At 68.5% G+C, this 57,671-nt stretch carries 53 protein-coding genes and 1 tRNA gene (2 of these 54 cut by a window edge); 43 read left to right on the forward strand and 11 right to left on the reverse strand.

All coding sequences use genetic code 11. The features are described from left to right. The 14 genes from iolD to ASC61_RS13870 form a co-directional block, all read left to right on the forward strand. Positions 1–325: the end of a 3D-(3,5/4)-trihydroxycyclohexane-1,2-dione acylhydrolase (decyclizing) gene (gene iolD / locus ASC61_RS13805; protein ID WP_056212820.1), read on the forward strand. It extends 1,589 nt beyond the left edge of the window; 325 of the gene's 1,914 nt are visible here — the last part of the coding sequence; the start codon falls outside the window, past its left edge; it ends in the stop codon at positions 323–325. Then, positions 322–1,818 carry a CoA-acylating methylmalonate-semialdehyde dehydrogenase gene (locus tag ASC61_RS13810; RefSeq protein ID WP_056212821.1) on the forward strand — a complete coding sequence of 499 codons (1,497 nt, stop codon included), beginning with the start codon at positions 322–324 and terminating at the stop codon, positions 1,816–1,818. The genes iolD and ASC61_RS13810 overlap by 4 nt, the downstream gene beginning before the upstream one ends. A 51-nt stretch (positions 1,819–1,869) precedes the next feature. Continuing rightward, positions 1,870–2,832 carry a sugar ABC transporter substrate-binding protein gene (locus tag ASC61_RS13815; protein WP_056212824.1) on the forward strand — a complete coding sequence of 321 codons (963 nt, stop codon included), beginning with the start codon at positions 1,870–1,872 and terminating at the stop codon, positions 2,830–2,832. A 102-nt stretch (positions 2,833–2,934) separates the two neighbouring features. Beyond that, on the forward strand, positions 2,935–4,026 hold the full coding sequence (locus ASC61_RS13820; RefSeq protein ID WP_056212826.1) for an ABC transporter permease: 1,092 nt from the start codon (positions 2,935–2,937) through the stop codon (positions 4,024–4,026). Further along, positions 4,023–4,910, forward strand: coding sequence for an ATP-binding cassette domain-containing protein (locus ASC61_RS13825; protein WP_200935456.1), 888 nt, complete (start codon positions 4,023–4,025; stop codon positions 4,908–4,910). The genes ASC61_RS13820 and ASC61_RS13825 overlap by 4 nt, the downstream gene beginning before the upstream one ends. Further along, complete coding sequence (locus ASC61_RS13830) at positions 4,907–6,058, forward strand: Gfo/Idh/MocA family protein (protein WP_157439498.1); 1,152 nt, start codon at positions 4,907–4,909, stop codon at positions 6,056–6,058. Before ASC61_RS13825 ends, ASC61_RS13830 begins: the two co-directional genes overlap by 4 nt. After that, entirely contained in the window at positions 6,055–7,050 is a 996-nt protein-coding gene (locus tag ASC61_RS13835; RefSeq protein ID WP_056212828.1) for a Gfo/Idh/MocA family oxidoreductase, read from the forward strand. The genes ASC61_RS13830 and ASC61_RS13835 overlap by 4 nt, the downstream gene beginning before the upstream one ends. Continuing rightward, positions 7,047–7,823 carry a TIM barrel protein gene (locus tag ASC61_RS13840; RefSeq protein ID WP_235503560.1) on the forward strand — a complete coding sequence of 259 codons (777 nt, stop codon included), beginning with the start codon at positions 7,047–7,049 and terminating at the stop codon, positions 7,821–7,823. Before ASC61_RS13835 ends, ASC61_RS13840 begins: the two co-directional genes overlap by 4 nt. Positions 7,824–7,941: 118 nt before the next feature. After that, on the forward strand, positions 7,942–8,529 hold the full coding sequence (locus tag ASC61_RS13845; RefSeq protein ID WP_056212830.1) for an ATP-dependent Clp protease proteolytic subunit: 588 nt from the start codon (positions 7,942–7,944) through the stop codon (positions 8,527–8,529). Then, on the forward strand, positions 8,526–9,128 hold the full coding sequence (locus ASC61_RS13850; protein ID WP_056212832.1) for an ATP-dependent Clp protease proteolytic subunit: 603 nt from the start codon (positions 8,526–8,528) through the stop codon (positions 9,126–9,128). Before ASC61_RS13845 ends, ASC61_RS13850 begins: the two co-directional genes overlap by 4 nt. A 133-nt stretch (positions 9,129–9,261) precedes the next feature. Further along, positions 9,262–10,533 carry an ATP-dependent Clp protease ATP-binding subunit ClpX gene (clpX, locus tag ASC61_RS13855; protein WP_056212835.1) on the forward strand — a complete coding sequence of 424 codons (1,272 nt, stop codon included), beginning with the start codon at positions 9,262–9,264 and terminating at the stop codon, positions 10,531–10,533. 45 nt (positions 10,534–10,578) lie between these two features. Continuing rightward, entirely contained in the window at positions 10,579–11,733 is a 1,155-nt protein-coding gene (locus ASC61_RS13860; protein ID WP_056212836.1) for a saccharopine dehydrogenase family protein, read from the forward strand. Between the two features lie 86 nt (positions 11,734–11,819). Then, positions 11,820–13,220 carry a cytochrome ubiquinol oxidase subunit I gene (locus tag ASC61_RS13865; protein WP_056212838.1) on the forward strand — a complete coding sequence of 467 codons (1,401 nt, stop codon included), beginning with the start codon at positions 11,820–11,822 and terminating at the stop codon, positions 13,218–13,220. Continuing rightward, the gene (locus ASC61_RS13870; protein WP_056212839.1) at positions 13,217–14,224 is read left to right on the forward strand and encodes a cytochrome d ubiquinol oxidase subunit II; all 1,008 of its coding nucleotides are present in this window, start codon (positions 13,217–13,219) and stop codon (positions 14,222–14,224) included. The genes ASC61_RS13865 and ASC61_RS13870 overlap by 4 nt, the downstream gene beginning before the upstream one ends. 9 nt (positions 14,225–14,233) lie before the next feature. Here the strand turns inward: ASC61_RS13870 and valS are convergent, their stop codons facing one another. Together valS and ASC61_RS13880 are read right to left on the reverse strand one after the other, a co-directional pair. Next, entirely contained in the window at positions 14,234–16,813 is a 2,580-nt protein-coding gene (gene valS, locus ASC61_RS13875; RefSeq protein ID WP_056212841.1) for a valine--tRNA ligase, read from the reverse strand. A 78-nt stretch (positions 16,814–16,891) separates the two neighbouring features. Beyond that, positions 16,892–19,009 carry an MMPL family transporter gene (locus ASC61_RS13880; RefSeq protein WP_056212843.1) on the reverse strand — a complete coding sequence of 706 codons (2,118 nt, stop codon included), beginning with the start codon at positions 19,007–19,009 and terminating at the stop codon, positions 16,892–16,894. A 129-nt stretch (positions 19,010–19,138) separates the two neighbouring features. Between ASC61_RS13880 and ASC61_RS13885 the strand changes: the two genes are divergently transcribed. The 4 genes from ASC61_RS13885 to ASC61_RS13900 are packed head-to-tail and all read left to right on the forward strand — an operon-like array spanning position 19,139 to position 22,336. Continuing rightward, positions 19,139–20,476 carry a bifunctional folylpolyglutamate synthase/dihydrofolate synthase gene (locus ASC61_RS13885; RefSeq protein ID WP_056212845.1) on the forward strand — a complete coding sequence of 446 codons (1,338 nt, stop codon included), beginning with the start codon at positions 19,139–19,141 and terminating at the stop codon, positions 20,474–20,476. After that, positions 20,473–20,814, forward strand: coding sequence for a DUF4233 domain-containing protein (locus ASC61_RS13890; protein ID WP_056212847.1), 342 nt, complete (start codon positions 20,473–20,475; stop codon positions 20,812–20,814). The genes ASC61_RS13885 and ASC61_RS13890 overlap by 4 nt, the downstream gene beginning before the upstream one ends. Before the next feature lie 39 nt (positions 20,815–20,853). Then, the gene (locus tag ASC61_RS13895) at positions 20,854–21,480 is read left to right on the forward strand and encodes a metallophosphoesterase family protein (RefSeq protein WP_082530671.1); all 627 of its coding nucleotides are present in this window, start codon (positions 20,854–20,856) and stop codon (positions 21,478–21,480) included. A 1-nt stretch (position 21,481) separates the two neighbouring features. After that, on the forward strand, positions 21,482–22,336 hold the full coding sequence (locus ASC61_RS13900; RefSeq protein WP_200935457.1) for a ParB N-terminal domain-containing protein: 855 nt from the start codon (positions 21,482–21,484) through the stop codon (positions 22,334–22,336). A 1-nt stretch (position 22,337) separates the two neighbouring features. Here the strand turns inward: ASC61_RS13900 and ASC61_RS13905 are convergent, their stop codons facing one another. The 5 genes from ASC61_RS13905 to ASC61_RS13925 all read right to left on the reverse strand — a co-directional run bounded on the left by ASC61_RS13905 (position 22,338) and on the right by ASC61_RS13925 (position 28,357). Beyond that, positions 22,338–23,501 carry an ABC transporter ATP-binding protein gene (locus ASC61_RS13905; RefSeq protein WP_056212851.1) on the reverse strand — a complete coding sequence of 388 codons (1,164 nt, stop codon included), beginning with the start codon at positions 23,499–23,501 and terminating at the stop codon, positions 22,338–22,340. Between the two features lie 3 nt (positions 23,502–23,504). Continuing rightward, positions 23,505–24,350: a carbohydrate ABC transporter permease gene (locus tag ASC61_RS13910; protein WP_056212853.1), complete on the reverse strand. Its 846-nt coding sequence runs from the start codon at positions 24,348–24,350 to the stop codon at positions 23,505–23,507. Between the two features lies 1 nt (position 24,351). Continuing rightward, positions 24,352–25,290 carry a carbohydrate ABC transporter permease gene (locus ASC61_RS13915; RefSeq protein WP_056212855.1) on the reverse strand — a complete coding sequence of 313 codons (939 nt, stop codon included), beginning with the start codon at positions 25,288–25,290 and terminating at the stop codon, positions 24,352–24,354. Further along, the gene (locus ASC61_RS13920; protein ID WP_056212857.1) at positions 25,287–26,546 is read right to left on the reverse strand and encodes an extracellular solute-binding protein; all 1,260 of its coding nucleotides are present in this window, start codon (positions 26,544–26,546) and stop codon (positions 25,287–25,289) included. The genes ASC61_RS13915 and ASC61_RS13920 overlap by 4 nt, the downstream gene beginning before the upstream one ends. 158 nt (positions 26,547–26,704) lie before the next feature. Continuing rightward, positions 26,705–28,357, reverse strand: coding sequence for a glycoside hydrolase family 13 protein (locus tag ASC61_RS13925; RefSeq protein WP_056212859.1), 1,653 nt, complete (start codon positions 28,355–28,357; stop codon positions 26,705–26,707). Between the two features lie 108 nt (positions 28,358–28,465). Here ASC61_RS13925 and ndk point away from each other — a divergent pair, with 108 nt between their 5' ends. Both ndk and ASC61_RS13935 read left to right on the forward strand, forming a co-directional pair. Then, on the forward strand, positions 28,466–28,876 hold the full coding sequence (gene ndk / locus ASC61_RS13930) for a nucleoside-diphosphate kinase (RefSeq protein WP_056212861.1): 411 nt from the start codon (positions 28,466–28,468) through the stop codon (positions 28,874–28,876). Next, positions 28,873–29,526: an NADPH-dependent F420 reductase gene (locus ASC61_RS13935; RefSeq protein WP_056212863.1), complete on the forward strand. Its 654-nt coding sequence runs from the start codon at positions 28,873–28,875 to the stop codon at positions 29,524–29,526. Before ndk ends, ASC61_RS13935 begins: the two co-directional genes overlap by 4 nt. Position 29,527: 1 nt before the next feature. On the opposite strand, the gene ASC61_RS13940 is transcribed toward ASC61_RS13935, so the two are convergent. Then, positions 29,528–30,154, reverse strand: a complete 627-nt coding sequence (locus tag ASC61_RS13940; protein WP_056212864.1) for a hypothetical protein — start codon at positions 30,152–30,154, stop codon at positions 29,528–29,530. Positions 30,155–30,223: 69 nt separating this feature from the next. Here ASC61_RS13940 and ASC61_RS13945 point away from each other — a divergent pair, with 69 nt between their 5' ends. The 4 genes from ASC61_RS13945 to ASC61_RS13960 all read left to right on the forward strand — a co-directional run bounded on the left by ASC61_RS13945 (position 30,224) and on the right by ASC61_RS13960 (position 35,760). Further along, complete coding sequence (locus tag ASC61_RS13945; protein WP_056212866.1) at positions 30,224–32,155, forward strand: TIGR03960 family B12-binding radical SAM protein; 1,932 nt, start codon at positions 30,224–30,226, stop codon at positions 32,153–32,155. 115 nt (positions 32,156–32,270) lie between these two features. Next, positions 32,271–32,474, forward strand: a complete 204-nt coding sequence (locus ASC61_RS13950; protein ID WP_157439499.1) for a hypothetical protein — start codon at positions 32,271–32,273, stop codon at positions 32,472–32,474. A 52-nt stretch (positions 32,475–32,526) separates the two neighbouring features. After that, on the forward strand, positions 32,527–35,394 hold the full coding sequence (locus tag ASC61_RS13955; protein WP_056212869.1) for an ATP-binding protein: 2,868 nt from the start codon (positions 32,527–32,529) through the stop codon (positions 35,392–35,394). Positions 35,395–35,562: 168 nt separating this feature from the next. Next, positions 35,563–35,760: a hypothetical protein gene (locus ASC61_RS13960; RefSeq protein ID WP_056212871.1), complete on the forward strand. Its 198-nt coding sequence runs from the start codon at positions 35,563–35,565 to the stop codon at positions 35,758–35,760. Here ASC61_RS13960 and ASC61_RS13965 read toward each other — a convergent pair. Further along, positions 35,750–36,970: an MFS transporter gene (locus ASC61_RS13965; protein ID WP_056212872.1), complete on the reverse strand. Its 1,221-nt coding sequence runs from the start codon at positions 36,968–36,970 to the stop codon at positions 35,750–35,752. The two genes, ASC61_RS13960 and ASC61_RS13965, sit on opposite strands and share 11 nt — an antisense overlap. A 43-nt stretch (positions 36,971–37,013) precedes the next feature. Between ASC61_RS13965 and ASC61_RS13970 the strand changes: the two genes are divergently transcribed. From ASC61_RS13970 to ASC61_RS14045, 17 genes are all read left to right on the forward strand, one after another. Beyond that, positions 37,014–37,778 (forward strand): TIGR03936 family radical SAM-associated protein, encoded by a 765-nt coding sequence (locus ASC61_RS13970; RefSeq protein WP_200935458.1) that lies wholly within the window; start codon positions 37,014–37,016, stop codon positions 37,776–37,778. A gap of 166 nt (positions 37,779–37,944) precedes the next feature. After that, entirely contained in the window at positions 37,945–40,482 is a 2,538-nt protein-coding gene (locus ASC61_RS13975) for an Rne/Rng family ribonuclease (protein WP_056212874.1), read from the forward strand. Between the two features lie 94 nt (positions 40,483–40,576). Next, on the forward strand, positions 40,577–40,885 hold the full coding sequence (rplU, locus tag ASC61_RS13980; protein WP_056215701.1) for a 50S ribosomal protein L21: 309 nt from the start codon (positions 40,577–40,579) through the stop codon (positions 40,883–40,885). A 12-nt stretch (positions 40,886–40,897) separates the two neighbouring features. Next, the gene (gene rpmA, locus ASC61_RS13985; RefSeq protein ID WP_056212877.1) at positions 40,898–41,161 is read left to right on the forward strand and encodes a 50S ribosomal protein L27; all 264 of its coding nucleotides are present in this window, start codon (positions 40,898–40,900) and stop codon (positions 41,159–41,161) included. A gap of 119 nt (positions 41,162–41,280) precedes the next feature. Then, a complete protein-coding gene (gene obgE, locus ASC61_RS13990; protein ID WP_056212878.1) occupies positions 41,281–42,834 on the forward strand; it encodes a GTPase ObgE in 1,554 nt (517 codons plus the stop codon). Further along, complete coding sequence (gene proB, locus ASC61_RS13995) at positions 42,834–43,922, forward strand: glutamate 5-kinase (protein ID WP_056212880.1); 1,089 nt, start codon at positions 42,834–42,836, stop codon at positions 43,920–43,922. Before obgE ends, proB begins: the two co-directional genes overlap by 1 nt. A gap of 22 nt (positions 43,923–43,944) precedes the next feature. After that, a complete protein-coding gene (locus ASC61_RS14000) occupies positions 43,945–45,192 on the forward strand; it encodes a glutamate-5-semialdehyde dehydrogenase (protein ID WP_056212882.1) in 1,248 nt (415 codons plus the stop codon). Positions 45,193–45,201: 9 nt separating this feature from the next. Then, positions 45,202–45,345 carry a hypothetical protein gene (locus tag ASC61_RS20125; RefSeq protein ID WP_200935459.1) on the forward strand — a complete coding sequence of 48 codons (144 nt, stop codon included), beginning with the start codon at positions 45,202–45,204 and terminating at the stop codon, positions 45,343–45,345. A 5-nt stretch (positions 45,346–45,350) separates the two neighbouring features. Beyond that, a complete protein-coding gene (nadD, locus tag ASC61_RS14005) occupies positions 45,351–45,974 on the forward strand; it encodes a nicotinate-nucleotide adenylyltransferase (protein ID WP_082530675.1) in 624 nt (207 codons plus the stop codon). Continuing rightward, positions 45,971–46,324, forward strand: coding sequence for a ribosome silencing factor (rsfS, locus tag ASC61_RS14010; RefSeq protein WP_056212884.1), 354 nt, complete (start codon positions 45,971–45,973; stop codon positions 46,322–46,324). The genes nadD and rsfS overlap by 4 nt, the downstream gene beginning before the upstream one ends. Beyond that, positions 46,321–46,968, forward strand: a complete 648-nt coding sequence (locus ASC61_RS14015) for a histidine phosphatase family protein (protein ID WP_056212886.1) — start codon at positions 46,321–46,323, stop codon at positions 46,966–46,968. Before rsfS ends, ASC61_RS14015 begins: the two co-directional genes overlap by 4 nt. 64 nt (positions 46,969–47,032) lie before the next feature. After that, positions 47,033–47,105, forward strand: a tRNA-Ala gene (locus tag ASC61_RS14020). Positions 47,106–47,233: 128 nt separating this feature from the next. Further along, a complete protein-coding gene (locus ASC61_RS14025) occupies positions 47,234–48,760 on the forward strand; it encodes an alpha/beta hydrolase (RefSeq protein ID WP_056212889.1) in 1,527 nt (508 codons plus the stop codon). Between the two features lie 61 nt (positions 48,761–48,821). Further along, entirely contained in the window at positions 48,822–49,589 is a 768-nt protein-coding gene (locus ASC61_RS14030) for a hypothetical protein (protein ID WP_157439500.1), read from the forward strand. Between the two features lie 194 nt (positions 49,590–49,783). Then, positions 49,784–51,211, forward strand: coding sequence for an LPXTG cell wall anchor domain-containing protein (locus tag ASC61_RS14035; RefSeq protein WP_056212894.1), 1,428 nt, complete (start codon positions 49,784–49,786; stop codon positions 51,209–51,211). A 182-nt stretch (positions 51,212–51,393) separates the two neighbouring features. Further along, the gene (locus ASC61_RS14040) at positions 51,394–52,122 is read left to right on the forward strand and encodes a DUF5819 family protein (protein WP_157439501.1); all 729 of its coding nucleotides are present in this window, start codon (positions 51,394–51,396) and stop codon (positions 52,120–52,122) included. A gap of 2 nt (positions 52,123–52,124) precedes the next feature. Beyond that, the gene (locus ASC61_RS14045; protein ID WP_056212898.1) at positions 52,125–53,240 is read left to right on the forward strand and encodes an HTTM domain-containing protein; all 1,116 of its coding nucleotides are present in this window, start codon (positions 52,125–52,127) and stop codon (positions 53,238–53,240) included. Here ASC61_RS14045 and ASC61_RS14050 read toward each other — a convergent pair. Together ASC61_RS14050 and ASC61_RS14055 are read right to left on the reverse strand one after the other, a co-directional pair. Next, positions 53,237–54,457: an MFS transporter gene (locus ASC61_RS14050; protein ID WP_082530676.1), complete on the reverse strand. Its 1,221-nt coding sequence runs from the start codon at positions 54,455–54,457 to the stop codon at positions 53,237–53,239. The two genes, ASC61_RS14045 and ASC61_RS14050, sit on opposite strands and share 4 nt — an antisense overlap. A gap of 81 nt (positions 54,458–54,538) precedes the next feature. Continuing rightward, positions 54,539–56,464 (reverse strand): M13 family metallopeptidase, encoded by a 1,926-nt coding sequence (locus tag ASC61_RS14055; RefSeq protein WP_056215706.1) that lies wholly within the window; start codon positions 56,462–56,464, stop codon positions 54,539–54,541. A gap of 35 nt (positions 56,465–56,499) precedes the next feature. Between ASC61_RS14055 and ASC61_RS14060 the strand changes: the two genes are divergently transcribed. Then, positions 56,500–57,342 (forward strand): siderophore-interacting protein, encoded by an 843-nt coding sequence (locus ASC61_RS14060; protein ID WP_056212902.1) that lies wholly within the window; start codon positions 56,500–56,502, stop codon positions 57,340–57,342. 27 nt (positions 57,343–57,369) lie between these two features. Further along, positions 57,370–57,671: the 5' end (the start) of a bifunctional cytidylyltransferase/SDR family oxidoreductase gene (locus ASC61_RS14065; protein ID WP_056212903.1), read on the forward strand. Its footprint extends 1,117 nt past the window's final position; 302 of the gene's 1,419 nt are visible here — the first part of the coding sequence; it begins with the start codon at positions 57,370–57,372; the stop codon falls past the right edge of the window.

Here is a 57,671-nt window from a genome sequence, read left to right on the forward strand (position 1 = left end):
CGAGACCGGCCTGGACGGTGACCGACTGCCGGTCGACCTGGCCGCCAACGCCGCGAGCCTGGGCGCCGACGTCCTGTCGGTCACAGGCATCGAGGACTTCCGCACGGCGGTCCTCAAGGCCAAGCAGTCCACCCGCACGACCGTGATCCACGTCGAGACGGACCCGCTGGTCCCCGCTCCGGACAGTCCGGCATGGTGGGACGTCCCGGTGGCCGAGGTCTCCGCTCTCGAGAGCACCCAGCAGGCCCGCACGGCATACGACGAGCACAAGACCCACCAGCGCACCCACCTGGCGCCCACCGACAACGACAAGGACCACGCATGACCACGTACGACCACTGGATCGCCGGAGCGAGTGTCGCCGGCGAGAGCGACCGCTTCGCCGATGTGTACGACCCCGCGGTCGGCGCGCCGCAGTCGCAGGTGCGCCTCGCGACGACCGGTGACGTCGACGCTGCTGTGCAGGCCGCCGCCACGGCGTACGAGACGTGGGGTGAGTCGTCCGTGACGGCGCGCTCGCGGATCATGTTCGACTTCCGCCAGCTGCTGGTCGAGCACGAGGACGAGCTCGCGGCGATCATCTCGTCCGAGCACGGCAAGACGCTCGACGACGCCAAGGGCGAGGTCGTGCGTGGCCGTGAGGTCGTCGAGTTCGCCGCGGGCATCCCGCAGCTGCTCAAGGGCGAGTTCAGCGACCAGGTCTCCGGTGGCGTCGACTCGCACACGTTCCGCCAGGCCATCGGCGTGGTCGCCGGCATCACGCCCTTCAACTTCCCGATCATGGTGCCGCTGTGGATGCACCCCGTCGCGATCGCGTGCGGCAACACGTTCATCCTCAAGCCGTCCGAGCGCGATCCCGGCGCCTCCGACCTGGTCGCTCGCCTCTACCAGCAGGCCGGCCTGCCCGACGGCGTGTTCAACGTCGTGCACGGTGACAAGGTCGCGGTCGACGCGATCCTGGAGCACCCCGGCATCGCCGCCGTGTCGTTCGTCGGCTCGACGCCGATCGCCAAGTACGTCCACGAGGGCGCCTCCCGCACGGGCAAGCGCGTCCAGGCCCTCGGCGGCGCCAAGAACCACGCCGTCGTGATGTCGGACGCCGACCTCGACTTCGCCGCCGACCACATCGTCGCGGCGGGCTACGGCTCGGCCGGGCAGCGGTGCATGGCTATCAGCGCCGTCGTCGCCGTCGGACCGGTCGCCGACACGCTCGTCGACAAGATCCGTGAGCGGTCGACCGGCCTCAAGGTCTCGGTCGGCACCGACCCCGACGCCGAGATGGGGCCCGTCGTGACCGCGGCGTCCCGCGACCGCATCGTCGACTACATCGGCCAGGGCGAGGACGCCGGTGCCAAGGTCGTCGTCGACGGCCGCGACCTCGTCGTGGAGGGCCACGAAGAGGGCTTCTTCGTCGGCCCCACGCTGCTGGACCAGGTCACCACTGACATGTCGGTCTACACCGACGAGATCTTCGGACCCGTGCTCACCGTGCTGCGGGTTCCGACGCTGGACGCTGCCATCGAGCTCATCAACTCGAATCCGTACGGCAACGGCACAGCGGTGTTCACTTCCTCGGGTGAGGTGGCACGAACCTTCCAGCGGAAGGTCCATGTGGGCATGATCGGCATCAACGTGCCGGTCCCGGTCCCCATGGCCTTCCACTCCTTCGGAGGCTGGAAGGACTCATTGTTCGGCGACCACCACATCCACGGTCCCGAAGGAGTGAGGTTCTACACCCAGGCAAAGGTGGTCACCACCCGGTGGCCACACATCAGCGAGGACTCCCTCGCCCAGCTGAACTTCCCGACGGCACACTAAGCCCGACCATCCAATGGCCCCGGGACCCGAGAAGAGAAGGAACACCACCACATGAAGAGAATCAAGATTGTCGGCGCGATCGTTGCCGCCGGCGCTCTGCTGGCCGCATGCAGTGGCACCGGCAGCGACGAAGGCACGGACAAGACCGCCAAGAAGGACTACACCTACGCGGTCGTGACGCACGGTTCGCCCGGCGACGCCTTCTGGGACCGGGTCAAGTCCGGCGCTGAGCAGGCCGGCAAGGACTACGGCGTCAAGGTCGAGTACAGCTCTGACGGCGATCCCGCCAAGCAGTCGCAGCTGATCGACGGCGCGGTCGCCGACAAGGTCGACGGCATCGTCGTCTCGATGGCCAACCCCGACGGCATCGAGGACAGCGTCAAGAAGGCCGTCGCCGCAGGCATCCCGGTCATCACGATCAACTCCGGCGTCGACAAGTTCAAGGCGTTCGGCGCGATCACCCACATCGGCCAGACCGAGACCATCGCGGGCCAGGCCGTCGGTGAGCGGCTCAAGGGCGAAGGCCTGAAGAACGCCATCTGCGTCATCCAGGAAGCCGGCAACATCGGCCTCGAGGAGCGCTGCAAGGCGGTCAAGGAGACGTTCGGCGGCAAGGTCGAGAACCTGCAGGTCGACGGCACCGACGACAGCGCGGTCCAGTCGACGATCACGTCGAAGCTCCAGGCCGACAAGTCGATCGACACCGTGCTGACGCTCGGTGGTCAGTACGCGATCGACGCCGTCGGAGCCGTCAAGGACTCCGGCAGCAGCGCCAAGGTGGCGACGTTCGACCTCTCCGAGGACGTCATCAAGGACATCCAGGCCGGTTCGATCCTGTTCGCGGTCGACCAGCAGCCGTACGTCCAGGGCTTCCTGGGCATCACGGGTCTCTACCTGAAGTCGATCAACGGCAACGACATCGGTGGTGGACAGCCGATCAACTCCGGCCCGGCCTTCATCACGAAGGACAACGCCGCAGCCGTCCTGAAGTACGCCGCAAACGGCACACGCTGAGCTGACCGGGGGCCCGGCGAACCGCCGGGCCCCCGGCGCTCACCCCCACATTCCCTTGCAGGCTCGACGAGCTCCACACGGCGTCGACGAACGGAGTCACCCATGACCACAGCCACCCTGGACGACGAACGCATCGCGCGGACGTCGACCCTGACCAAGTTGCTGAAACGTCCGGAGATCGGCGCGCTCGTCGCGGCCATCGTGATCTTCGCGTTCTTCGCCCTGACCACCGACGCGTTCGCCACCCCGAGTGGCTCGAGCACCTGGCTGCGCGGTGCCTCGACGATCGGCATCATGGCCGTTGCGGTCGCGCTGCTGATGATCGGCGGCGAGTTCGACCTCTCCGCCGGCGCCATGACCGGATTCACCGGCCTCGTCGTCGGCGTGCTGACCCGCGAGTACGGCGTCAACATCTGGGCCGCGATCCTCGTGTCGCTGGGCCTCGCGCTCCTGATCGGGGCGATCAACGGCGTCCTGGTGATGCGCACAGGCCTGCCGAGCTTCATCGTGACCCTCGGCACGTTCTTCGTCCTGCAGGGCATCGACCTCGCCGGCACCAAGGCCCTGACCGGCCAGGTGGCGATCCAGGGCATGACGCAGGTGCCGTTCTACGACCAGGCCAAGCGCGTCTTCGGCTCGGCGCTCGAGGTCCAGCCGCACTGGTTCAACCTCAATCTCGGCTTCATGCGCCTCGACTTCGACTGGTCGCGCCCCCTGACGATCAACGCCTCGGTGTTCTGGTGGGTCGGCGTGACGGCACTCGCGACCTGGGTCCTGCTGCGTACGCGCACCGGCAACTGGATCTTCTCGGTCGGCGGCGCCCAGACCGCCTCCCGCCAGATCGGCGTGCCGGTCTTCAAGACCAAGGTCGGCCTGTTCATGACGACCGCGGGCGCAGGCTGGCTCGTCGGCATGCTGCTGATCTTCACGACGTCGACGGTGCAGAGCAACACGGGCGTCGGCCAGGAGTTCATCTACATCATCTGCGCCGTGGTCGGAGGCTGCCTCATGACCGGCGGCTACGGCTCGGCGATCGGTGCCGCCTTCGGCGCGCTGATCTACGGCATGGTCAGCCAGGGCATCGTCTACGCCGGTTGGGACAACAACTGGCTCAAGGCGTTCCTCGGCGTCATGCTCCTGGGAGCGGTGCTCCTCAACGAATGGGTTCGCAAGCGGGCGGAGACAGCCAAATGAGCAACGACAACGAGACCGTGGCGGCATCGCCGGTCACCAACGTGTACGCCCCGCCGCCGCGTGGCACCGCGATCATCGAGGTGCGCGACATCGGCAAGCGCTACGGCAACATCATCGCGCTCAGCGACGTCTCGACGTCCGTACGCGCGGGTGAGGTGACGTGCGTGCTGGGCGACAACGGCGCCGGCAAGTCGACGTTCATCAAGATCCTCGCGGGTGCGCACGAGCACACCGACGGCCAGCTGTTGATCGACGGCGAGGACCACACGCTGTCGAGCCCCCGGGCCGCGCTCGAGCTGGGCATCGCGACGGTCTACCAGGACCTCGCAGTCGTCCCGCTGATGCCGGTGTGGCGCAACTTCTTCCTCGGCAGCGAGATCACCAAGGGCGCCGGGCCGCTCAAGAAGCTCGACATCGACTTCATGAAGCGCACGACGAAGTCCGAGCTGTCCGCGATGGGCATCGACCTGCGTGACGTGGAGCAGCCGATCGGTACGTTGTCCGGTGGCGAGCGGCAGTGCGTCGCGATCGCCCGCGCGGTCTACTTCGGTGCCCGCGTGCTGATCCTTGACGAGCCGACCGCGGCGCTGGGCGTCAAGCAGTCCGGTGTCGTGCTGAAGTACATCGCCAAGGCGCGCGAGCGTGGCCTGGGCGTCGTGTTCATCACGCACAACCCGCACCACGCCTATCCGGTCGGTGACCGGTTCATGCTGCTGCGTCGTGGCAAGAGCATGGGCGACTTCCCCAAGGCGGACCTGACGCTCGAGGACCTCACGGCGATGATGGCCGGCGGCGAGGAGCTGGAGTCGCTCGCCCACGAGCTCGCGGAGACGATGGGTGCTGACTCGGCGATCGCCCAGGAGCTGAAGGCCGACGTCACGTGACGGCAGAGCTCCGCGTCGGCATCGTGGGCCTGGGCTGGATGGGCCAGGTCCACGCCCGGGCGCTGAGCCGGCTGACGCAGCACTACACCGACAGCCCGTTGCGGCCGCGGCTCGTCGCCGTGGCCGACCCGGCCGACGACGACCGTACGGAACGCGCTGCCCAGGCGTTCGGCTTCGAGCACCAGCTCACCGACTGGCGTGAGCTGGTGGCCCGGGACGACATCGACCTCGTGTGCGTGACGGGTCCCAACTTCATCCACCGCGACGTCGCGGTGGCCGCCGCCCGGGCCGGCAAGCACGTGTGGGTCGAGAAGCCCGCCGGCCGCAACGCCGAGGAGACCGCCGAGATCGTCGCGGCGGTCGAGGCGGCAGGCGTCCAGTCCGCGGCCGGGTTCAACTACCGCAACCCGCCGGCGGTCGAGCTGGCGCGCGAGCTGGTGGCGTCGGGACGGCTCGGCATCGTCGAGCACACCTCCGTGCGGTTCGTGTCCGACTACGCCGCTCACCCCGACGGCGCGTTGTCGTGGCGGTTCCAGAACGAGTTCGCCGGCAGCGGTGTGCTCGGCGACCTGGTCAGCCACGCGGCAGACCTCGTCCGTTACGTCGTCGCCGACATCGACGAGCTGATCGCCGACCGGGCCACGTTCATCCCCGAGCGGCCCGAGGCCCGGCCCGGTGCGATGCACTACGAGCGCGGCGCCGGCGCGATGGGCACCGTCGAGAACGAGGACTACGTCTCGGCGCTCCTGCGGATCGCCGGCGGGTCGCGCGGCATCCTCGAGGCCAGCCGCTCGGCCGTCGGGGAGCAGAACACGTACGGCATCGAGGTCCACGGCACGACCGGCGCGCTGAAGTGGGACTTCCGGCGCATGAACGAGCTGCAGGTCTGCCTCGACCAGGACTACCAGGACGCGTTCTACGCCACGCACTACGCGACTCCGGGCGACGGTGAGCTCGGCGCGTTCCAGCCCGGCGCCAACAACCCCATGGGCTTCGACGACCTCAAGGTCATCGAGGCCCGCAGGCTCGTGCAGTCCATCGCCGACGGCAAGCCGCACGGCGCCACCATCCATGACGCGCTGATCGCAGCGCGCACCGTCGACGCGATGATCGTGTCGGCCGACGAACGAAAGTGGGTTTCGCTGTGAACCAGCGACTGAAGATTGGCGTCGTGGGCGCCGGAGCCATGGGCGCATCGCACGTGGCCACGTTGGCCGCCGGAGTACCGGCCGCCCAGGTCACGCGCGTGTTCGACATGGACACCGCCCGGGCCAAGGAGATCGCCTCGTCGGTCGGCGCGGAGATCGCCGACTCGGCGGAGTCCCTCGTGACCGGCGAGGACGTCGACGCCGTCGTCATCGCCTCGCCTGACTTCACACACGCCGACCTGGCCCTCGCGTGCATCGCCGCGGGCAAGCACGTCCTGTGCGAGAAGCCGCTCGCGGTCACCGCCGAGGATGCGCGCCGCGTCGTCGACGCGGAAGTGGCGCTCGGCCGCCGTCTCGTGCAGGTCGGCTTCAACCGCCGGTTCGATCCGGGCTTCCTCGACCTCAAGGCATCGATCGACGACGGCACGCTGGGTCAGGTGCGGGTCGTGCACGGCATCCACCGCAACGCGTCCAACTCCACGAGCACCGACGACGCGGGGCTCGTGACCGGCTCGATGATCCACGAGTTCGACACGTTCCGCTGGCTGCTCGACGGCGAGATCGTCGGCATCCGCGTCGAGTCGCCGATCGTCGACGGGTTCCGCGACCCACAGGTCGCGACGCTGTGGACCAGCGGCGGCCAGATGATCACTGCCGAGGTCTTCGTCAACGCCGGCTACGGCTACGACGTCCGCGTCGAGGTCGTCGGGATGGGCGGCTCGGCGTCGCTCGAGCCGCGCACTCCCGTCGTACGCCGGATCGCCGGCACGGGTGGCAGCACGATCGGCAGCGACTTCGTCGCACACTTCATCGAGTCCTACCGGCTCGAGCTGGCGGCGTGGGCCGAGGCGTCGTTGGCCGGGTCCGTCGTCGGCGCGAGCGCGTGGGACGGCTACGTCGCCAACCTGGTGGCCGCCTCGGGCGTACGTGCGCTCGGCTCAGGTGTCCGCGAGGCCGTCGACGTACCCGACCGCCCGGGTCTTTACGGGTGACCTTCACCCTCGCGGTGTGCGCCGAGATGGTGTTCACCCAGCTCCCGTTGTTGGAGCGGATCGAGCGGATCCACGCGGCGGGCTTCGCCGCGGAGATCTGGGGCTGGACCGACAAGGACTCCGCTGCGTTGGCAGCCACGGGCGCGACGTTCACGTCGATGACGGGCTACGTGTCGGGGGACCTCATCACCCCTGACGGCGCCGACGACCTGCTCCGGACGGCCGAGCAGTCGATCCCGTTCGCGCAGGCGATCCGTTGCTCGACCCTCAACCTGCACGGCACGGGGCTCGGCGAGGGCGGCCTCCCCGTGCGGCCGGTCGAGGTCGTCACGGGCGACATGTGGCTCGCCGCGGAGCGTACGCTCTCGCGCGTCGCCGAGCTGGGGGAGCGGCACGGCGTGACGTTCGTGCTCGAGAACCTCAACACCGAGGTCGACCACCCCGGCACGCCGTTCGGGCGTGCTGCCGACGCGCTGGCGCTCGTGGGCGCGGTCGACAGCCCGCACCTCAAGATGAACCTCGATCTCTATCACGCGCAGATCGGCGAGGGGAACCTCGTCGAGCTCATCCGTCGCTCCGCGCCGCACCTGGGCGAGGTGCAGGTCGCGGACGTACCGGGGCGGTGCGAGCCGGGCACGGGCGAGGTCAGCTGGCCGTTCGTCGCGCGGGCGCTCGCCGACGCGGGTTACGACGGTGTCGTGGCCATGGAGGCGTACGCGAGCGGTGACTCGGACCTCGCCCTCGAGCGGTTCCGCGAGGCGTTCACGCTCTGACTCGACCGATCTGTCGCGGAGCGTTCACGCTGTCAGCGAACAGCCGTGTTTTCGCGTGTGTTCGATCGCCGGGCCGTCTAGGTTTGGGGACGTGAACACACCGGATACCCCCAGCCCCATGTCGCCGAGAATGGCCGGCGAGGCCGGCCCCTCGGATCTCGACGGCCACATCTACCAGCGGCTGCTCAAGGAACGCATCGTGTTCCTGGGCTCCGAGGTCCGCGACTCCAACTCCAACGCGATCTGCGCGCAGATGCTGCTGCTCAACGCCGAGGACCCGCAGGCCGACATCTACCTCTACATCAACTCGCCGGGCGGCTCCGTCGACTCCGGCATGGCGATCTACGACACGATGCAGTTCATCTCCAACGACGTCGCCACGTTCGGCATGGGACTGGCCGCCTCGATGGGCCAGTTCCTGCTCGCGGCCGGCACGGCCGGCAAGCGCTACGCCCTGCCACACGCGCGCATCATGATGCACCAGCCCTCGGGCGGCATCGGCGGCTCGGCGTCGGACATCAAGATCCAGGCGCAGCAGAGCCTGCTGCTCAAGAAGCAGCTCAACGAGCTGCAGGCCCAGCACAGTGGCCAGACCGTCGAGCAGATCGAGCTCGACTCGGACCGCGACCGGTGGTTCACGCCGGCCGAGGCCAAGGACTACGGACTCATCGATCACGTCGTGTCGAGCGCAGGAGACATCGCATGAGCTACTACATCCCGCAGTGGGAAGAGCGCACGTCCTACGGCTTCCGGCGCATCGATCCCTACGCCAAGCTGTTCGAGGACCGCATCATCTTCCTCGGCACGCCGATCAGCGACGACGTCGCCAACGCCGTCATGGCGCAGATGCTGTGCCTCCAGGCGATGGACCCCGACCGCGACATCAGCATCTACATCAACAGCCCCGGCGGCTCCTTCACGGCGCTGACCGCGATCTACGACACGATGCGCTACCTCAAGCCCGACGTGCAGACCATCTGCCTCGGTCAGGCCGCCTCGGCCGCCGCGGTGCTGCTCGCCGCCGGCACGCCGGGCAAGCGCCTCGCGCTGCCCAACAGCCGCATCCTCATCCACCAGCCCTACACCGAGGGCACCGGCGGCCAGATCTCCGACCTCGAGATCCAGGCCAACGAGATCCTGCGCATGCGTGAGCTGATGGAGAAGATGATCTCCGACGCCTCGGGCAAGCCGGTCGAGGAAGTCAGCCGCGACGTCGACCGCGACAAGATCCTGACCGCGGCTCAGGCGCTCGAGTACGGCCTGATCGACGAGGTTCTCGAGACGCTCAAGGTCCCCGCGATCTAGGCGACACGCACGACGACATACGGCGCCGTGACCGAGACGCAGGGCACATTCGCCGCTAGGGTGAAAATGTTGCTCTCTCGGTCACGGGCCGCCCCAGGCTCCAACCGCGCAAGTCGAAGAAGGGACTCTCCACGTGGCACGCATTGGTGAAACCGCCGATCTGCTGAAGTGTTCTTTCTGCGGAAAGAGCCAGAAGCAGGTCAAGAAGCTCATCGCCGGCCCCGGCGTCTACATCTGCGACGAGTGCATCGACCTCTGCAACGAGATCATCGAGGAAGAGCTCGCCGAGGGTGCCGAGCTGAGCCTGGGCGAGCTGCCCAAGCCGCACGAGATCTACGACTTCCTCAACGGCTACGTCATCGGGCAGGACGGCGCCAAGAAGTCGTTGGCCGTGGCGGTCTACAACCACTACAAGCGCGTCCAGGCCCAGGTCGGCAGCTCGCGGAGCAAGGACGACCAGGTCGAGCTGGCCAAGTCCAACATCCTGCTCGTCGGCCCGACGGGCTGCGGCAAGACCTATCTCGCCCAGACGCTGGCCCGCATGCTCAACGTGCCGTTCGCGATCGCCGACGCCACCGCACTGACCGAGGCCGGCTACGTCGGCGAGGACGTCGAGAACATCCTCCTCAAGCTCATCCAGGCTGCTGACTACGACGTCAAGAAGGCCGAGACCGGCATCATCTACATCGACGAGGTCGACAAGATCTCGCGCAAGAGCGAGAACCCCTCGATCACGCGTGACGTGTCGGGCGAGGGCGTGCAGCAGGCCCTGCTCAAGATCCTCGAGGGCACGACCGCCTCGGTGCCTCCGCAGGGCGGTCGCAAGCACCCGCACCAGGAGTTCATCCAGATCGACACCACCAACGTGCTGTTCATCGTCGGCGGCGCGTTCGCGGGCCTCGACCAGATCATCGAGCAGCGCAGCGGCAAGACGAGCCTCGGGTTCAACACCGGCCAGGTCGACATCGGTGCGAGCGTCGCTCCCGAGAAGCTCTACTCCAAGGTGCTCCCGGAGGACCTGCTCAAGTTCGGCCTCATCCCGGAGTTCATCGGCCGCCTGCCGGTCATCGCCGCGGTCGACAACCTCGACAAGGAAGCGCTCGTCGCGATCCTGACCGAGCCCCGCAACGCCCTGACCAAGCAGTACGTCCGGCTGTTCGAGATCGACGGTGTCGAGCTCGAGTTCGGCACCGACGCCGCCGCGGCCATGGCCGACCTGGCGCTCGCGCGCGGCACCGGAGCTCGTGGACTCCGCTCGATCATCGAGGCAGTGCTCGAGCCGGTCATGTACGAGATCCCGAGCCGTGACGACGTCGCCAAGGTCATCGTGACCGCCGAGACCGTCGCCGGCACCCAGGGTCCAACGATCCTCACCCACGACGACGTGGCCAAGAAGGCTTCCTAGGCCTCCTGGGTTCTGCTCCAGCCATACCGTCGGTAGGTTGGGCGCATGACCTCAGTCGACATCGCCCTGCTCGGAGCCACCGGATTCACCGGGGGCCTGACCGCCGACTACCTCGGCGAGCACCTGCCGCCCGGCGGCACGTGGGCGATTGCCGGCCGCAACCAGGCCAAGCTCGAGGCGGTCGCCGACCGTGTCGAGCGGCTCGGCGGCGTACGCCCCGCGATCATCTCGGCCGACATCGGCAACGCCGACTCGATGGCGGCGCTGGCCAAGAGCACCCGCGTGCTGGTCACGACCGTCGGGCCCTACCTCAAGTACGGCGAGGCCGCCGTCAAGGCGAGCGTCGAGGCCGGCATCGCGTACATCGACCTGACCGGTGAGCCGCAGTTCGTCGACGACATGTGGCTCAAGTACCACGATCGAGCCGTCGAGACGGGTGCTCGCATCATCCACGCCTGCGGCTTCGACTCGATTCCCTACGACCTGGGCGTCCTCTACGCCGTGGAGCAGCTGCCCGAGGACGTGCCGATCCACGTACGCGGCTACATCCGGGCCAACGCCGAGTTCTCCGGCGGCACCTACCACTCGGCGATCAACCAGTTCTCGTCGATGCGCGAGTCCGGCAAGATCGCGGGCGCCCGCCGCAAGGCGGAGCCGAGGCCCGAAGGGCGCAAGGTCCGTGGATCCGGCAAGCTCGGCAAGGCGCCCGAGCTCGGCGGCTGGGGGGTGCCGATGCCCACGATCGACCCGCAGATCGTGCTCCGCTCAGCCCGTACGCTCGCCCGTTACGGCCCGGAGTTCACCTACTCGCACTTCGCGCACTTCAAGACCCGCCGCATGCTGGCTGCCTCCGGCCTCGGACTCGGCGTCGCGTTCGTCGGTGCCCAGCTGCCGCCGACTCGCGCGCTGTTGCTCAAGGTCAAGGATCCCGGCGCCGGTCCGTCAGAGGCCAAGCGGGAGAAGTCCTGGTTCAGGTTCAGCGTCTTCGCCGAGGGCGGCGGCAAGAAGGTGCACGCCGAGGTCACCGGTGGCGACCCGGGATACACCGAGACGTCCAAGATGCTCAGTGAGTCCGCGCTCTGCCTGGCGTACGACGACGTGCCCAAGGTCGCGGGACAGACCACGACGGCTGTGGCGATGGGGGAGGCTCTGATCACGCGGCTGCAGGCCGCCGGCATCACGTTCCGCACGGTGTCCTGAGGGTCCAGGTGTGACCAATTCGTGGCGGCGACCTTCTCACACCCGCCCCACGGGATTCGCCGGCACCTCGGACGTAGGGTGAAGACATGGACTTCGCCGGAGTCATCACCACCGTCCTGACCTCGAGCGATGCCCCTCCGGGGCTGCTCCCAGCGCGTGAGCAGATGGCGCTGTCGCTCGGCTGGCACATCATCCTCGCCTGCTTCGGGGTCGCGTTCCCGACGATGATCTACGTCGTCCACCGCCGCGGGATCGTGCGTGGCGATCCGGTCGCGTTGGGTCTCGCCAAGCGCTGGGCCAAGGTGTCGGCGGTCCTGTTCGCCATCGGCGCGGTCTCCGGCACGGTGCTGAGCTTCGAGATGGGCATCCTCTGGCCGGGCCTGATGGGCAGGTTCGGGGACGTCCTCGGCCTGCCGTTCGCGTTCGAGGGCCTGTCGTTCTTCGTCGAGGCGATCTTCCTCGGCATCTACCTCTACGGCTGGGACCGCATGCCACCGCGTCGCCACCTCGCGATGCTGATCCCGATGGGGCTGGCGGGCGTCGTCGGCACGTTCTGCGTCATCTCGGTCAACGCCTGGATGAACAACCCGACGGGTTTCAAGATCGTCAACGGCGAGGTCACCGACGTCAACCCCTGGCGCGCGATGTTCAACGACGGCGTCTACCTGCAGTTCGCGCACATGTGGTTCGCCGCGTTCATGGTCGTCGGGTTCGTCGTGGCCGGCGTCTACGCCGCGGGCATGCTCAAGGGCCGGGTCGACGCGCATCACCGGCTGGGCTTCACGGTGCCGTTCGTGTTCGCCACGATCGCCGCCGTCGTGCAGCCGTTCATCGGCCACATCCTCGGGCTCCGGGTCGGCGACACCCAGCCGTCGAAGCTCGCGGCGTTCGAGCTGGCGACGACGACGGAGCAGCCCGCTCCGCTCCGTCTCGGGGGCGTCCTGATCGACGGCAAGGTGCACGGTGCGATCGACATCCCCAAGATCGGCTCGCTGATCGCCCGCAACTCGTTCGACAAGCCCGTGCCCGGCCTCGACACGGTGCCCGCGGCCGACCGGCCGCCGGTCAACATCACCCACCTGGCGTTCCAGTCGATGGTCGGGCTCGGCACGCTGCTCGCGATCGTCGTGGTGGTGTTCTGGATCGCCCGCTGGCGGGGCCACGACCTGCTGCCCAAGCGCTGGTTCCTGCGCGGCGCGGTCATCGCCGGTCCGCTCGCGATCGTCGCGATGGAGGCCGGCTGGATCGCGACCGAGGTCGGTCGACAGCCCTGGGTGGTCTGGGGCATCCTGCGCACCGAGGACGCGGCCAGCCAGAGCGCCGGGTTGTGGTGGAGCTATGCCGCCGCGGTCGTCATCTATGTCGGCATGACGATCGGAGCGTTCGTCGTCCTGCGGTCGATGGCCAGACGATGGCGCGCGGGCGAGGAGGACCTGCCGAGCCCGTACGGCCCGGGCACTGCGACGGTCGACGAGGGCGTTCGATGAGCCTCGCAGTCGTCGTCGCGATCGCGATGTTCGCCGGCATCGTGCTCTACGCCCTGTTCGGCGGCGCGGACTTCGGCTCGGGCTTCTTCGACCTCACGGCGGGCGGGTCCGAGCGCGGCGGTGAGCTGCGAGTCCTGATCGACCACAGCATCGGCCCGGTGTGGGAGGCCAACCACGTGTGGTTGATCTACATCCTCGTGATCTGGTGGACCGGCTTCCCCGAGACGTTCGCGGCCGCGACGACGACCCTCACCCTGCCGCTCGCACTGGCGCTGGTCGGCATCGTCCTGCGTGGCGCCAGCTTCGCGTTCCGCAAGTACTCCGCGACGCTGGCCCAGGCGAGGCTCTTCGGCGCGGTGTTCGCGGGATCGTCGTTGATCACGCCGTTCTTCCTGGGCGCGGCAGCCGGGGCGGTCGCCTCAGGCCGCGTGCCGGCCGAGGGCAACGGCGACCAGCTCAGCTCGTGGATGCACCCGACCTCGTTGTTCGGCGGCCTCATCGCGGTCGGCACCTGCGCGTTCCTCGCCGGTGCCTTCCTGACCGCCGACGCCGCCCGTTCGGGCCACCACTCGCTCAGCGAGACACTGCGCATCCGCACGATCGGCGTCGGCATCGTGACCGGCATCGTCGTGTTCGCGGCACTCGTGCCGATCAAGCACGACTCGCCGACCCTGAGCGACCGTCTGCTGGGCCCGGCTGCGCCGCTGATCGTCGCGTCAGCCATCGCGGGGCTCGCCACGCTCGTCCTGCTCCATCGCCGACGGTTCGCACCCGCACGCGTGACTGCGGTCGCCGCTGTGGCCGCGGTCGTCATCGGCTGGGGCGTCGCGCAGTACCCGTGGATGCTGGTCGACCAGGTCAAGATCTCAGCCGCAGCGGGCGCCGACGCGACGCTCGCCGGCCTGCTGGTGGTCGTCGGGCTCGCCGGCGTGATCGTCGTGCCCGCATTGGGCTACCTGTTCTGGCTCACCCAGAGCGATCGCTGGACCGAGAGCCCGCACTGATCGAAAGGGTCAGTCGACGAGCGCGGGCGTGGCCTCGACCGTGAAGCCATCGACGGCCTCGTCGGCGACGTAGGTCGGCTCCACGACGACCCGGCCCGCGGCGAGCACATCGCCGATCGCGAGCCGCACCAGGTCGAGCCGGGCCTTGGTCGCGCTGATCGTCAGGCTGCTGATCTCGGTCTTCTGGCTGACCTTGGCGGTCGACTTCGCACCGCGGATGTCGGCCAGGACCGACGCGGCAGAGCTCAGCAGCGCCGGATCGTGACTGCCGGTGGCCAGGTCGACGTCGTTGACCGGCCACGCCGAGCGGTGGATCGAGCCCTCCTGCCACCACGACCAGACCTCCTCGGTCACGTAGGGCAGGAACGGGGCGAGCAGGCGCAGCTGCACCGAGAGCGCGAGCACGAACGCGCTGCGCGCCGACTGTCCGCCGGCGTCGTCGCGGCGTGACCGCTCCTTGACGAGCTCGAGGTAGTCGTCGCAGAAGTCCCAGAAGAACTTCTCGGCGACCTCGAGGGCGGTCGCGTAGTCGTACTCCTCGAACCGCGCGGTGGCCTCGTCGACGACGAGCCGCAGGCGGCTGAGCATCGCGAGGTCGATCGCCTCGGTGACGCGGGCCGGATCGAGGTCGCTCGCGCCCGCACCCAGGCCGTAGGCCTCCTCGGACGCAAGCACGAACTTGCTGGCGTTGAGGACCTTCATCGCGAGGCGGCGACCGACCTTCATCTGTGCCTCGTCGAACGGCGAGTCGGCGCCGGGCCTCGCACCGGCTGCACGCCAGCGGACCGCGTCGGCGCCGTACTTGTCGAGGATCTCGTCGGGGACGACGACATTGCCCTTGGACTTGCTCATCTTCTTGCGGTCGGGGTCGACGACGAAGCCCGACAGGGCAGCGTGAGTCCACGGCGCCACACCGTGCTCGAGGTGAGCGCGCACGATCGACGAGAACAGCCACGTGCGGATGATGTCGTGGCCCTGGGGGCGCAGGTCCATCGGGAACGTCCGCTCGAACAGGTCGGGGTCGCGCTCCCAGCCGCAGATGATCTGCGGCGTCAGCGACGACGTCGCCCAGGTGTCGAGGACGTCGGGGTCGGCGAGGAAGCCGCCGGGCTCACCGCGCTGCGACTCGGTGAAGCCGGGCGGGACCTCGGACGACGGGTCCACCGGCAGGCTCGCCTCGTCGGCGAGGATCGGGTCGTCGTAGTCGGGCTCGCCGTCGGCATCGAGGCGGTACCAGACCGGGAACGGGATGCCGAAGAAGCGCTGACGCGAGACGAGCCAGTCGCCGTTGAGCCCCTCGATCCAGTTGGTCAGGCGGGACTGCATGTAGGCCGGCACCCAGTCGATCTCGTCCCCGCGAGCCACGAGCTTCTGGCGCAGGTCGGCGTCGCGGCCGCCGTTGGTGATGTACCACTGGCGCGTCGAGACGATCTCGAGCGGCTTGTCGCCGCGCTCGTAGAAGTTGGCCATGCGCTGCGTGGGCGTCGGCTCGCCGTCCAGGTCGCCCGTCTCGCGCAGCGCGGCGACGACGGCCTCACGGGCGGAGAACGTGGTCTTGCCGGCGATCTCCTCGTAGCGGCTCACCCCGTCAGCGGTGATCCAGTCCGGCGTCTCGCGGAGGACGCGACCGTCGCGGCCGATGATCGTCCGGTTGGGCAGCTGCAGCTCGCGCCACCACTGCACGTCGGTGAGGTCGCCGAACGTGCACGACATCACGATGCCGGACCCCTTCTCGGGGTCGGCGAGGGCGTGCGCGACGACGGGCACCTCGACGCCGTAGAGGGGGGACGTCACGGTGGTGCCGAACAGTGGCTGATAGCGCTCGTCGTCAGGATGGGCGATCAGCGCGACGCACGCCGCGATGAGCTCGGGCCGGGTCGTCTCGATGACGACGGGGGAGTCGCTGCCATGGAACGCCACCCGGTGGTAGGCGCCGGGATATTCGCGAGCCTCGAGCTCGGCCTGCGCGACGGCGGTCTGGTAGGTCACGTCCCAGAGCGTCGGGGCGTCCTGCTGGTAGGCCTCGCCGCGGGCGACGTTGCGCAGGAACGCGCGCTGCGAGACGACCTGGGAGGCATTGCCGATCGTCGTGTACTGCTGCGACCAGTCGACGCTGAGGCCCAGCGTGCGCCAGAGCTGCTCGAAGACCTTCTCGTCCTCTTCGACGAGCTCGTTGCACAGCTCGACGAAGTTGCGGCGGCTGATCGGGATCTGCCGCTTGGCGTCGGGCTTCTCAGGTGGGGTGAAGTCGGGGTCGTACGGCAGCGAGGGGTCGCAGCGGACACCGTAGAAGTTCTGGACCCGGCGCTCGGTCGGGAGACCGTTGTCGTCCCAGCCCATGGGGTAGAAGACCTCCTTGCCGCGCATGCGCTGGTAGCGCGCGATGAGGTCGGTGTGGGTGTAGGAGAACACGTGGCCGACGTGGAGCGAGCCCGAGACGGTCGGCGGGGGAGTGTCGATCGAGAAGATCTCGTCGCGGGTCTTCGTACGGTCGAACGTGTAGGTGCCCAGCTCGGCCCAACGGGCGGACCAGGTGGCCTCGAGGCCTTCGAGGACGGGCTTCTCCGGGACTGTGTTCACAGCAGGCAAGTCTAGGCGGGGCGGGTGAGTGCCCAGGCATCGGCGTCGCGGGCCACCGAGGTGACCCGCGACGCCGACGTGCGGGTGCTAGGCCCCCACCGGGGACTTGATGACGTCGTCACCTGCCGGGCTGACCGGGACGTCCTCCTTGTGGGCCAGCTTGCTGGGCCACCAGATGTGCCGGCCGATGTCCAGGTTGAGCGCCGTCACGAGCACCGAACGCACGATGATCGTGTCGAGCAGGACACCGACCGCGACCGTGAAGCCGAGCTCCGCGAGGAACACGATCGGGATCGAGCCCAGCGCCGCGAACGTGCCGGCCAGCACCAGGCCGGCCGAGGTGATCACGCCGCCCGTGGCGCCGAGGCCGATCAACGCTCCTCGTCGGGTGCCGTGCCGCAACGACTCCTCCCTGACTCGCGTCATGAGGAAGATGTTGTAGTCGATGCCCAGCGCCACCAGGAACACGAACGCGAACAACGGGAACGAGGAGTCCGCGCCGGCGAAGTCGAACACGTGCCGGAACACGAGCGCACCGATGCCCAGGGCCGCACCGAACGACAGCACCACGGTGCCGAGCAGGATCAACGGCGCCGTCAACGCCCTCAACAGGAGCGCCAGGATGAGGAACACCGCGACCAGGACGATCGGGATGATCAGCTTGTTGTCAGCCGCGGACGCCGACTGCACGTCCTTGTTGACCGCCGTGTTGCCGCCGACCAGTGCGTCGGCGCCAGGCACCTTGTGCACCGCGTCGCGGACCCGGTCGACCGTGTCGAACGCCTGGGTGGAGTCCGGCGCCGACGTCAGCGTGCCTTCGAGGTAGGCGACGCCCTTGCCGGTGCCCTTGACCTCGACACTGGCCGGGTCGATGCCGTCGACCGACGCGAACGCCGTCTTGACGGCATCTGCGTGATCAGCCTTGGTGATGACCGCAACCGGCGAGCCGGCTCCGCCGTCGAAGTGCTTGGCCAGCTCCTTGTCAGCCGTGATCGACGGCTGGGTCTTGGTGAAGCTGTCGGCGTTGCTCATGCCGTTGGCATCGAGCTGGAAGATGCCCAGCGAGAAGCCGCCGAGGATCATGGCCGTGACGATCCAGACGAACCGGGGCTTCTTGGAGATGCCGCGACCGACCCGGCCCCAGATGCCGGACTCGTTGCGCTCCGGGTCGCCGAAGTGCGGGATGAACGGCCAGAACACCCAGCGGCCGAAGATCACCAGCAGAGCGGGCAGCAGGACCATCATCATCAGGAGTGCCATGACGATGCCCGCCGCGGTCACCGGACCGAGGCTGCTGGTCGAGTTCATCTGGGCGAACATCAGGCACAGCAGGCCGATGATCACGGTCGCACCGCTGGCGATGATGGCCGGTCCGGCGCGGTGCAGGGCGTGCGCCATCGCCTCGTGACGGTCGGAGTAGTGGCGCAGCTCCTCGCGATAGCGGGCCACGAGCAGCAAGGCGTAGTCGATGCCGGCACCCAAGGTCAGGATGCTCAGGATCGCCGCGCTCTGTCCGTTGACCGTGAGGCCGAAGCCCTTGGCCAGGAGGTAGACGAAGCCCTGGGCAGTCAGGACGCTCGCGACGCCGCAGAGCAACGGGATCAGCCACAGCACGGGGCTGCGGTAGGTCAGCAGCAGCAGGATCACGACGACGCCCAGTGCGGAGAACAGCAGGATGCCGTCGATGCCCGCGAACGCCTTGGCCTGGTCAGCGCCCAGTGCGGCCGGACCGGCGATCTTGACGTCCAGCCCGTTGGAGTCCTTCTCGGCGACCTTGCGGATGTCCTTGACGGCATCGGGCAGCTTGTCCCAGCCATCCTCGTCCATCGTGATCGTCGGGATGACCTGGAGCGCCTTGCCGTCCTTGGACGGGATCGGACCGACGACGTCCTTGTCGACCAGCTTGACGTCGGCGAACGCCGCCGCGTCGGCCTTGGCCTTGGCCAGGTCAGCCGGCGTGATGCCGGAGTCGCGGACGTAGAGCACGACCGCGGGGGCGCTGTTGGGGTCCGAGAATGCCTCGGACTTGTTGATGACCTGCGTCGACTCGGCATCGCCAGGAAGCCACGACCCGATGTCGTTCTCCTGGATGCTGGTGAGCTTGAATCCCAGGATCGCCATGACGGCGATGAAGATGAGTGAGACGACCAAAGTGACCCACTTGGCCCAGCGGTGGGCGATCCAGCCCGCGATCTGGCGGTTCATAGTTCTCCTCGGGTGAGCGTCCGATCGGGACGCGAGACACGGTGACAACATCATGACGTAATGCACCGACAAATGTGACATAGGTGGTGCCCCTGATCGTCCCCTGATGTCCTGCGACAATGGACGACGATGACAGTCACCTACGCGGAGGTCGAGCGCGCGCTCCTCGGCCGGTGGCCCGAGACACGTCTCGAGCCGTCCCTCGACCGGATCGCCGCCATCTGCCGACTCCTCGGAGATCCGCAGCGTGCCTATCCGGTCATCCACCTCACCGGCACCAACGGCAAGACCTCGACGAGTCGCATGGTCGACACGCTCCTGCGGGCCCTCGACCTGCGCACGGGCCGGTTCACGAGTCCCCACCTGCAGTCGATGACCGAGCGCATCTGTCTCGACGGCGTGCCGCTGTCCGAGGAGCTGTTCGTCGACGCGTTCGCCGACGTCGCCGCGTACGCCCAGATCGTCGACGACTCGTCGGAGCACCCGCTCTCGTACTTCGAGATGATCACCGCCATGGCGTTCGCGGCTTTCGCCGACGCGCCGGTCGACGCAGCGGTGATCGAGGTCGGCATGGGCGGGTCGTGGGACGCGACCAACGTCGCCGACGGCCAGGTCGCGGTCATCACGCCGATCGGCGTCGACCACGAGCGCTACCTCGGCGACCGTCCCGAGATCATCGCGGTCGAGAAGGCCGGCATCATCAAGCCCGGCTCCCACGTCGTCGTCGCGCAGCAGGAGGACGCCGTGATGGACGTCCTGATGCGTCGCGCGGTCGACGTCGGTGCGATCGCGTTGCGCGAGGGCGTCGACTTCGGCGTCAACCACCGCACGACGGCGGTCGGCGGCCAGCAGATCGACCTGCAGGGCGTTGCGTCGGCCTACTCCGACATCTTCCTGCCGTTGCACGGAGCGCACCAGGCGCACAACGCGGCGTACGCCTTGGCGGCCGTCGAGGCTTTCACCGGCACCAAGGAGCTCGACCCCGACCTCGTGCGCGAGGCATTCGCCCAGGTCACCTCGCCGGGCCGGCTGGAGGTCGTACGCCGCAGCCCCACCGTGCTGCTCGACGCGGCGCACAACCCGCACGGTGCTGAGGCGACGGTCGAGGCCGTGCAGGACGCGTTCACGTTCAGCCCCCTGATCGGCGTCGTCGGCGTCATGGCGGACAAGGACGTCGAGGAGATGCTGCGCCGGTTCGAGCCCGTCATGGCCGAGATCGTCTGCACCCAGAACAGCACCCCTCGATCGATGCCCGCAGCGGAGCTGGCCGAGATGGCCGAGGACATCTTCGGCGCCGAGCGCGTCATCCTCGTGCCGCGGCTCGACGACGCGATCGAGCGGGCCGTGGCCATGGCCGACTCCGCGGAGGGCAACGAGGACGCGATCGGCAGCGGCGGCGTGCTCATCACCGGTTCGGTCATCACCGTCGGGGAGGCGCGAGTGCTGTTCGGGGGGACGCCTTCATGAGGGGCATGTGCTCGGCGATGCTGACCCTCGAGGCCGTCATCCTGGCGCTCGCCGTCCCCGTGATGATCTCGGTCGAGGACGTCAGCAAGCCGGTGGCGCTGGTCTCGGGCCTCGGCCTCGCCCTGCTCTGCATCCTGACCGCGGGCGCGCTGCGCCGCCCCCAGGCGTACGTCATCGGGCACGCGATCCAGGTCGGCGCGATCGCGCTGGGATTCCTCGTCACGGTGATGTTCTTCGTCGGCGCGATCTTCGCGGCGCTGTGGTTCGGCGCCTATTTCGTGGGTCGGCGCATCGAGGAGGACAAGGCCCGCTGGGCCCGCGAGGCCGGCGACGCCTGAGGCGTGTCAGCAACCCCGTCCCGCGCTAGTGTCGAGGACATGGTGCGCGTGTTGGCGGTCGCCGACGAAGAGGTCCCCGCGATGGAGTCGCGGATGCGCGACCTGCAGGTCGACCTCGTCGTCGCCGCGGGTGACCTGCCCTGGGGCTATCTCGAGTCGCTCATCTCACTCGTCGACGCGCCGGGGGCGTACGTCCCGGGCAACCACGACCCCAGCACAGCCGGCGGCAAGGGGCCTCGCGGATTCGTGGACCTCGACGGTCGGGTCGCCACGGTCGGCGGCCTGCGCGTCGCTGGCCTCGGGGGTTGCGTCGTCTACAACCGCGGGCTGCACCAGTACACCCAGAAGGAGTACGACCGGCGCGCCGCCAAGCTCCTCAAGAGTGCTCGAGCCGGCGGGCCCGTCGACGTGCTCCTGACGCACGCGCCGCCGCTGGGGCTGGGCGACGAGCCTGACGGGCCGCACGTCGGCATCTCCGCGCTGCACGGTGTCCTCGAGGCCTTGCGGCCCGCGTGGCACCTGCACGGCCACATCCACCCGTACGGGATGCACAAGCCCGACCGGCAGCTCGGACCCACGACGATCCGCAACGTCATCCCATGGCAGGTCATCGAGATCGAGCCGGCATCGGCGCCCGCGGTCGCCGGGCCGGGGAGGCGGGGCTGACGTGATGCGTGACTCGGGCTCGCCACGCGTGGACGCCGAGAGTGACTTCATGCGGGCGAGGCGGCACCAGTTCCTCTCGGGACTGGCGGCACGGCTGCGCAACGACACCGACGACGTGGTCCAGTCGCTGTCGTTCGACGAGGTGGTGGAGGCCCTCGGTCGGCGCGCCGAGCACTACCTCGGCATCAAGGTCATCCCGCTCGACGCGATCGTCGGGTCCGTCGACAAGATGCGCGACTTCGATCGCCGGTTCCGGCCCACCTCGGCGGTGAGCCGTCAGCGCTGGGAGCGACTGTCACGGGCCAGCCGCACCGGCGAGGTCATCCCGCCGATCGACGTCTACCAGATCGGTGACTACTACTTCGTACGCGACGGGCATCACCGCGTATCGGTCGCGCGCAGCCTCAAGCTCGAGGTGATCGAGGCGCGCGTCACCGCGATCGAGACGTTCCTGGCGCCGGTCGGCATCGGCGCGCGGTCCGACCTCGAGCTCAAGTACTGGCGGCGGATCATGCTGCAGCGGGTGCCGTTCACGGGTGAGGCGCGCGCGGCCGTGGCCGTGGACGACCCGTTCGCGTACGGCGTCATCGCCGAGACGGTCGAGGCGTGGGCGACCCGCACGATGCACGCCGAGGGCACCTACATGGACAAGCGCACGATGGCCGCACGCTGGTACGCCGAGGAGTTCGCGCCCGTGGTGCAGCTGATCGAGGAGGCCGGGGTGCGCGGCGACGACGAGCGCCCGGCCGAGGCCTATCTGCGGGTCGCGGGGGAGCGTTATCGGCTGATCCGCGACCACGCGTGGGACGCCGAGATCATGGACGCCGTCCGCCGCAAGGGCAAGAAGCGCCGCTGAGTCACAACCCGACGGTGAGGTTCTCGCCGGTCGACGGGTCGAACAGGTGCATCTTGTCGGTGTCGATGAACAGCGTGGCGTCGTCGTCCTCGGTGACCTTGCTGTCGGAGTCGAGCGAGACGACGAGCTGTGTGCGCAGCGAGTCGCTGTCGGCCTCGCGGGCGAGCTCCTTGAGCTGCGCCTGCACCTCGGCCTCGGCCTCGTAGGGCACGTAGGCGTACTGCTGGTCGCCGAGCCACTCACGGACGTCGATGTGCGCCCTGAACGTACGTGACGTGTCGACGTTGCCGGACTGGATCACCGAGACGTCCTCGAAGTGCTCGGGGCGGATGCCGGCCATCAGCAGGCCCTTGCCGGCGGTCTTCTCGGCCTTGGCGCTCGGGATCGAGAACGTGCCGAACGGCAACGTGACCTGGTCGCCCTCGACCGTCGCGGGCAGGAAGTTCATCGGAGGTGAGCCGATGAACCCGGCCACGAACAGGTTGACCGGCTGTTCGTAGAGCTCGCGGGGACTGGCGAGCTGCTGCAGGACGCCGCGCTTCATGACGGCAACCCGGTCGCCGAGCGTCATGGCCTCGGTCTGGTCGTGCGTGACGTAGACCGTCGTGATGCCAAGACGCTTCTGCAGGCGTGCGATCTCGGTGCGCATCTGGCCGCGGAGCTTGGCGTCGAGGTTGGACAGCGGCTCGTCGAACAGGAACGCCTTGGCCTCACGCACGATCGCGCGACCCATCGCGACGCGCTGGCGCTGGCCACCCGAGAGGTTGCCGGGCTTGCGCTGCAGGTGCTCGTCGAGATCGAGCGTCTTGCTGGCGTCGCGGACCTTCTCGTCGATCTCCTTGTTGCTCATCTTGGCCAGCCGGAGCGGGAAGGCGATGTTCTCGTAGACCGTGAGGTGCGGGTAGAGCGCGTAGTTCTGGAACACCATCGACAGGTTGCGGTCGCGGGGCGCGAGGTCGTTGACCCGGTTGCCGCCGATGATCATGTCGCCCGACGTGATGTCCTCGAGGCCGACGATCATCCGCAGCAGCGTCGACTTCCCGCAGCCGGACGGTCCGACCAGGATCATGAACTCGCCGTCGGCGACGTCGATGCTGACGTCGTTGACGGCCGGGAAGCCGTCGCCGTACTTCTTGACGATGTTTTTCATCTCGATGGCAGCCATGGATCAACCCTTCACTGCGCCGGCGGTCAGGCCGGCGACGATCTTGCGCTGGAAGAACAGGACGAGGACGACGATGGGGACCGTGGCGACCACGGCGCCCGCGGCCAGCAGCGACGCCGGCCGGTTGAACGGGTCTTGACCGACGAAGAACGACAGGGCGGCCGGGATGGGTCGCGCACGTTCGGTCGACGTGAGCGAGATGCCGAAGACGAAGTCGTTCCACGCGAAGAAGAACGTGAGGATCGCCGCGGTGAAGACGCCGGGCGCCGCCAGCGGGACGATGACCTTGCGGAACGCCTGCCACGCAGTGGCACCGTCGACCTGGGCGGCCTGCTCCATCTCCCACGGGATCTCGCGGAAGAACGCCGACAGGGTCCAGATCGCCAGCGGCAGCGTGAAGGACATGTAGGGGATGATCAGGCCCAGCCAGGTGTCGTAGAGGTGGAACGTGCGCCACATGTCGAACAGCGGTCCGACCAGCGAGACGACCGGGAACATCGCGATCACCAGGGCCGTGGTCAGCACGAACTTCTTGCCCTTGAACTCCAGGCGGGCAATCGCGTAGGCGGCGAGCGTGGCGATGATGACCGACAGGAGCGTGGCGATCAGCGAGATGCCGATCGAGTTGACGATGGCGTGCTTGAACTGGCCGTTGTGCAGCACGTCCTTGTAGTTCTGCCACCCTGCGCCGCCGCCGTCGGAGGGGAAGAAGCCGGGGCTGCCATTGGTGACCGCCGCCTGCGACTTGAACGACAGGGAGATGATCCACACGACCGGGAGCAGGCACCATGCCAGGATCACGGCCACACCGAGAGCGGTGCCGATCTTGGACTTCACGTCGGTCTGCATGTCAGTTCTCCTGCCGTGCGTCGGCGAGATCGACCTTGAAGAGCTTGACGATCAAGAAGGCGATGACAAGCACCGACAGGAACAGCAGCACCGAAAGGGCCGAGCCGATGCCGAGCTGGAACTGCTCGATCACCTGCCGATAGGTCAGGAACGAGATGGACTCGGTCTTGTTGGCTCCGGCGGTCATCACGAAGATGTTGTCGAAGATGCGATAGGCGTCGAGGGCTCGGAACAGGACGGCGACCATGATCGCCGCTCGCATGTTGGGCAGGATGACCTTGTAGAGCCGCTGCCACCACGTGGCTCCGTCGACCCTCGCGGCCTCGAGCATGTCATTGGACACCTGGGCCAGTCCGGCCAGCAGGAGCAGCGACATGAACGGGGTGGTCTTCCAGATCTCCGACGCCATGATCGCGATGAGCGAGGAGTTCCGTTCCGCGAACCAGTTGAAGTCGGTGTCGATGAACGGCAACCAGCTGTTGACGAACCCGTTCTGGTAGGAGAACGCGAACTGCCAGGCGAAGCCCGACACGACCGTGATGACGCCGTACGGGATCAGGATCGACGTGCGGATGACGCCGCGGGCGAAGATGACCTTGTGCATGACCATCGCGAACGCGAAGCCGATGACGAGCTCGAAGGCGACCGTGACGATCATGATGAAGACCGTGGTGAAGGTGTCGCGCCAGAAGAGCCAGTCAGTCAAGGCAGTCACGTAGTTCTGGAACCCGACGAACTCCTTGTCGTCGGGCGCTGTGAGCGAGTAGTCGAACATCGACAGGTAGAGGGCTCGCAGCATCGGAAATGCCGTGACCAGCAGCATCAGCACCAGAGCCGGCGCCACGAGCTTGCGCGCCAACGAGTTCTCGGCGCGGGACCGGTCTGAATCGACCGCCGGCGATTGTTCCGGAGCCGCGTTCTGTATGTACGTCGTACTCACAGGAGCGCCTTTCCCTTGAGGATGGCCGACAAGAAGTCAGCGGACTTCTTGGGTGTGCCGGGCCCGACCGCGGTGGGCGAGTGCCATCTCGACTGGATCGCGCTCGAGATCTGGCTGTAGAACGCGCTCTTGGGGCGCGGTCCGCCCTGGTCCACGCTCTGGCTGAACAACGTCAACAGGTCGGCAGGGTAAGCCTTCTTGAGGGCTTGCGAGTCGTACACCGACTGGCGCGACGGCATCAGGCCCTCGTTGACCGCCAGCTGCGTCTGCGCATCGGCGTTGGTCACGCAGACGGCGGCGGCCTTGGCGTAGTCGAGGTGCTTGGAGTAGGCGCCGACGCCGATGTCGATGCCACCGATCGGGGGCTTGGACTCCTCGCCCGCGACCGTCTGGGGATAGCGCACCCAGCCGAGGTCCTTGAATCCCTTCTTGTCCGCCGGGCCGCCGGGCTTGCCGATCAGTCCTTCGTAGTTCTTGTAGACGAACGTCCAGTTGGTCATGAACTCGCCAGATCCCTTGGCGGGGAACATCTGCCCGAGGCTCGTGCCCTCGTTGGACGTCGTGAAGTCGGGCTGCGCGGCCGGGGACTTGGCAAGTTCTCGGATGACGGCTGCGGCGTCCTTGCCGGCCTTGGAGTCGATCGTGACCTTGGCGTCACGGCCCTTCTCGACCGTCGACGGGTCGAGGATGTTGCCGCCCGCACCCTGGATCAGGGCGTTGATCCACACGACGTAGGCCTCGTACTTGTTGGCCTGGACGCCGACGGTTCCGCCATTGTCGCCGGCGGCCTTGATGACCTGGTCCCAGGTGACCGGCTTGGTCATGTCGAGACCGGCCTTGTCGGCGAGCGAACGGCGGTACCAGAGCACTTGGGTGTTGGCCCATTGTGGGGCTGCGACGACCTTGTCGTCCCACTTGACGGTCTCGGCGGCGCCCTTGAGGACGTCGTCGTCGAGGACCTTGTCGGCCTGATCACCCTCGAACGGGGCGAGCCACTCGGCGTTGGCGAACTCGGGCACGAAGACCGGGTCGAGACTCATCAGGTCGGTCGAGCTGTCCTTGGCGGCCAGGCGTCGGGCGAGCTGAGTGCGCTGGTCGGTCGCGCTGGCCGGGAGCAGCTGGATCTTGATGTCGTACTTGCTGGTGCTGCAGTCCTTGGCGAGCTTGTTGAGCGTGACCTGCCCGTCAGGATTGATGTACCAGTTGAGCGTCGCCTTGCCGCCGCTGCCACTTCCGCAGGCGGCCAGCACACTCATGGACAGCGCCGCCGCAGCACAACCGGCAACCACTCGTCGAACAGAACGTACGGCCATTCCTCCCCCAACCCGATCCCGCTCGTGACCAGCACGTGATGCCCGTCACAGGGACGAGTTGAACGTATCCGCCTCCTTGGGGGAGCGCAACCGGGAGCACCTCAGAGAGTGAGCCAGACCGTCTCATCGGTGCCGAGTGGGGCTCCGGGCTCGAGCGGCTGGCTCGAGGCGAGGACCGTGGCGCCGTCGGGAAGGGCCATCGGAGCGCCACCGAGGTTGGCCAGCACGGTGACCTGACCGGCCGTGGACGCCACCGTGAACGCCAGGACCGTGTCAGGGAAGCCGTCCAGCCACGTCAACCTTCCCCGGCCCAGCCGCAGGGCCTGCCGGAGTGCGAGCAGCGTGCGGTAGAGCTCGAGCGTCGACCCGGGCACGCCGCGCTGCTGATCCGCCGCGAGCGCCTCGTATTCCGATGGCTGGGGGAGCCAGGCGCGGTCGGCGGGCCCGAATCCGTACGAGGGAGCGTCGGCCTCCCACGGCACCGGGACGCGGCAGCCGTCGCGCCCCTTGGACGCGCCCTCCGTACGTGCGAAGGTCGGGTCCTGGCGCGCCTCGTCCGGCAGCCGAGTTGCTTCCGGCAGGCCCAGCTCCTCGCCCTGGAACAGGTAGGCCGAGCCCGGCAGGGCAAGCATGACCGCCGTCGCGGCTCGGGCGCGACGCAGTCCCAGCCCGGCGTCCGGCTGCGGGTCGTCGGCACCGATGCCGCCGACGCGGTGGAGGCCGGGCTGCTGCGGGTAGCCGAGTCGGCTCGCATGTCGTACGACGTCGTGGTTGGACAGCACCCAGGTCTGGGGCGCCCCGACCGCCTCGGCCTGGGCCAGCGAGTGGGTGATCGTCCGGCGTTGGTCGTCGGCCAGCCACGGCGTCATGAGGTACTCGAAGTTGAACGACTGGTGGAGCTCGTCCTCGCGGACGTACTTCGCGAGCGCCTCCGCCGGCAGTACCCACGCCTCGGCGCACAGGATGCGGTCGGCGTCCTGGCCCTCGACGGCGGACGAGTCGGTGATCCGTCGCCAGCTTCGGTAGATCTCGTGGACCCCGGGTTGGTCCCACATGGGGGCGAGCGCCGTGGGCTCGGACCACTGGTCGTGCTCGCTGTCGGGCAGTCCGTCGGCCTTGACCAGACCGTGCGCGACGTCGATCCGGAACCCGTCGACGCCCCGGTCGAGCCAGAACCGCAGGACGTCCTCGAGCTCCGTGCACACCTCGGGGTTGGTCCAGTCGAAGTCGGGCTGGCTCGTGTCGAACAGGTGCAGGTACCACTGGCCGAGGGAACCGTCCGGCTCCGTGACCCGGGTCCAGGCCGGTCCGCCGAACAGGCTCTGCCAGTTGTTGGGCGGCTGGTCTCCGCCGTCGCGGCCCTCGCGGAAGATGTAGCGCGCTCGCTCTGTGCTGCCGGGTTCGGCGGCGAGCGCGGCCTGGAACCAGGGGTGCTCGCTCGACGAGTGGTTGGGCACGATGTCGACGATGACCCGCAGCCCGAGCTCGTGTGCGCGAGCCACGAGCGCGTCGAACGCCGCCAGGTCGCCGAAGAGCGGGTCGACGTCGCGATAGTCGGCGACGTCGTATCCCGCATCGTGCTGGGGCGAGGTGTAGAACGGCGAGAGCCACACGGCGTCGACGCCCAGATCAGCGAGGTGGGGGAGCCGGGCCGTGATGCCGGGCAGGTCGCCGATCCCGTCGCCGTCAGAGTCCGCCCACGACCGTGGGTAGATCTGGTAGATCACTGCGTCGCGCCACCACTGCTCGCCCATGCGTCTCCCTCCGAGGCGCCGTTGTGGCCCTCCACCTGACGAACGTACGCAGGGGCGGTTGGGGCGTCCACGTCGGGAGCGAGATGCGTCGCAGGATAGGTTTTGGCCATGTCGCAACGCACCCTCGTCCTGATCAAGCCCGACGCCGTACGCCGCGGCCTGACCGGCCAGATCCTGTCCCGGTTCGAGGCCAAGGGCCTGACGATCGTGGCGCTCGAGCAGCGGACGATCGACGCCGCCCAGGCCGATGCCCACTACGCAGAGCACGTCGAGCAGCCGTGGTACCCGCCGCTTCGCGAGTTCGCGATCTCCGGTCCGCTCGTCGCGCTCGTGCTCGAGGGCGACGAGGCGATCGCGGTCGTACGCCTGCTCAACGGCGTCACCGACGGTCGCCAGGCGGCGCCTGGCACGATTCGCGGCGACCTCTCGCTGTCGAACCGCGAGAACCTCGTGCACGCCTCGGACTCCGAGGAGTCGGCCAAGCGCGAGATCGACCTCTGGTTCCCCGAGCTGTCATGACCTCGATCGGGGTGCTCGGCACCGGCGTCGTCGGCCGTACGTTCGCGGCACGGCTTGCCGAGCTGGGCGTCGACGTCCTGGTCGGCGCACGCACGGCCGAGTCCCCGAGCCTGGAGCCGGTTGCCGCGCTCGGCGTGCGCACGGGCTCGTTCGCCGATGCGGTCGCTCACGCCGCGGTCATCGTCAACGCGACGAACGGCCTGCACTCGATCGCCGCGCTCGAGAGCGTCGGTGCCGGGGCGCTCGCCGGCAAGACCCTCATCGACGTGTCCAACGAGCTGCAACCCGTCGAGGGTGGCTACCCGAAGCCGCTGGCGTCGACCGACGACTCGTTGGGCCAGCGCATCCAGGCGGCGTTCCCCGACCTGCGGGTGGTGAAGTCGCTCAACACCATGAACTGCACCGTGATGGTGGACCCCTCGATCGTCGAGGGTGACCACGTCGTGTTCCTGAGCGGCGACGACGCCGCGGCGAAGGATCAGGCCCGCGAGCTCCTCGCGCTGCTGGGCTGGCGGCCGGTGCAGATCATCGATCTCGGCGGCATCGACACGGCTGCCGCGGTGGAGATGACGATGTCGCTGTGGATGCGGGTGACGATCGCGCGCGGCTCCGACGCCCCGCGTTTCAACTGGGCGATCAACTCCGGCTGAGTCAGGCGTACGTCGGCTGGCGCAGGTGGTGCACGACCTCGTGGAACTGCCCGCGTACGTCCTCGGGCAGCCAGATCACGTGGTTGGACACCGAGGCGAGGTCGACGTCCTCCTGCAGCGTGACGACGTCGACGACCTGCCTCGGGAAGTCGCGCTCGCGCTCCTCGAACTCCAGCAGGGAGACGCGAACCGTCACGCCGAACGAGTTGGGGTTGACCAGTCCGATGCCCCAGAAGTCGGCGGGCTCGTCGGTCGCCTTCTGCTCGAGGTCGATCATGACGCTGCGGGTGTCCTGCTCGAGCGCCGGATGGTCGATCTCCTCGACCGCGGCCAGCTCGACGCGTACGCCCCGGACCTGACGGCTGCCGGGGCCGTCGAACCGCAGGATGTCACGCAGGGTCCCGCCTGCGGGGAGCAGCGGACCACCGAGGTGCGAGCCGTTGACGGTCTGCGTCACGACGTTGGGCAGCTCGTGCCCGTAGACGCTGATCGGCGTGAAGGCCAGCGTCGGGACGACCGACACCTCGGTGTGGTTCTCCACCGTGAGGACCTGGTCAGGACCGCCGTCGGTCGCGACCGGGACGTACGTCAAGGAGAACGGGCGCTTCTCGCGGGGTTTGCGTCTCACACGACGAGCCTAGGGCGTGGACCCGAGCGACGTTTTCGCGCCGTGCGATGCAGCGCCTAACCTAGAGGCATGTCCGTCGAGTCCCTCTTCCCGCGCCTGGAACCGTTGCTGCCGTCTGTCGGCAAGCCCATTCAGTACGTCGGCGGCGAGCTCAACGCGACGAGCAAGGAGTGGGACTCCGCGCAGGTGCGCTGGGCGCTGATGTATCCCGACGCGTACGAGGTGGGGCTGCCCAACCAAGGTGTGCAGATCCTCTACGAAGTCCTCAACGAGCGCGACTGGATCCTGGCGGAGCGTACGTACGCGGTGTTCTCCGACATGGAGAAGGTCATGCGCGACCACGACATCCCGCAGTTCACGGTCGACGCGCACCGACCGGTCAGGGCGTTCGACCTGTTCGGCGTCTCGTTCTCGACCGAGCTCGGCTACACCAACTTCCTGACGGCGATCGACCTCGCCGGCATGCCGCTCCACGCGGTCGACCGGGGCGACGACGACCCGATCGTGATCGCCGGCGGCCACTCGGCGTTCAACCCCGAACCGATCGCGGACTTCCTCGACGCCGCGGTGCTCGGTGACGGCGAGGAGATCGTGCTGGCGATCAGCGAGGTCGTCCGCGAGTGGAAGGACGAGGGTCGCCCCGGTGGGCGCGACGAGGTGCTCATGCGGCTCGCGAAGTCCGGCGGCGTGTACGTCCCGAAGTTCTACGACGTGGCCTACCTGCCCGACGGCCGCATCCAGCGCATCGTGCCCAACCGTCCCGGTGTCCCGTGGCGCGTCGCGAAGCACACGCTGATGGACCTCGACTCCTGGCCGTACCCCAAGAACCCGTTGGTCCCGCTCGCCGAGACCGTGCACGAACGCTTCAGCGTCGAGATCTTCCGTGGCTGCACGCGTGGCTGCCGGTTCTGCCAGGCCGGCATGATCACCCGGCCCGTGCGCGAGCGCTCGATCGAGGGCATTGGCGCGATGGTGCAGAACGGGCTCGACAAGACCGGCTTCGAGGAGGTCGGCCTGCTGTCGCTGTCCAGCGCCGACCACACCGAGATCGGCGAGGTCGCCAAGCAGCTCGGCGACCGTTACGAGGGCACCAACACCTCGTTGTCGCTGCCGTCGACCCGCGTCGACGCCTTCAACATCACGCTGGCCAACGAGTTCAGCCGCAACGGCCGCCGCTCGGGTCTCACGTTCGCGCCCGAGGGCGGCAGCGAGCGCCTGCGCAAGGTCATCAACAAGATGGTGACCGAGGAGGACCTGATCCGTACGGTCGCCGCTGCCTATTCGCACGGCTGGCGTCAGGTCAAGCTCTACTTCATGTGCGGCCTGCCGACCGAGACCGACGACGACGTCATGCAGATCGGCGAGCTCGCCAAGCGCGTCATCCAGACGGGTCGCGAGGTGTCGGGCCGCAACGACATCCGCTGCACCGTGTCCATCGGCGGGTTCGTGCCCAAGCCGCACACGCCGTTCCAATGGGCCTCACAGCTCGATCACGAGACGACTGACGAGAGGCTCAAGAAGCTGCGTGACGCGGTGCGCGCAGACAAGCGTTACGGCAAGGCGATCGGCTTCCGCTACCACGACGGCAAGCCCGGCATCATCGAAGGACTCCTGTCCCGCGGCGACCGTCGCGTCGGCCGGGTCATCGAGGCGGTGTGGCGTGACGGTGGCCGCTTCGACGGCTGGAGCGAGCACTTCTCGTACGACCGCTGGGCCGACAAGACCGCCGAGGCGCTGGCCGACGAGCCGGTCGACCTCGACTGGTACACCGTCCGCGAGCGCGAGTACGCCGAGGTGCTGCCCTGGGACCACCTCGACGCCGGTCTCGACCGCGACTGGCTGTGGGAGGACTGGCAGGACTCGCTCAACCCCGACGGCGCCCTCGAGGTCGAGGACTGCCGCTGGACGCCGTGCTTCGACTGCGGCGTGTGCCCGCAGATGGACCTCGAGATCCAGATCGGCCCCACCGGCAAGAACCTCCTGCCGCTCACGGTCGTCTGAGACCGTCTTAGGGCGGCTCAGTCGCAGGTCAGGGAGAAGATAGGGCATCTGTCCGATGTGGCGACCCCACCTTAGAAATCACGATGGAGACATCGAGATCGAAGGAGTGGTCACCATGACTGCATCGGAATACGTGGAGTCCACGCTCTACCGCCAGCGTGAGCAGGAGATGAACCTCCGCAACGAGCGCCGGCGCGTCGTCCTGGAACGCCAGGGCGTACGGGCGAAGGCCCGTCGGGCGCCCGGCGGTCGGGGTCTCTCCTACACCGTGCGGCACCGGTTGGCAGAGCTGTTCTCGGACGCTCCGGCGCATGGCTGACGGCCGACGCGAACCAGACGATTCTGTGGGCGGGAGGTGGCACGATGAGGTCGTGCACCTCCCGCCCTCCAGCGCCGCGTTGATCGGCCGCGACGCCGACCTGCGCGAGCTCGACGCGCTCTTTGCGCAGGTCGTGGCCGGTGAGCCGAGGGCCGTCGTCGTGGCCGGCGAGGCCGGCATCGGCAAGAGCAGGCTGCTCGCTGAGTTCACCACCCGCAACGCCGATTCGGCCCGCATCCTGCGGGGGCAGTGCGTCGACCTCGGCGAGGTCGCCACGCCATACGCGCCCGTCACCGCAGTGCTGCGCGAGCTGGTCGACCAGGCCGGCACCGAGCGCGTGCTCGAGGCTGCCGGCCCGGGGTGGGACACGATCGGCGTCCTGCTCCCCGAGCTCAGCGACCATGTCGCCGGCGGAGCCAACGAGAACCGGCTCCACGAGGGCGTGGCGCTGCTGCTCGAGCACTTCGCGCGCGAGCGTCCCGTGATCGTCGTGATCGAGGACCTGCACTGGGCCGACGAGGCGACGCTGACGGTGCTGCGATTCCTGCTGCGCGCCGTCGCGTCGGGCCCGATCATGATCGTCCTGACCTATCGCAGTGACGACGTCCATCGTGGCCACCCGCTTCGGGTGTTCCTCACCGAGATCGAGCGCGGCCGACGAGCCAAGCGGCTCGAGCTCCGCCGCCTGACACGCGCTCAGGTCCGCAAGCAGGCGCACTCGATCCTCGGGCGTACGCCCAGCTTCGATCTCGTCGAGAGCGTCTTCGAGCGCAGCGAAGGGGTCCCGTTCTTCGTCGAGGAGCTCGTCGGGTGCGAGGACGCCGTGCTGCCCGAGACGTTGCGCGACGTGCTGTTGGCGCGCTACGAACGGCTCGACGACGCGACCCAATACTTCCTGCGCGTCGTCTCCGCAGGCGGCCTCCGCGTCGAGCACGAGCTCGTCGAGGAGGTGTTCGACCGCGGTCCCGAGCAGCTCGACGCCGCCGCGCGGGCGTCGATCGTGGCCAACGTGCTGGTGGTCGACGACAGCGCCTACACGTTCCGGCACGCGCTCGTACGCGAGGCGGTGCACGGCGACCTGCTGCCGGGGGAGCGCAGCCGGTTCCACGCCCGCTACGCCGAGGCGCTCGCCGCGCGTGAGAAGCCCGGTGACATCACCGAGATCGCCTATCACTGGCACGCGGCCAACAACCACGCCAAGGCATTCCCCGCCAAGCTCGCCGCGATGCGCAGCGCCTCACAGGCCTACGCCTACGCGACCGCGGCACAGATGGGCGAGCGGGCCCTGGAGATCTGGGACGCGGTCGAGGACGCCGAGGCGGTCGCCGGCATGCCGAGGTCCAGGCTCATGGGCAAGGTCGCTGCCTACTTGCACACGGCCGGGGAGCCCGAACGTGCCCTTGCGACGGTCAACCTGGCGATCTCGCTCGGCGACGTCGATGGCCCTGACCTCGCGCGTCACCTGATGCTCAAGGCGCAGTGCCTGCACAACATCGCCAAGCTCGGCTCGATCCCGTTGCTGCGCGAGGCTCTCGAGCTGGTCCCACCGGGTGTCAACGAGTCGCTGCGAGCGACGATCCTCTATCGCCTGGCTGCCCGCTACATGATCGAGGGCGCCGAGCCCGACGCCGTCGAGATCGCCACCCAGGCGTTGGACCTCGCGCTCGAGCTGGGCGATCCCGAGGCAGCGTCCGTGGCGTCCAACATCCGCGGTGTGGCACGGGCGCATCGCGGAGACGTCGACGGCGGCGTGGCCGACCTCGAGCGCGCCAAGGAACTGGCCGAGGGCAACGACGACGCACTCCTGCGGTTCCGGGTCAACTACTCCGACATGCTCAACCTGCTGGGCCGCTACGACGAGTCCGTGGCGGTGGCCGACGAAGGGCTCGACCGCTCGCGCGAGCTCGGCGTCGAGCGCAGCTCTGGTGCGATCCTCGCGTCCAACATGATCGACCCACTGTTCGCCCGTGGCGACTGGGAGCGCGCCGCACGCCTGCTGGACCGGGTGATCGCGCTCTCGCCACCGTTGACCTTCCGGGTCTACCTGCTGCAGTCCAAGGTCTGGTCGACGCTGTGGCGCGGTGAGCTCGAGGCGGCCGAGCGGATGTTCACGCACTGGAGCCCGCACATGGTCGCCCTCTCCGAGGTCGAGATCCAGACTCGGCTCCAGTACGTACGCCTCGCGGGCGAGCTCGCGCTCTCGCGTGGTGACGCCGCCACCGCGTGGTCGCACCTGTCGCGGGTGATCGCGCCGGACTTCCACTCCCAACCCGGCCATGCGCTCGTGATCTACGCCCAGGTCGCCCGTGCCCTGGCGCGCCTGCGCGACGCGGGCGATGCCGACGTCGACCTCGAGGACGCCGAACGGTGCCTCCGGGCGAGGCTCGACGCCGACTCGTTCTGGCCGACCGCGGGCCCCTGGTCGGCAGTCGTCGATGCCGAGCTCGGCGGCGCTTCGCGCACCGGCGACGGCGTTGCCGAGTGGCAGCGTGCGCTCGAGGGCGTGCAGACGTTGCCGGCCCAGAACGGCCCCTACCTGCTCCTGAGGCTCGGCATGGCACAGCACGGCGCGGGCCAGAGGTCGGAAGCGGTCGAGACGCTCGAGCAGGCGATCGACGCCGCCAAAGCCCTGGGCGCCGGGCTGATCACCAACCAGGCACGAGCCTTCGCTCAGCGCGCCGGACTGCCGCTCGGAGGCACCCCCGGACGTCACGAGGCCGGATCGGTCGAGCTCACGGCCCGCGAGCAGCAGGTGCTCGACCTGATCGCCGAGGGCCTCACCAACCGGCAGATCGGCGAGCGGCTGTTCATCAGCGTCAAGACCGCGAGCGTCCACGTGTCGGCGATCCTGCGCAAGCTCGGAGCGTCGAGCCGCACCGAGGCGGCCATGATCGCCGAGCGGTCCACCATCCGCGTCTAGGGCGTCTCCGTCGCGGATGAGCCGGCGCCTAGGTAGGTCTGAGGTACCTCAGACCTGCCTAGGCCCAGGACCTGCGCGGAAGTTAAGGCATCCGCCCGATGTGAGGGGCCCACCTCAGCGACGAATGTAGGTGATGTCGAAAGACACTCCACCGAAAGGGAGACCATCATGATCACCGACTACATCGCCCAGGTCGACAACCAGCAGCGCGAGCGCCAGCTCGTCCAGACGATCGAGCGTCGCCGGTCGACCGCCGAGCGCGTCGCCGCTCAGCGGTTCAACGGAGATCGCCTGGCCCTCATCGCTCACCTGGCCCGCACGGCACGCGCCACCCGCGCCGTCGCCGCCCGTCCCGTCAGCTGCTGAGTCCGCGCGGCCCGTGACCGAGGGTGTCCTCGAGCATCACGGGCCGTGCGACGAACCACCCCGCAACACCGATCACAGCAGTCAGCGACATCAGGGCTGCGAGCGGCGCCGTCCACGAGCCCGTGGCATCGTGCAGCACCCCAGCACCCAACGGCCCGATCCCGGCGATCAGGTAGCCGGGCCCCTGGGTGAAGACCGACAGCGCCGTCGTTCCGGCGGCCGTCCGGGTCCGCTTGCCGATCATGGTCAGCGTCCAGGTGAACGCGCCGCCACCGAGACCCAGGAGCACCGCCCAGAGCCACGTCGTCGTGGTCGGGGCGACCAGCACCCCCAACCAGCCGCAGGCGGTCACCACCGCGAAGGCGACCGGCAGGACCGGTCGCTCGTCGACGATCCGCATCAGCCACGGCAGCGCGAGCGTCAAGGGGATCCCCACTCCACTCAGCAGCCCCAGCATCGCCCCCGCGCGTGCGTCACTGAGCCCGGCGTCCGTCAGGATTTCCGGCAACCAGCCGAACTGGGCGTACGCCATCGCCGACTGGGAGCCGAACAGCACGAGCATCGCCCAAGTGAGAGGCGATCGCAGCACGTCGCGTGAGGCGAGCCGGGCCGACCCCGTCGGGTCCGTACGCACGTCGTGGCGCAGGAACGCCAGCCAGGGCAGCAGGGCGACGAACGCCAGACCGGCCCACAGGCCCAGGCCCTGACGCCAACCGCCGAGAGCATCGGAGAGCGGCACGGTCGAGATCGACCCGAGGCTGGCACCGGCCATCAGTGATCCGCCGTAGAGCGCGCTCATCAGACCGACGCGGTCCGGGAAGTGCACCTTGACCAGCGGCGGAAGGATGATGTTGCCCATGGCCGCGCCGGCCAGGGCCACCGTCGTGAACGTCATGAACAGGGCCGTGTTGTCGACCACCGCACGCAGCACGAGACCCACCGTGATCAGCGACAGGACGAGCGCGGCCGTACGGTGCAGGCCGAGTCCCTTGACGACCCCGTGGGCGCCAACGCCGAACGCGGCGAAGCAGACGACCGGCACCGTCGTGACGATGCCGGCCACGGCTGTCGACATGCCGAGGTCGTCGCGCACCGAGCCCAGCACGACACCGAGGCTTCCCACAGCGACCCGCAGGTTGAGCGCCAGCAGCACGATCGCGGCGCCGACGAGCAGTCGGCCCTTGGTCGACGGGGAACGAGGGTCAGCCACGAGGCCCCATTCAACTCCTCCGACGCGCGGGTAGCCTCGTCGGGTGACAACCCTCGAAGGGACGCCCAACCCCGAAGCCCCCAACCCGCAGCTGCCGATCGTGCAGAAGCTGCGCATCCGCTACGCCAAGCGCGGTCGTCTGCGGTTCACGAGTCACCGTGACTTCGCCCGGGCCTTCGAGCGTGCCGTGCGCCGCGCGGGCATCCCGATCGGCTTCTCCTCGGGGTTCACGCCCCATCCCAAGATCTCCTACGCCAACGCGTCGCCGACGGGCGCGGCGAGCGAGGCGGAGTACCTCGAGATCGGCATGACCCGGCCGTGTGACCCCGACGAGGTACGCGCCTCGCTCGACTCCGCCCTGCCTGACGGCCTCGTCATCGTCGACGTCGTCGAGGCCAAACCGGGGTCCCTGGCCGACCGCCTGCAGGCGAGCTCGTGGGAGATCGCCCTGCCGGGGGTCAGCGCCGAACACGCCCAATCAGCGGTCGAGGCGTTCCTCGCGACCAACGAGGTCCTGATCGAGCGGATGATGAAGCGCGGGCTTCGTACGCTCGACTGCCGCGACGCGGTGCTGGCCCTGTCCGCGCGTTCCGACGGGTCCCGCACCGGCCCATGTGCGATACTGGCTGTGGTTGTACGACACGACACACCGTCGATACGACCAGACGACGTTCTCGCCGGACTCCGATCCAGCGGTGGCCTCGAGCTCGAGCAGACGCCCATCGCGACTCGCTTGGCCCAGGGCCCTCTGGATTCAGAGACCGGCACGGTGGGCGATCCATTTGCCTTCGACCGCGACGCATCCTGACGGGTGTCGACCGCGGCGGTGAATGTGGGAGCTGATGTGACAGACCAAAGTTCGCCGTCAACTCCCCGGCGCGTGGCGCTGGGGTTGACCGAAGGCTTAAGGCCCGCTTGCCGGGCCGCAGACGTGCCCAGGCCGATCTCGATCGGCCTCGGGCGAAGGAGAGCACATGCTCGACGACAACGAAACACCCGCTGAATCCACCACCGAAGCACCGCCCGTACGTCGCAGGGCCGCCGGCCGACCCGCCGGACCGCCCGCCGCAGTCAGCTTTTCCGCACCTGTCGCGCCGGCCAAGGCCAAGCCGGCCAAGGCTGAGGCGCCCAAGGCCGACCCGGCCAAGGACGACGCTCCCGCCGAGCCGCGTGCCAAGAAGGCGGCCGCCAAGACGGCGGCCAAGGACGAGCCGGCCGCCGAGGACACCGCAGAGGTCCCCGCCAAGCGAGCTGCCAAGAAGACGGCCGCCAAGAAGACCGAGCCCAAGGCCGACGCCGACGAGGTTGCACCGGTCTCCGCGACCGCGGCGATGTTCAAGGCGCCCGAACCGGGCCTGGCCCCTGCGCGTCCCAAGCCGGTGCAGAACGAGTCCGACAATGATGCGGACGACGAGGACGACGACGACCCGGACGCACCCAAGCGGCGCCGTCGCAGCCGTGGCGGCCGCCGTCGCCGCAAGGGTGACAGCGAGGGCGACGAGGTCTCCAACGAGACCGACAGCGACAACGACTCGGACGACGACTCCGATGATGACGGCAACGGTGGCACGCGTCGCCGTCGTCGCCGCGCACGCGCCGGCGAAGGTGCCGACGCCTCGCCGGACGACCCCGAGAACACCGTCGTCAGGGTCCGCAACGGACGCACGGCCGAGGACGAGATCACCGGCGTCGCCGGGTCGACGCGCCTCGAGGCCAAGAAACAGCGCCGCCGCGAGGGCCGCGAGGCCGGCCGCCGTCGCGCCCCGATCGTCTCCGAGGCCGAGTTCCTGGCCCGTCGCGAGTCGGTCAAGCGCGAGATGGTCGTCCGTCAGCGCGACGACTACACGCAGATCGCCGTGATCGAGGACAACGTGCTCGTCGAGCACTATGTCGCTCGCGAGTCCCAGATCTCGATCATCGGCAATGTCTACCTCGGCAAGGTCCAGAACGTCCTGCCCAGCATGGAGGCCGCGTTCGTCGACATCGGCGCCGGCCGCAACGCCGTGCTCTACGCCGGTGAGGTCGACTGGACCACGTTCGGCAACGGCAAGCAGCGCAAGATCGAGGACGCGCTCAAGCCCGGCCAGACGATCCTCGTCCAGGTGTCCAAGGACCCGATCGGCCAGAAGGGCGCCCGGCTCACCAGCCAGATCAGCCTGCCCGGACGCTTCCTCGTCCTCGTGCCCGGCGGGCAGACCAGCGGGATCTCCCGCAAGCTGCCCGAGAACGAGCGGGCTCGCCTCAAGACCCTCCTCAAGGAAGTCCTGCCCGACGACACGGGCGTCATCGTGCGCACCGCCGCCGAGGGAGCGACCGAGGAGCAGCTGACCCGCGACGTCACGGCGCTGTCGGCGCGGTGGCAGGTCATCGAGGGCAAGGTGGCAGCCGGCAAGGCGCCCGAGCTGCTCTACTCCGAGCCCGATCTCATGATCAAGGTCGTGCGCGACCTGTTCAACGAGGACTTCCACGGTCTGGTCGTCGAAGGCGACGACGCCTGGGACATGATCAAGGGCTACATCGACCACGTTGCTCCCGACCTCGCCGAGCGGGTCAAGCGCTGGGAGCACCCCGACGGCCAGGATGCCTTCACGGCCTACCGGCTGGACGAGCAGATCCACAAGGCGCTCGATCGCAAGGTGTTCCTCCCGTCGGGCGGCTCCCTCGTGATCGACCGCACCGAGGCCATGACCGTCGTCGACGTCAACACCGGCAAGTACACCGGCTCCGGGGGCAACCTCGAGGAGACCGTGACCAAGAACAACCTCGAAGCCGCTGAAGAGGTCGTCCGCCAGCTCCGGCTGCGCGACATCGGCGGCATCATCGTCGTCGACTTCATCGACATGGTGCTCGAGAGCAACCGTGACCTCGTGCTGCGCCGGCTCGTCGAGTGCCTCGGCCGCGACCGTACGCGTCACCAGGTCGCCGAGGTGACGTCGCTGGGACTCGTCCAGATGACGCGCAAGCGCATCGGCACGGGACTGCTCGAGTCGTTCAGCCACGAGTGCGAGCACTGCCACGGCCGCGGCGTCCTGATCCAGGACGTTCCGGTCGAGCCCAAGAAGGACGAGCAGCGTCGCGGTGGCCGTGGTGGCCGTGGTGGCGGCGGAGGTCGCGGCAACGGCAACCACGGCGGCAACGGCAACCAGGGCGGCAACGGCAGCCACGGTGGCAGCGCCAAGGGCGGCGACTCCGCCAAGAGCGAGGCGCCCGAGGCCAAGTCCGCAGACAGCAAGCCGGTGGACAGCAACGAAGCATCCGCGGACACCAAGCCGGCGGACACCAAGCCGGCGGACGCCAAGCCCGCCGACAGCAGCTCCACTGACGACAAGCCCGAGGTCGAGGCTGCGGCCCCGGCCAAGAAGACCCCCCGCAAGCGCGGCTCGGCGTCCAAGCCGGCCGGCCCTCCGCCGTCGGTGGAGCCACCGTCCGCGCAGGCGGGCAGCACGACTTCTGAGCCTTCTGGACAGTCCGGGGACGCCCCCGTTTTGACCAGCGAGGGTCAGGCTCCGTAAACTAGTCCTTCGGTGCGCTCTGCGTGCCGTTCTCGCGCGTCCCGCTCTTCGAGCGGGCGTGCCCCCAGAGCTGAAACGAGTGAGGAATCCCGTGGTGTACGCAATCGTCCGCAGTGGCGGCAACCAGCAGAAGGTAGCCGTCGGCGACGTCATCCAGATCGACAAGGTCGCACAGGCCGAGGGCGAGACGCTGTCCCTTCCCGCGGTGCTGTTCGTCGACGGCGACACGGTCACGGCCGACGCCGACTCGCTCGCCAAGATCACGGTGACCGCCGAGGTCCTGGGCCTCTCCAAGGGTCCCAAGATCGTGATCCAGAAGTACAAGAACAAGACCGGCTACAAGAAGCGTCAGGGTCACCGTCAGAAGTACACCCAGGTGAAGATCACCGGGATCAAGAAGTAGGGGACTGAGCACATGGCACACAAAAAGGGCGCAGCCTCCACCAAGAACGGCCGCGATTCCAACTCACAGCGCCTCGGCGTCAAGCGCTTCGGCGGTCAGCTCGTCAACGCCGGCGAGATCATCGTCCGCCAGCGTGGCACGCACTTCCACCCCGGCACCAACGTCGGCCGTGGCGGCGACGACACGCTGTTCGCGCTCTCCGCTGGTGCGGTGGAGTTCGGCCGTCGTCGTGGACGCAAGGTCATCAACATCGTCCCGGGTGTCCCGGCGGAGTAGTCCGAGCGAACACTCTCTTTGAAGGGGCAGTCCGCAGCTGCGGACTGCCCCTTCGTTCCATTTCAAGCCGAACAGGCGAGTTCTGGCCCTGACCGGGCCCCCAACGAAAGGAGCGGCCGGTGGCTGTCCCCAGCTTTGTCGACAAGGTCACGCTCCACGTCTCGGCGGGCTCCGGCGGTGACGGTGTGGCTTCGGTCCACCGCGAGAAGTTCAAGCCGCTCGGCGGTCCCGACGGTGGCAACGGTGGGCACGGTGGCGACGTCATCCTGCGCGTCGCAGCCGATGTGACGACCCTCGTGGACTACCACCACGAGCCCCACCGCAAGGCCACCAACGGCGCCCCCGGCGCCGGCAGCAACCGCAGCGGCAGCAACGGCGAGGACCTCGTGCTGCGCGTGCCTGAAGGCACCGTCGTACGCAGCGAGGACGGCGAGGTGCTGGCCGACCTCGTCGGGCCCGGCACGGAGCTGGTCATCGCCGCCGGAGGCCGGGGTGGACTGGGCAACGCAGCCCTCGCCTCCTCCAAGCGCAAGGCGCCCGGCTTCGCGCTCAAGGGCGAGCCCGGCGATGAGCTGACGTTCACGCTCGAGCTCAAGGTCGTCGCCGACATCGGCCTGGTGGGATTTCCCAGTGCCGGCAAGTCCAGCCTGATCGCAGCGCTGTCCCGCGCCCGGCCCAAGATCGCCGACTATCCGTTCACGACCTTGGTGCCCAACCTCGGGGTGGTCTCAGCGGGCTCCACAACGTTCACGGTCGCTGACGTGCCGGGTCTCATCGAAGGCGCGAGCGAAGGCCGCGGCCTCGGTCACGACTTCCTCCGCCATGTCGAGCGTTGCGCCGCGTTGGTGCACGTCATCGACTGCGCCACGGTCGACCCCGGGCGCGATCCGTTGACGGACCTCGACGTGATCGAGGCAGAGCTCACCAAGTACGCCGAGGCGACCGGCAGCGACCTCAACGACCGGCCACGGCTCGTCGCGCTCAACAAGACCGACGTCCCGGACGCCCAGGAGATCGCCGGGTTCGTCCGCGCCGACCTCGAGGCGCGCGGGCTCGATGTCTTCGACGTCTCCGCAGCGAGCCACGCCGGTCTGCGCGAGCTGTCGTTCGCGATGGCCGAGATCGTCGCCTCGCGCCGTGCCGCGACGCCGGTCGCCGAGGTCACCCGCATCGTCCTGCGGCCCAAGGCCGAGGCCGGGGTGGGCCGTGAGTTCACGATCACGCAGCGCGACGGCCAATGGGTCGTGCGCGGTGACAAGCCCAAGCGGTGGGTGCGGCAGACCGACTTCAGCAACGACGAGGCCGTCGGCTTCCTCGCGGACCGGCTCAACCGGCTCGGCGTCGAGGACGAGCTGCTCAAGCTCGGGGCGAGGGCCGGCGACGACGTCATCATCGGCGACGAGAACGACGCCGTCATGTTCGACTTCGATCCCCAGATCCCCGCCGGTGCCGAGGTCCTCGGCCGACGTGGCGAGGACCTGCGCATCGACCAGTCCGACCGGCGCACCAACGTGCAGCGTCGCGAGGAGCTCGCCGCCCGACGGGCGTACGAGGCCGAGAAGCGCGAAGCCCGCGAAGAGGGCCGCGAGCCTGGCTGGGACTTCCCCGAGGACGATCCGTCCCTCATCGATGACCCTGCGGACGGTGAGCTCGACGACGAGGACCCGCGCTGATGGCCCGGATCGTCGTCAAAGTGGGTTCGTCGTCACTCAGCTCGGCTGAGGGCGGCCTCGACGGGGAGCGCGTCGACGCCCTGGTCGACGCCTTGGCGGCCGGCCGCGAGCGGGGCGACGAGATCGTCCTGGTCAGCTCCGGCGCCATCGCTGCCGGCCTGGCTCCGTTGTCGCTGCCTCGCCGACCCCGCGACCTCGCGACACAGCAGGCGGCCGCCAGCGTTGGCCAAGGTGCCCTGATCGCGCGCTATGCCCAACGCTTCGAGCGCCACGGTCTCGTCGTCGGGCAGGTGCTCCTCACCGCCGACGACGTGACACGGCGCAGCCACTACCGCAATGCCTACCAGACATTCGCCCGCCTGCTGGAGCTCGGCGTCGTGCCGATCGTCAACGAGAACGACACCGTCGCCACCAGCGAGATCCGCTTCGGCGACAACGACCGCCTCGCAGCGCTCGTCTCGCACCTCGTCCACGCCGACCTGCTGGTCCTGCTGTCGGACGTCGACGGTCTCTACGACGGCGACCCGCGTCGTGAGGGCGCTGTGATCGTGCGTGACGTCCGCGGCGAGACCGACATCGCCGAGCTCGACATCGTCCGCCCGAGTGCCTCGGCGATCGGCACCGGCGGCATGGTCACCAAGATCGAGGCGGCCCGCATCGCGACCGGCGCCGGCATTCCCGTGGTGCTCACGGCAGCCTCCCAGGCCTCAGCTGCGCTCGAGGGTCAGCCTGTCGGCACGAGGTTCCATCCCACCGGGCGCCGCCGGCCGACCCGTCTGTTGTGGCTCGCGCACGCCAGCAACACCAAGGGCTCGGTGCACCTCGACGCCGGAGCCGTGCGCGCCCTCACGGTCCGCAAGGCCTCGCTGCTCCCGGCCGGCATCACCGGCGTCACCGGCACGTTCGTGGCCGGCGACCCCGTCGACCTGGTCGGGCCTGACGACGTCGTGATCGCTCGCGGCATCGTCAACTACGACAGCGCCGAGCTGCCCTCGCTGCTGGGGCGGTCGACACGCGATCTGGCGGCCGAGCTCGGCGCCGAGTACGAGCGCGAGGTCGTGCACCGCGACGACATGATGGTGATCTGACGATGCCTTCTAGGATTGCCGCATGAAGGACCAGGTCCACGACGCAGCGCGGCGCGCCCGTGTCGCCGCAGCCACCCTTGCGGTGACTCCGCGCGCTGGCAAGGACGCGGCTCTGCAGGCCATGGCGGACGCACTGGTCGCCGGCACGGAGACGATCGTCTCGGCCAACGACCTCGATGTCGAGACCGCCCGCGCCGCAGGCACCGGCGAGAACGTCATCGACCGGCTTCGCCTCGATCCTGCGCGGGTGGCGGCGTTCGCCGACGGGCTCCGTGACATCGCCGCGCTGCCTGATCCGGTGGGTGAGGTCGTACGCGGTGCGACCCTCGCCAACGGCCTGCGGATGCAGCAGATCCGGGTCCCGATGGGTGTGATCGGCATGATCTACGAGGGTCGTCCCAACGTGACCGCCGACGCCGCCGGCATCTGTCTCAAGGCCGGCAGTGCCGTGCTCCTGCGCGGCTCCTCGTCCGCGGCGCGGTCCAACGCCGCGATCATCGAGATCATGCGTGGTGCCCTCGACGGGGTCGGGCTGCCGCCCGATGCGATCCAGATGATTCCGGCCGACGACCGCTCCTCGGCGACGCACCTGATGCAGGCGCGAGGACTGGTCGACCTCGTCATCCCTCGAGGCGGCGCCGGACTCATCCGCGCTGTGGTCGAGGAGTCGACGGTGCCGGTCATCGAGACCGGTGTGGGCAACTGCCACGTCTATGTCGACGCGGACGCCGACCTCGACATGGCGCTGCAGATCGTCCTCAACTCCAAGACCCACCGGACCAGCGTGTGCAACGCCGCCGAGTCGTTGCTGGTGCACAAGGCCGTCGCCGACACCTTCCTGCCCACCGTCGTCGCGGCGCTGCAGGATGCCGGCGTCACGATCCACGGAGACGCGTCGTTCTGCGCGGTGCGGCCCGACATCGTGCCCGCCACCGAGGACGACTACGCCGCCGAGTACCTCTCGCTCGACATCTCGGCGCGCGTCGTGGACTCGATCGACGACGCGATCGACCACATCCGTACGTACTCGTCAGGGCACACCGAGGCGATCGTGACGTCGTCGCTTGCCGCCTCGGCTCGCTTCACCTCAGGCGTCGACTCCGCAGCCGTCATGGTCAACGCCTCGACGCGGTTCACCGACGGTGGCGAGTTCGGGTTCGGGGCGGAGATCGGCATCTCGACGCAGAAGCTGCACGCGCGGGGCCCGATGGGGCTGACCGAGATGACGACGACCACCTACGTCGTCACCGGCGCCGGACACGTGCGATAGATTGGCGCCATGTTCTCGAACCTCGTGGCGGCCGAAGAGCCCCTTCGCGACATCGGCATCGACCCCTACGCGGTCGGCGGCATCGCCCTGGCGATCCTGATCGTCCTGGTGCTCGCGCTGCTGTCCTTCGGCAAGGGTCGCGAGCACTCCTGAAGGGCATGGCCCGCCGCGACGGCGACGAGCGCCGACGCATCGGCATCATGGGCGGCACGTTCGACCCGATCCACCACGGTCACCTGGTCGCCGCGAGCGAGGTGCAGTCGTGGTTCGACCTCGACGAGGTCATCTTCGTGCCCACCGGCGAGCCCTGGCAGAAGGCCGACCGTGAGGTCTCGCCGGCCGAGCACCGCTACCTCATGACCGTGATCGCCACGGCCGCCAATCCCCGGTTCGAGGTCAGCCGCGTCGACATCGACCGCAGCGGGGCGACCTACACGATCGACACGCTCCGTGAGCTGACCGCGTTGCACCCCGACGCCGACCTATACTTCATCACCGGCGCCGACGCCATGGCCGCACTGCTGACGTGGCAGGACCACGAGGAGCTGTTCGAGCTGGCGCACTTCGTGGGCTGCACCCGTCCCGGCCACGAGCTGACCGACGTGACGCTCGAAGGCCTGCCGCGCGACCGCATCACGCTCGTCGAGATCCCTGCCCTCACGATCTCGTCGACGGACTGCCGTCATCGCGTCGCGAGCGGTGAGCCGGTCTGGTACCTCGTGCCGGACGGCGTCGTCCAGTACATCGGCAAGCACGAGCTCTACTCGAAGGAACTGGCATGACCGCGACAGAACGAGCCGTCGAGCTGACCCAGGCGGCGGCCACTGCGGCCGAGGACAAGCTCGCCCAGGACATCATTGCGTTCGACGTCTCCGAGCTGTTGGCGATCACCGACGTCTTCCTCCTGTGCTCGGCCTCCAGCCCACGGCAGGTCCGGGCCGTCCAGGACGCCGTCGAGGAGCGCATGATCGAGCTGGGTGCCAAGGCCGTACGCCGTGAGGGTGAGCGCGAGGGTCGCTGGGTCCTGCTCGACTTCGCCGACGTCGTGGTCCACATCCAGCACCAGGACGAGCGCGTCTTCTATGCCCTCGAGCGGCTCTGGAGCGACTGCCCCGTGGTGCCGTTGTCATGACGACCCGCCAGGTCATCCTGTGGCGGCACGGCCGGACGTCCTGGAACGTCGAGGGACGCGTGCAGGGGCAGAGCGACATCCCGCTCGACGAGGTCGGTCTGGAGCAGGCCAGGGCCGCGGCCGCGCGTCTGGCCGCCCTGCGGCCCGATCGCATCGTGAGCTCGGACCTCGTGCGTGCCGCTGACACAGCGCGCACCTTGGGCGACCTCACCGGCACCAAGGTCGAGCTCGACGTACGTCTTCGGGAGCTCAACTTCGGCGAGCGCGAAGGACTCACGTGGCGCGAGGCGTGGGACCGGTTTCCCGACGGCATGAAGGCCTGGGTCGAGGGAGACGAGACGCAGATCCCCGGCAGCGAGACACATCGCCAGGCGGGGGAGCGGTTCGCCGCTGCCCTGCACGACCTGCTCGAAGACCTGCCCCCGGACGGCGTGATGGTCGTCGTGGCGCACGGGGCTGTCCTGCGTACGGGGGCGTGTGCGTTCCTCGAGATTCCCGAGGCGCACTGGAGCACGTTCGGCGGGCTCGGCAACTGCGCTTGGTCGGTGCTCGAGGAGTCGCGCCACAAGGACTGGTTCCAGTGGCGGCTCACGGAGTGGAACGCCGGAACGCTGCCAGAACCGGTCATGTCCGACGACGAGTGACCCGGTTTGGGCATGAGCAGGGTCAGCGGCTAACATTGGCGAGGCCCAACACACGGGCTGCAGCGGGGCATTGGCGCAGTTGGTAGCGCGCTTCCATGGCATGGAAGAGGTCAGGAGTTCGAATCTCCTATGCTCCACAAGATCGGCCAGCACCGCACGCCCCTTCGCACTCCGGAGGGGCGTTCGTGCGTCGCGAGTCCGTCGATTGCGGGGGACGCCCTAGGCTGGTCCTCGCCCACGTCCCACCAGGAAGGCCCCGCCACCCGTGCTCGCCCGCATCAGTCTCGGCATCGCCGCCATGATGGCCGGGGTGATCATCGTTGCCGCGTACGTGAACGACCGTGAGAGCGAAGGCAGCCTGATCCCCGTGGCCACGGGGGAGAAGGCACCGGCCGGGTTGGCGCGGTTCTACGACCAGAAGCTCGACTGGACGCCTTGCGAGCGGTCGCTGTGCACCTGGATACGCGTGCCGCTCGACTACGACAAGCCTGCCGGTTCGTCGATCCGCCTCAGGGTCAAGCTGCGTCCGGCGTCGTCGGGCAAGGCCGAGGGCAAGGTGTTCATCAACCCGGGAGGCCCGGGTGGCTCAGGCGTCGGGTTCGTCGACACGTTCTCGTCCCTGACGTCCAAGGACCTGCTGGAGAAGCGCGACATCGTCGGCTTCGACCCGCGCGGCGTCGGGCAGAGCGACCCGGTGAGGTGCGAGACCGACGAGACGTTCGACAAGCTGATCGCGCTGGACCCCGATCCCGACACGCTCAAGCTCGTCGACAAGCTCGGGAACGGCTTCCGCAAGCTCGGCAAGGCGTGTGTCAAGAACTCCGGAGCGCTCGCGTCGCACGTCACGACCGAGGAGGCCGCGCGCGACCTCGACGTGCTGCGCGCGCTGATGGGGGAGAAGAAGCTCGACTACTACGGCGCGTCCTACGGCACGCAGCTCGGCGCGACGTACGCCGACCTGTTCCCGAAGCACGCCGGCGCCATGATCCTCGACGGCGCCGTGGATCCCTCGCGCAACAAGGAGCGCCAGGGGTTCGACCAGGCCAAGAGCTTCCAGCGTGAGCTCAAGGCGTACATCGCCGCCTGCCTCGAGGACGGCGACTGCCCGTTGGGCGAGGACCAGAAGGCCGCCAACGACAACATCCTCGAGCTGCTCGGCGCGCTCGAGGAGAAGCCGATCAAGACGCGCTTCGACCGAGAGCTGACCAAGGGCGCCGCGATCTACGGCATCGCCTACGCGATGTACGACCCTGACAGCTGGAACGTCCTGACGACAGGTCTCGTACGCGCGGGTTTCGGCGACGGCAGCATCCTGCTGACCCTCAGCGACCAGTACTACGGGCGGCGCCAGGACGGCACCTACCGCGACAACAGCGCGCAGGCCTTCTTCGCGATCCGCTGCCTGGACTTCCCCAAGGCTCCAGGTGACGGAGACATCGCGCGGTCGCTGCCCGATTATCACGAGGTGTCGGCTGTGTTCGGCGGCGTCATGGCGTGGTCTGCTGCCGAGTGCCAGGACTGGCCGGCCACGTCCGAGCATCCGCAACGGACCGTCCATGCCGAAGGTGCGGGTCCCATCGTCGTGATCGGCTCGACTCGCGACCCGGCCACGCCGTACGCATGGTCCAAGGCGCTGGCGAAGGACCTGGCCTCCGGGATCCTCGTGACGCGCAAGGGCGACGGCCACACGGGCTACGGCGTCGGCAACCCCTGCATCGACGGCGTCGTCAACCGCTATCTGCTGTTCCACGAGCAGCCCACCGGGGCGGTGACGTGTGATGACACGGAGTGAGGGCGGCGCTCGGCGGGCGCCCAAACGGCGCAGCGACCCGGTTGGCCCGCACACTGGGGCGATGAGGACTCGATTGCGACTCGCGCTGCTTGCGACGTTCGTCATCGGCCTCGTCCTCTCGGGCCTCGGCTCCGTCGTGGCCAAGTCGCCCGAGCAGCGGGACCAGATCAACGCCGCAGACCGTGTGGCGCAGCGCTTCGAGGCACGGGTCGACGACCACGTGATGGCGGCGGCAGAGAAGATCAAGAGCCAGCACGATGCCGACCAGGACGGCTACCCGGCGTTGCTCGAGGTCGTGCAGGACCAGATCGCCGACGCGCCACGGCTGCGGCCAGGCGGCACGACGGCCTACGGGCGAGACCACAGCAACGACTACCAAGACGCCGACAACCACCGTGCCTCCGCCGTGGCGCCGTTGAAGGACCTCGAGGCCTACCTGCGGGCGCAGGCCATCCCGAACTCGAAGTTCATCGCGGCGGGCAAGAAGCTCGTGGCCCTGCGACCCGGGACGCTCCTCGGCGACGAGGCCGTCGTCAACGGCGACCCGCTTCGCGAACGCGTCCTCCCGGCGTACGAGAAGGCCCGCGACCGCATGAAGGACCAGGACGCGCCCAAGGGCGCCGAGCTGCTGAGGCTCGACCTCATGACGTACGCCAACGACATGGTCTCGATGACCAAGGACGGCGCCAAGAAGATCGACGAGCAGAAGGCGTTCTACTTCCAGCTCGGCGACCGGCCCGTGGAGCTGTTCAAACGGCTCGCGGCGATGGAGACAGCCATTCAGGTGCAGGTGACGCAACAAGTTGAGATCGTTGCGGCTGCCCAATAACGCGCGGACATCCCAATCGTTGATTACTGTGTAGGAAGTCCGTGTGCCGATCATGATTTTCGACATGCGGACTGGATGTCTCGGAACTGACGCGTGTGTGGTAATTTTTGAGCGCTCGTGTTGCCCTCGGGGCGCCAACACCTGTTACGCATCTCCCTGAACTCCCGTGAACACGCAGAATGACGAGGAAACGCATGAAGATCCGCAAAGCCACCATGGCACTCGGAACCCTGGTTCTGGCTTCCGGTACGTCGATCGGCTTCGCCGGTAGCGCCAGCGCTGCCCCCGCGAGCCTCGTGACCGCCGACAGCTGTGTCGACAACAGCGCAGACACCAGTGCCGACACGAACGCCGACACTGACGCTGACGCCGACACGGACGCTGACACCAGCGCCAACACGGACGCGACGGACTCGACCTCGGTCAACGTCGACGCTGACGGCGACGAGACCGACGGTCAGCTCGTGACCCTCATCGAAGGTGTCGCCATCTCGGCGCCCAACGCGATCAACTCCGAGGCCGGACAGCTCACCACGGGCACCGAGACCGACGGCAACCTGATCACGCAGAACACCGACATCAACGCGATCTCGAGCACCAACTCGACGATCACCGACGGTGTCGTCGCGACGAGCCAGAACACCGACGGCGGACTCGCCCTCGGCACTGACGACGACGCGCTCGACATCGACGCGGTCGCCTCGACCAACTCGATCGCCACCGACGTCGGCGCCAACGAAGCGGGCACGATCGCCACCGGCACCGAGACCGACGGCAACCTGATCGACCAGAACCTCGACATCGACGCGGTCGCCTCGACCAACTCTGTCGCCCTCGACGGTCTGCTCGCCACGAGCACCACCGGCACCGAGACCGACGGTGAAGTTGCCGCCGGCCTCGACCTCGACGCGGTTGCCTCGACCAACTCGATCGCCACCGACGTCGACGGCACGACCGGCCTGGAAGCCGTCACCGGCACCCAGACCACCGGCGAGCTCGTCACCTCGGGCACCGACGCCGACGCCATCGCCTCGACCAACTCGATCGGCGTCCAGGGCATCACGGCCGTCACCAGCACCAGCGGCACGACGACCGACGGCCAGGTTGCCGCCGGACTCGACCTCGACGCTGTCACCGCCAACGACGCTGTCGGTGTTGAGGGCCTCGAGGCCGTCACCGCCGATGCAGGCGTCAGCGGCACCGCCGGCGCGACGACCCAGGGCGAGCTCGTCGACACCGGCCTGGACATCTCCGCGGTCGCCAGCCCCAACTCGGTCGGCGTCGCGGGTCTCCTCGCGACCGGCACCGAGACGGACGGCGGCGCGGTCGCCAACCTCGACGTCGACGCGGTGTCCAACACCAACGCGATCCTCGGTGACACGGACCTCGACGCCGTCGCGGTCGAAGGAGCGCTTGACGGCCTCCTGACGACGGGCCTCACGGGCACGAGCACGACGAGCGTCCTGAGTGCGACCCAGTTCAAGGCAGCTTCGGACGACTGCGACGACGACGCCCTGCCGGACACCGGTGGCTCGAACCTCGGTCTGCTCGCTGCCGGCGGAGTTCTCGTCGCTGCGGGTGGCGCGGTCATCTTCGGCGCACGTCGCCGCCAGCAGGCCTGAGTCCAACGAGCGACACGAGTTTCACGACACTGCATCTGACGCTGTCCACGGTTACGCTTCGGCGTAGCCGTGGACAGCGTCTGGCACGTAAGGACACCTGAGTGGAAGAGTTGAAGCCCTCGCGTCATGCGACGCCCGTTCCTTCGATCGCGCGGCGGCTGGTGATCGTCACGATAGGTGTGGTGTTCGCCATCCACACGGCGTTGATCACGATCTGGATCCAGCCAGCCAACCCGTTCCGTGACGCCGTGGGCCAGAAGAACCTCTACTCGTACATCAACAACAAGGTCTTCCCGTTCGAGCAGTCGTGGTCCGTGTTCGCCCCGACGCCTCGCCGCGGCGGTGAGAACGTCAAGATCCGCGCCTACTACGGGAAGCCCGGCGATCCCGACACGCGCGTGACCGAGTGGTTCGACATCACCGGCAACGAGGACCAGCGCATCAAGTACCTCGTCAACCCGTCGCGCTTCCATTCCGCGACGCGACGGCTGGGGGGCAACATCAACTCGACCGTCGGTCAGTTCAACGACAAGCAGCGGCTGATCATCGCCGGTGCCCTCTACACGTCCCCGCGCAGCAAGCTGGCCGACCTGCTGAAGCAGTCCAACACCAAGGGGATCGCGGGTCTGCAGGCCCTGAGCCAGTACCTCGACAACGACGAGATGCTGACGCGTTACGGGACGATGTACGCCACCGCCCGCTGGGGCAAGGGCGTCAAGGCAGTCGAGTTCCAGGTCGGCCACCGCTCGGTGCCCAACTTCACCAAGCGCAACCAGGAGAACTTCCTCGACGTGCCGTTCACCTACTACCGCGTGGGAATCCGCAAGGCGATCCCGGGCAACGCCGACGCCCAGGCCGCGTTCGACGGCTACGTGCCCAAGGCACCCAAGACGACGAAGGACGGTGAGTAGTCATGTCGCAGCCGTCCGTCGCGTCGCGTGGTCTCGACCTGGTCAACGAGTGGTACGACCGGTTCGAGTCGTGGCTCCTCACTGACAAGCGCTCGCTCTACGGAGCATCACTGGCACGCATCCTGGCCGGGTGCTCCGTCATGGGCATCCTGATCACCAACTTCCGGGTGCGCAACCTGATGTTCGGTCAGGGCTCGGTCTGGAACGACATCGCCCAGAAGGGCAACGACATGTATTGGCCGCCCCGGCTGATCACGAGTCACCTGGGCAACACCGCCTTCCTGTTCTACTACCTGCTGGTCATCCTCCTGGCGTTCCTGTTCGTCCTGGGCTGGCACACGAGGCTGGTCGGCGTCCTGATGCTGATCGGGCACATCTCGATCATCGAGCGGATCCCGATCCTCGGCGACCAGGGTGACAACATCCTGCGCGTGGGCACGCTGCTCCTGCTGTTCCTGCACTCCAGCGAGTACTGGTCGCTCGACTCGAAGCGTCGTGCCCGCACCAAGGCGGAGCCGATGGGTCCCGGCCCAGGAGGCGTCCTCGCCGTCGTCAAGAACCTCTACAACAGCCAGCGCGTGCTGCCGTCGTGGTTCACCAACGGCCTGCACAATGTCGTCCTGATCGCCCTGGGATGGCAGCTCATCATGATCTACTTCTCGGCCGGCTGGTTCAAGGCGCAGGGACCGCTCTGGTTCCACGGCACCGCGATCTACTACCCGATGCAGCTTCAGGAGTACAAGCCGTTCCCGTTCCTCACCGATGCGATGACGCACGTGGGCGTGATGGTGGGGCTGTCGACATACGTCGCGATGGTGGTCCAGATCGGCTTCGGATTCGCGTTGCTGCACCCGATCGCTCGGCGCATCGCGATCTTCTGCGCCATCATGTTCCACCTGTCGATCGCGGTCTTCATGGCGCTGCCGTGGTTCTCGTTGTCGATGATCGCGTTCGACTCGATCTTCGTCAGCACCTCGACGTTCATCCTGTTCGACCGGTGGATACGCGCGAAGCTGCGACCAGTCGCGGACCTGTTCTTCGACGTGACCGACCCGATCGTGGCAAAGCTCCCAGGACGCAGCAAGCAGCCGAGTCTCGTCTCCCGGGCCGCCGACTAGGCGACCGAGGCGGCCACTCGCCGGCCGGACAGCACCAGCGCGATGACCGGGACGGTCAGCACCGCCGCGGCGGCGTTGAGCGTGCCGAAGCCACTCAGGGCGACGACGATGCCGGCCAGCAGGCCACCCACGGCGCCGGCCAGGTTCATCGACAGGTCGGAGAAGCCCTGCACGACCGGCCGGTCGGCAGGCTCGAGCGTCTTGGTCAGCATCGCGGCACCGGCGATGACCGACGCCGACCAGCCGATCCCGAGGATCGTGAGTCCGAGGGTGATCTGCAGCTCGGACTCCCCGGACGTGCCGGCGACGAACGTGGCGACCAGCAGGATCGACTGGCCGAGCAGGATCGTGCGGTCGGCGCCCCATCGGTCGCTCAGCACGCCGATCAGCGGTGACAACGCGAACATGCCGGCAATGTGCAGGCTGATCGTGAGGCCGATGACGTTGAGGCTCGCGCCGTGATCCTTCATGTGCACGGGAGTCAGCGCCATGACCGAGACCATCACGGCGTGCGACGCTGCGATGGCCAGGATGGCGGTGGCCGTGCGTCCGCGTACGTGCGGGAGCGCGGCGCGCACGCCCCGTGCCGCGGGCACAGCACCGGGCGCGTGCACCAGAGGATCTGGGCGAAGGAGGGCGACGGTCAGCAACCCGGCAAGCGTGAAGCCGGCCGCGGAGAACAGCATCGGGCCGGCGAGGTCGGGCAGCCCGACAGCATCGGCGACCGAGGCGCCCGGGCCGGTCAGGTTGGGCCCGATGACGGCGCCGACGGTGGTGGACCAGACCACGAGGGAGAGCGCGAGGCCCACCTGCCCCGGTGCGGCGCGGTCGACGGCGGCGAAGCGTGACTGCAGGTTCGCGGCGGTGCTGGCGCCGAACAGCAGGAGCCCGGCGAGCAGGATCGGCAAGGACTCGACCTCGGCGCCGAGCATGACGACGCCGGCGCCCGAGGCGCCGAACAGCCACCCGAGCGCCAGGGCGGGGCGTCGTCCCGTTCGTGCGGCGATCGACGACAGCGGCATCGTGAACGCAGCGGCGCCCAGGGTCAGCATCACGACGGCCATGCCGGACCAGCCCGACGAGCCGCTCACGTCCTTGACCAGCAGTGCGCCCACCGCGAGACCCGCGCCGTTGCCCACTCCGCCGATGACCTGGACCAGTGAGAGGACAGCGACGATCCTGCGTTGAGCCGGATCGGGTGGCGGGGCGAGACTCACCAAGGCAACGTATCGTCCCGACCATAGGCCGAGCGAGCGCCAGCTGGGGGTCCCCCCACGAGCGCAGCGAGTAGGCGCCGCCTACCAAATGTTGACGCGGGCGTCCTCGTCGAGCCACAGCTGGTCGTCGGCGGTGACGCCGAACGCCGCGTAGAACGCGTCGATGTTGCGGACGACCTGGTTGCACCGGAACTCCGGCGGCGAGTGCGGGTCGATCGTGAGCCGACGGACGGTCTCGGCCGGACGTACCTTGGACTGCCACGCCTGAGCCCATGAGATGAAGAACCGCTGGTCGGGCGTCAGGCCGTCGATCTCGGCGTCGTCGGGCTCGGTGAGCCGGAACGCCTTGTGGGCGATGCCGAGCCCGCCGAGGTCGCCGATGTTCTCGCCGATCGTGAGCGAGCCGTTGACCGTACGGCCGTCAGCACCTTCGGGCGACAGCGCGTCGTACTGGGCGATGAGGGCCGTCGTGAGCTTCTCGAACGATTCGCGGTCGTCGTCGGTCCACCAGTTGCGCAGGGCACCCGTGCCGTCGTACTGCGAGCCCTGGTCGTCGAAGCCGTGGCCGATCTCGTGCCCGATGACCGCACCGATGGCGCCATAGTTGACCGCGTCGTCGGCGTCGGCGTGGAAGAACGGCGGCTGCAGGATCGCGGCCGGGAAGACGATCTCGTTCATCGTGGGGTTGTAGTAGGCGTTGACGGTCTGCGGCGTCATGTACCACTCGTCGCGGTCGATCGGCGAGCCGATCTTGGCGAGCTCGCGATCAGTGGCGACGGCGATGGCGCGACGCGCGTTGCCGAGCAGGTCGTCGGGCGCCGTCTCGAGTGCCGAGTAGTCCTTGAACTCGTCGGGGTGGCCGATCTTGGGGTTGAACGTGTCGAGCTTCTCGTGTGCCTGCTTCTTGGTCTCGTCGCTCATCCAGGGCAGCGCCGAGATGCTCTGCCGGTAGGCCTCGAGCAGATTGTCGATCAGCTCGGTCATCCGCTCCTTGGACGCGGGCGGGAACTCCGTGCGGACGTAGATCTTCCCGACGGCCTCGCCCATGGCGCCCTCGACGAAGCCGACGCCGCGCTTCCAGCGGGGCCGGAGCTCGTCCGTGCCGCTGAGGGTCTTGCCGTAGAACTCGAAGTTGGCGTTGACGAACGCCGACGACAGATAGGGCGAGGCGCTGTGGACGACCTGCCAGCGCAGCCAGTCCTTCCAGGCGTCGAGCTCCGCCGGCACGAGCAGCGTCTCGAGCCCTTCGAGGTACGACGGCTGGGCCACCACGACCTCGGCGATGACCGGCGCGGGGATCTGGGCGGCGTCGGACCAGCGCGCCCAGTCGAACGACGGCGCCAGCGCCTGCAGTCCGTCGAGCGCCAGCAGGTTGTAGGTCTTCTGGGCGTCGCGGGACTCGACGCGGTCCCAGTGGAACGTGGCCAGGCGGGTCTCGAGGTGCATGATGCGCTGGGCGCGGCCGGCGGCGTCGTCGAGCCCGGCGAGGCCCAGCATCGTCGTGAGGTGCTCGACGTACGCCTCGCGGATCGCGGCGGACTCGTCCTCGCGGTAGTAGGCCTCGTCGGGCAGGCCGATGCCGCCCTGGCCCAGGTGAGTGACGTAGCGGTCGGGCTGGCCACTGTCAGGGCCGATGTACATGCCGAAGACGCTGCCGACGCCCTGGCGATCGAGGACGCCGAGCGTCGTGATGAAGCTCGGAATGTCGGTGATCGCGTCGACCTGCGCGAGCTCGCCCTCGAGCGGGGTGCCGCCGAGCGCCTCGACGCGGTCCTCGTCCATGAAGCTCGCGTAGAGGTCGCCGATCTTGCGCTGCTCGTCGTCCTGCGGTGCCTTGCTCGCGGTCTCGATGATCTCGCGGACCTTGGCCTCGGCCTCGTCGACCAGCGTCACGAAGGAGCCGGCGGTGGCCCGGTCGGGCTTGATCTCCGCCGTACGGAGCCAGGGCCCGTTGACGTGTCGGAACAGGTCGTCTTGAACGCGGATGGACGGGTCGAACTGCGTCATGTCGATGCCGTGGGTCACGCCAGTAGGCTACACAGGTGAGCAAGACCCATCCCGCCCAACTGACCGTGATCCGCACCGAATCCGTGGCGCCCTCGATGCGGCGTGTCGTGTTCGGCGGAGCCGGATTCGAGGAGTTCCTGGGCCGTCATGGGGCGCTCAGCGGCTCGTTCACCGACGAGTACGTCAAGCTCGTCTTCCTCGCCGACGGGTTCGACTATCCGGAGCCGCTCGACCTGGACGTGGTCCGCGAGATCATGCCGCACGAGGCGTGGCCGGTGCTGCGGACCTACACGATCCGCTGGATCGATCCCGAGGCGCAGGAGCTCGCGATCGACTTCGTCGTGCACGGTGACGAAGGCGTCGCCGGACCTTGGGCGGCCGACGCCAAGGCGGGCGACCTGATGCACCTGCGCGGGCCCAACGGCGCGTACGCGCCCGACGCCACCGCGGACTGGCACCTCTTCGTCGGCGACGAGGCTGGCCTGCCCGCCATCTGCGCAGGACTTGAGGCGCTGCCGGCGGGGGCTCGGGCGGTCGCCTTCGTCGAGATCGGTGGTCCCGGCGACGAGATCGCCATCGCGACGGTCGCCGAGCTGGAGATCCACTGGCTGCACCGGGGCGACGCACCCGCCGGCACCACGTCGTTGCTCGACGACGCCGTGCGCGCGTGGGACTGGTGGCCGGGCCGCGCCCAGGCGTTCATCCACGGGGAGTCCGCGCTGCTCAAGACCGTGCGTCCGTACGTGCTCAACGACCGCGGCGTGGCTCGCGCGGACGTGTCGGTGTCGGCGTATTGGCGACGCGGCACGACCGAGGAGGGCTTCCGGGAGTGGAAGTCGGCCCAGAAGGACGCGGTCATGCGACCGGGGGCGTCCTGACAGCTGTGCTGACGGTAACCTCGTCGGGTGACTGAACTCCGCAATGTGGCCGTCATCCTGGCAGGTGGCACCGGTACGAGGGTCGGCCTGTCGATCCCCAAGCAGCTCATCAAGATCGCCGGCAAGACGATCATCGAGCACACCGTGGCGGCGTTCCAGGCGTCCTCGCTGGTCGACGAGATCGTGATCCTCATGGCTCCCGGCCACCTGGATCCCGTACGCGCGATCGTCCAGAACGGCGGCTACGACAAGGTCACCCAGATCGTCGAGGGTGGCGAGACGCGCAACGAGTCGACGAGCCGGGCGCTCGAGGCGCTGGGCTCGGAGGA

Source organism: Aeromicrobium sp. Root344 (assembly GCF_001425755.1).
Taxonomy (GTDB): domain Bacteria; phylum Actinomycetota; class Actinomycetes; order Propionibacteriales; family Nocardioidaceae; genus Aeromicrobium.

Excerpts from the sequence above, each read along its gene's own strand:
- ASC61_RS13810 (WP_056212821.1), top strand. The coding sequence starts at position 322 with ATGACCACGTACGACCACTGGATCGCCGGAGCGAGTGTCGCCGGCGAG.
- ASC61_RS13815 (WP_056212824.1), top strand. The coding sequence starts at position 1,870 with ATGAAGAGAATCAAGATTGTCGGCGCGATCGTTGCCGCCGGCGCTCTG.
- ASC61_RS13820 (WP_056212826.1), top strand. The coding sequence starts at position 2,935 with ATGACCACAGCCACCCTGGACGACGAACGCATCGCGCGGACGTCGACC.
- ASC61_RS13825 (WP_200935456.1), top strand. The coding sequence starts at position 4,023 with ATGAGCAACGACAACGAGACCGTGGCGGCATCGCCGGTCACCAACGTG.
- ASC61_RS13845 (WP_056212830.1), top strand. The coding sequence starts at position 7,942 with ATGTCGCCGAGAATGGCCGGCGAGGCCGGCCCCTCGGATCTCGACGGC.
- ASC61_RS13850 (WP_056212832.1), top strand. The coding sequence starts at position 8,526 with ATGAGCTACTACATCCCGCAGTGGGAAGAGCGCACGTCCTACGGCTTC.
- ASC61_RS13860 (WP_056212836.1), top strand. The coding sequence starts at position 10,579 with ATGACCTCAGTCGACATCGCCCTGCTCGGAGCCACCGGATTCACCGGG.
- ASC61_RS13865 (WP_056212838.1), top strand. The coding sequence starts at position 11,820 with ATGGACTTCGCCGGAGTCATCACCACCGTCCTGACCTCGAGCGATGCC.
- ASC61_RS13870 (WP_056212839.1), top strand. The coding sequence starts at position 13,217 with ATGAGCCTCGCAGTCGTCGTCGCGATCGCGATGTTCGCCGGCATCGTG.
- ASC61_RS13880 (WP_056212843.1), bottom strand. The coding sequence starts at position 19,009 with ATGAACCGCCAGATCGCGGGCTGGATCGCCCACCGCTGGGCCAAGTGG.
- ASC61_RS13885 (WP_056212845.1), top strand. The coding sequence starts at position 19,139 with ATGACAGTCACCTACGCGGAGGTCGAGCGCGCGCTCCTCGGCCGGTGG.
- ASC61_RS13890 (WP_056212847.1), top strand. The coding sequence starts at position 20,473 with ATGAGGGGCATGTGCTCGGCGATGCTGACCCTCGAGGCCGTCATCCTG.
- ASC61_RS13895 (WP_082530671.1), top strand. The coding sequence starts at position 20,854 with ATGGTGCGCGTGTTGGCGGTCGCCGACGAAGAGGTCCCCGCGATGGAG.
- ASC61_RS13905 (WP_056212851.1), bottom strand. The coding sequence starts at position 23,501 with ATGGCTGCCATCGAGATGAAAAACATCGTCAAGAAGTACGGCGACGGC.
- ASC61_RS13910 (WP_056212853.1), bottom strand. The coding sequence starts at position 24,350 with ATGCAGACCGACGTGAAGTCCAAGATCGGCACCGCTCTCGGTGTGGCC.
- ASC61_RS13920 (WP_056212857.1), bottom strand. The coding sequence starts at position 26,546 with ATGAGTGTGCTGGCCGCCTGCGGAAGTGGCAGCGGCGGCAAGGCGACG.
- ASC61_RS13925 (WP_056212859.1), bottom strand. The coding sequence starts at position 28,357 with ATGGGCGAGCAGTGGTGGCGCGACGCAGTGATCTACCAGATCTACCCA.
- ndk (WP_056212861.1), top strand. The coding sequence starts at position 28,466 with ATGTCGCAACGCACCCTCGTCCTGATCAAGCCCGACGCCGTACGCCGC.
- ASC61_RS13935 (WP_056212863.1), top strand. The coding sequence starts at position 28,873 with ATGACCTCGATCGGGGTGCTCGGCACCGGCGTCGTCGGCCGTACGTTC.
- ASC61_RS13945 (WP_056212866.1), top strand. The coding sequence starts at position 30,224 with ATGTCCGTCGAGTCCCTCTTCCCGCGCCTGGAACCGTTGCTGCCGTCT.
- ASC61_RS13950 (WP_157439499.1), top strand. The coding sequence starts at position 32,271 with ATGACTGCATCGGAATACGTGGAGTCCACGCTCTACCGCCAGCGTGAG.
- ASC61_RS13960 (WP_056212871.1), top strand. The coding sequence starts at position 35,563 with ATGATCACCGACTACATCGCCCAGGTCGACAACCAGCAGCGCGAGCGC.
- ASC61_RS13975 (WP_056212874.1), top strand. The coding sequence starts at position 37,945 with ATGCTCGACGACAACGAAACACCCGCTGAATCCACCACCGAAGCACCG.
- rpmA (WP_056212877.1), top strand. The coding sequence starts at position 40,898 with ATGGCACACAAAAAGGGCGCAGCCTCCACCAAGAACGGCCGCGATTCC.
- proB (WP_056212880.1), top strand. The coding sequence starts at position 42,834 with ATGGCCCGGATCGTCGTCAAAGTGGGTTCGTCGTCACTCAGCTCGGCT.
- ASC61_RS14000 (WP_056212882.1), top strand. The coding sequence starts at position 43,945 with ATGAAGGACCAGGTCCACGACGCAGCGCGGCGCGCCCGTGTCGCCGCA.
- ASC61_RS20125 (WP_200935459.1), top strand. The coding sequence starts at position 45,202 with ATGTTCTCGAACCTCGTGGCGGCCGAAGAGCCCCTTCGCGACATCGGC.
- nadD (WP_082530675.1), top strand. The coding sequence starts at position 45,351 with ATGGCCCGCCGCGACGGCGACGAGCGCCGACGCATCGGCATCATGGGC.
- rsfS (WP_056212884.1), top strand. The coding sequence starts at position 45,971 with ATGACCGCGACAGAACGAGCCGTCGAGCTGACCCAGGCGGCGGCCACT.
- ASC61_RS14015 (WP_056212886.1), top strand. The coding sequence starts at position 46,321 with ATGACGACCCGCCAGGTCATCCTGTGGCGGCACGGCCGGACGTCCTGG.
- ASC61_RS14030 (WP_157439500.1), top strand. The coding sequence starts at position 48,822 with ATGAGGACTCGATTGCGACTCGCGCTGCTTGCGACGTTCGTCATCGGC.
- ASC61_RS14035 (WP_056212894.1), top strand. The coding sequence starts at position 49,784 with ATGAAGATCCGCAAAGCCACCATGGCACTCGGAACCCTGGTTCTGGCT.
- ASC61_RS14045 (WP_056212898.1), top strand. The coding sequence starts at position 52,125 with ATGTCGCAGCCGTCCGTCGCGTCGCGTGGTCTCGACCTGGTCAACGAG.
- ASC61_RS14055 (WP_056215706.1), bottom strand. The coding sequence starts at position 56,464 with ATGACGCAGTTCGACCCGTCCATCCGCGTTCAAGACGACCTGTTCCGA.